The following is a 55137-nucleotide window of genomic DNA, read 5'->3' as shown; positions in this document are numbered from 1 at the left end:
TTATACATGAGTACTTTTTTGCTCATGCTTAAATTAGTAAAACCGTTTTTACTTGTTTATTAAATACATTTCCGGAAATGATTTTTCATATAAAACAACCCATATTTTGCTTCAATCATAAAAAAAGGGTAGAAAAGGGGGAATATTTTGCTATGGATAAAAGAACCGGGGCGATCGTCTTTCGTTTTACCGATCATGTGGTCAATCATGTTGCACAAATTTGGTCTGTCGGGTGGGATGAACAGCATTCAACGATATACAATTGGAGCGGAATTGAACGTAAAGATCAGGGAAAATACATTTTTCAATATACATTATCAGGACATGGTGAAATATCGATTGATGGGCGTACCTTTAAAGTGGGTGCTGGACAAGCATTTATTGTTAGTAGTCCTGGTAACTATCATTATTATTTTCCAAAGGATGCTGAGAAATGGGAATTCCTATATTTGACCTTATATGGAAATGAAGCAAAACGCTGCTGGGAATATGTGAAGGAGACGGATAATCAAATCGTCCGTTTTCATCCTGAGTCAACACCAATCAAGCTTCTTAAAAAAATATATGATGATGCAAAGGAGCGCAAAATTACGAATGCTTACGAAGGATCAAGCATCGCCTATCATTTTATTATGGAGTTATATGTATACCTATCAAATCTCGATAAATTAATGGAAGATTGGTCAGAAGGGATTATTCGCGCAGCACTATTTGCTAGAAATTATTATCAAGAGGACATTAGCTCTGATGAAATGGCAGAAGCATCACAATTATCAAAATACCATTTTAGCCGCCTATTTAAAAAGGAAACCGGCGTAACTCCTGTTCAATATTTAACAAATATCCGTTTACAAAAGGCAACAGAACTATTGCAACATACAAAGTATACGGTTGATGAAATCGCCCAGCTAGTAGGGTATAAAAATGCCAATTACCTAAGCAAAGTAACACGAAAACAGCTTGGAAAATCCCCAGGTCAAATTAGACAAGATGGAGAAAACTAATAAGCAACAGCTAAACCCCGATAAAAATTATCTAAAACATGATTGTATTTAGTTAGGCTTGTAACTCGAGAGTCTCAGAAGCCTATACTGAACATAAATTAAAAAAAGCAATTGGCTTTTATCCTCCAATTGCTTTTATTTATTTATATGAATTTGAATCGATCCCTTTTCATGCATAATAGTCATCGTTGTACCTGGTGTCATCATATTTTCTAATATATCCTTTGCAGCTTGAAGAGAGAATTCTATTCTTTCTAATTTTTCTGTTTCCTCTTCTCGTTGTTCAAAAGGGATTTGCTTTAGTTGTTTCGCATATTCATGTGTTGTTGAATGATAGCTGGCAATCTTTTCATACACTTCATCATACAATGCTTCGATTTCCTTCTTCATTGCTTCCGTCTCCCTTACTTGTCTTCTCTCTATGATACAAAACTTATAGGTCTAGGTAAAATACGAAACTAATATTTGAGGGTTTTTTATCATTTTTGTTTTTAAATAAATGGTTGATTAAGATCAGCTACCAGACCTTAGGATAAAACAACAATGTTACGAATGTAACTCAGTAATTTAACTATTATGCAATAAGCGTTTATGGATCCATATAGCAGCCTGGCACCCATCAGCCATTGCTATCGTCACCTGTTCCGAATGGGCAACAGCGTCCCCTGCTGCCCATACATTTGTTATATTTGTTTCCTTCGTCCGCGGGTCAATGAGAATATGTTTATTCTCAAGCAATTCTACACCTAGTTGACTTGCCAGATCCGAGTGCACCTTATTCCCACCAAAGCCAATAAAAGCCTTATCTCCTTGAATGATTTTGCCGTTTTTCAATTTAACCCCTTTAAATACTTCATCTGAAACTATAGCATCTATTTCTTCATCAATGATTGTTATTTGCTTTTGCTTAAGTTTATTTAATAGCTCTTCTTCGATCGTTTTTCCCTCATGATTAATAAACGTAATCTGATTTGTAAAATATGTTAAAGTTAAAGCCATATTTGCTCCGGTCTTACCAGATCCTAAGATTAATACATGTTTATTTTTCCCTTCATATCCATCACAATCAGGACAAACATATATTGAAAGACCTAACCATTTTTCAATATGTTTAATCGGGGGAATATGATCCTTTACACCTGTTGAGATAAGCAGTGTTTTTGATTGAAACTGTTCCCCCTGTTTCGTACGAACTTTCATCAGCTTATCCTCTTTTTGCGCCTCGATTACGTGATCATTTATAAATTGAATCCCCAGAGCTTCAGCCTGACTTCTCCCAAGCTCTCTAAGTGTTTGTCCACTAACACCATCAGGCCATCCAAGTAAATTATGATAACCACGGCAAAGATTAGAACGACCATTTTCACTATCAACTACTAAAACTTGTCTCATATATCTACCTAGCTGGATTGCAGCCTGTAACCCTGCAATTCCTCCACCAATTATAATGCAATCAAATGTTTCCTGCCCCATTTATACACGTCCTTTATTTTATTGTTTATATGTAGACTGTGTAAAAGTGGATTGGAACATTCTATAAATACACAAATCCAATAAATGTTTTATATATTGTGGATAACCTTACCTTATTAAAAGAGTCATCCACTAGGTGTAGTAAGCAAGTGCCTTTTTATATCCTCTTTTCAAGGCACTTGCTAAGAAAAACCGCGCATTTTTCTCATATTAGACAAACAGCTACAAACATTTCAATATTATCCAGTACATAGCTTTCCATTAACATTTTAAAAATTAAGATATTAACAAGGTAAGTATTGGTTAACAACAAGTTATACACAGAAGTTATCAACATATCCACAATTGATATCCACATTTTGTGTGGGTACATTTGTTCGCCACAATATCTATCAAGACTTATCCCTGTTATCAACAGGTTATACACAGCAATATCAATTGTTCTTCATACTTATTGCCTATAAATTTTATTATTCTACTTTATTCGACACCTTCATTAAAAATCTGAGTTCTATGATGAGCGGTATTGTCCTCCATTTACATGAAGAACTTGACCAGTAACATAGCGAGAATCATCTGAAGCTAAATACACATAGGTTGGAGCAAGCTCGAACGGTTGACCAGCACGCTTCATTTCTGTATCTAAGCCAAATATTGCAACTTCCTCTGCAGAAAAGCTTGATGGGATAAGTGGTGTCCAAATTGGCCCAGGTGCTACCCCATTCACCCGAATTCCTTTGTCAACTAATGAAAGGGATAGTGATCTCGTAAATGTTGTAATTGCTCCTTTCGTTGCTGAATAATCAATTAACGTTTTATGACCTTCATACGCAGTTATTGAGGTTGTATTTATAATCGAGCTTCCATTTTTCAAATAAGGAAGACTTGCCTTCACCATATAAAAAAAGGCAAAGATATTCGTTCGAAAGGTAGCTTCAAGCTGCTGTGCAGAAATATCTAAAATACTTTTCTGGACAATTTGAATCCCGTGATTATTTACAACAATATCTAATTTTCCAAATGCTGCAATCGTTTGTTGAACAACATGATAACTTGTTTGCTCTTGGCTTAAATCACCGGGAAGTAATAAACAACGACCACCTAACTCTTCAATTCGCTGCTTTGTCTCCTGAGCATCTCTGTGCTCATTTAAATAAGGGATGACTACAGCTGCCCCTTCTTTTACAAACGCATAGGCAATTGCTCTACCAATTCCACTATCACCACCTGTTATAATGGCAACTTTATTCTTTAATTTCCCACTGCCCTTGTATCCTTTTCTATCAGAAATAGGCCTTGGTACCATTTCATATTCAAATCCCGGATGGCGATTTTGGTGTTGAGGTGGAAACGTAAGTGGCTGTTCTTCACATTTTTGCTGTACGGAATAGTAAGGATATAACGGATATTTCCCCATGAGTAACCTCCTTTTCTTTCCTCTCAAATTAAGCCTATTCCAAGGAAGCTTGGGAACATCACTATTTTTTTGACTCTTTTTGCAAAATCACAAGGAACAAAATTGTGGTGGCTTGGAGCGGAGATACGAGATATGTACGTGATGCATACGACGAGTGACTTAAAGAACAGCAAACAAACTTATGTGCCTGCAATATCCTGCTTTTAGCAAGAAAAAAGGAGGTTGCTCATGATCTGAACACCTCCAGTAGATTCCATTATCTTTTATTAAACCCTTGTTGTTCAACAAACTTTTTCATATACATCCTTGCTGGCTTTGCTAACAATCCTGCCATTTGTCCTGTCCACGTATCCTTTCGCTTTCCGTTCGTTCGCTTTTGATAGTAAGCAGAGATTTCTTCATCATAATCATTTAACTGTTGATAATACGCCACTTTATCTTGATTGTATTCATCCTCATGATAAATATGTTGTAATGGAAGACGTTGCTTTTTATCTGGCTGCTGTGCAGGATACCCGACTGCAACTCCAAATAGCGGGATAACATATGGTGGAATTTTTAACAACTCACATACCTCTGTTAGCTGATTCCGTAGCCCACCGATATAGACTGCACCAAGCCCCATCGATTCAGCAGCAAGGACCGCATTTTGCGCAGCAAGTGTTGCATCAATAATCGCTACCATAAACTTTTCTGTACTTTCTAATGCTTCACTCGCATCTTGTGAGTAATTCTCTGCAATTAACTGATGACGATAAAGATCTGCACAAAATACGAAAAAATGTCCATTTTCTGCAACATAAGCTTGTCCACCGGCTAACTCAGCTAACCTCTCCTTTTTCTGCTTATCCTTTACACCAATAATTGAATAGGCCTGGACAAAGCTTGAAGTCGATGCAGCTTGGGCGCTTTCAACTATCGTCTTTATTTGTTCATCTGATAATAATTTGTCCTCAAATTTACGAATTGAACGGTGATTCTGGATTAATTCAATCATCTTATTCAAAGATAGCTCCTCCTTCTAAAAAAGGAATTAGAATCTCTAATCCCTTAAGTAATACTATTATTGTAACTCTCTTTGCTTCGTTTCCTCTCCTAAAAGCAATACCGCGAGTGCACCAACTAGAATGGATATGGCAAAAATAAAGAAGATTGTATGGATCGAAACATTTGCTGCAACTAAATATCCTACTAATAACGGACCAAAAATTCCACCAATCCGCCCGAACGATGCCGCTAAACCTGTTCCTGTGCCACGGATTTCTGTTGGGTAATGCTCAGGTGAATATGCGTATAATGCTCCCCACGCCCCAAGATTAAAGAAAGATAAGAAAATACCAGATGTTAACAGTAATCCTAGGCTTTCTGCATTTCCAAAGAAATATGCACTGACAGCAGTTCCAATTAAAAATGTAACTAAAACAAATTTCCGGCCAACTCGTTCTATTAAAAAGGCGGCACTAAAATAACCAGGTAATTGTGCCAATGTCATGATAAGAACATATTGAAAGCTTTGTATTAAATCAAATCCCTTCATTACCATCACACTTGGCAGCCATAAAAACATACCATAATAAGAAAAAACAACACTGAACCATAATATCCAAAGCATTGCAGTCTGTTTAACATAAGGCTTTGCCCAAACCTTGATTATTTTACTAAAGGATGATTCCTTTTTTGCTGCTGTTGCTTGGAATGCAGGTGAATCAGGTAATTTCACTCTTAAATATAGTGCATAAAATGCTGGTAATGCGGTTAAAATTAAAGCTGTTTGCCACCCAAAATGCGGAATGACAAAATAGGAAATAAGCGCAGCAATTAACCAACCACCAGCCCAGAAGCTTTCTAACAAAACAACAACTTTTCCTCGTTCCTTAGCTGGTACACTTTCAGACACGAGCGTTGAAGCAACAGGAAGCTCCCCACCTAGACCCATTCCAATGAAAAACCTTAAAATTAAAAACATAGCTAAAGATGTAACGAGTGCTGAAAGCCCGCTACCTACTGAGAATAATAACAATGTAATAATGAAGACATTTTTTCTGCCAATTCGATCTGCCATTACACCAAATACTAACGCACCGACAGCCATTCCTATTGAATTGACACTTCCTATCCACCCCATCTCTGAAGAGGAAAGATTCCAGTCTACCTTTAATGCTGCAATGACGAACGAAAGGATCCCAACATCCATTGCATCAAACATCCAGCCTAAGCCGGCAACACCGAGCAGTTTCTTTCTAGATATAGCTTGAGTATTCTCCATCCTTACCACCTTTCACTTCTTAACCCCCTCATTATTTATGATGTATTGAAGAAGGAGGATTAAATAGTCGAAAAATTATAACTCCATCTACACTTATACTTCAATTAAATTAAGATCGTCAATGTTTATTGCTTAACATCCCATTTTCTCTTCTACTTCATTCATGACAGCATAAAATGAGGCTATTTTATTATTTTTCAAAACTACAATATTTTTCCTTTGTATCACTTTCATCTAAAAAGGGAATATGTTATAGTAAATGTAACAAAATGTTCACAAATTGTCCTTTTTTTTGACACAAATCTGAAAGCGTTAACAAACTTTTGTTAAGGAGCTGGTTCAAAATGGACGTATTTTTCGCATATTTATTAATGGCAAGTGCAACTCCACTCTTTTTATGGAAAGAGAATATGAAATTAGCTATTTTTCAGATCCCAGTTATCGTCGCAATGTGGGTTATGTTCTTCTTATATATAAGCAATGATTATACTATGGCAGGTCACCTAATGTTTGGTGCAATTTTTGCATTAAATGTTATTCTCGCTCATGCAACTATGTTTTACGTGTTTGCTCTTCCTTTCTTTAAGCAATTAAAAAGCAAACGAAGAATCATCTAATAGTATTAGACAAAATATATAGGTTTAGAAAAGGGGCTAACTCATTGGAGTTAACCCCTTTTTATTTAAGCTGTAAATACGGTCCCGTGTTGACCCTTCGCTAGGTAAATTTAACATTTGCAACAGTCTTGTTGCTAAATTAGGTGAATGTATCATCAAAAAGTCCCTTAACTTACGATTAGTGATCGTCGTTCCAACGAGGAGGATATAGTCTTGAAGCGCCAAAATATGAGCATCCTTATCTTTATTGCCACAGCTTAGGCAATTCCACGATCCATATACTCTTATCATTGGGTGGCTTTGACACGATGGACAAAATACTCCCTTCACTAATTCATCATAGGTAATATCATATTGCTCTAAGTATGATAATTGCAAAGGTTCATCCGCTTTTTTTAACGAGCGACAAGCCTTTTTTATTTGTTTACCTGTTAACCTTTTGACTTGGTACATCTTTTCAAATTGTTGTAGCTTATTAGGAAGATGATCGGCATGTAATACCTTTTCGGCAGCATCTTTGTAATTGTTAGCTGTACGTATGATCGTCTGTTCATTACTAATAACAACAAGCGATAAAATCGGAAGGGTTGGAAGGTCATTTTTTGCTAGCCAATTTTTTAGATGAAGCTCCTGTCTTTTTAGTTGTGAAATCGGATCTTTAAAAGCTGTTTCCTCTCCATCCTTTGTCCGGATTAACTGGTGAAAAACTGGATCAAAATATACGGTTCCTGAGATGTTTTTCACCTCAACAATGACGAGAAAATTGCTGTTTAGAATCAAAGTGTCCATTTGAAAATAATGACCTGAATCCTTTAGACGAAGATCATGTAAAATGTAATAATCTTTTTCAGAAAGAAAGCTTAATGGATAGTCAAGTGCCTTCTCACCATTATAGCCTGATTGTCTTTTCGCGAGGTTTTCTTGCAACAGAGGAACTTTTGGATGAGTTTTTGGTAATCTTCGAAGTAAGGCCTGTAATTTGAGGATCGAAAGAGGAATTTCTCTTTTTTTTATAATCATTTTACCCCTCCAATTGATTTTTCTTTACATATTCGTGCTCTTAGCTTAAATTCCTACTGCCTTTTGAAAAATTTTTTCGGTAACAGATACTGAATCTGTCAACTTTTCCTGGTAATCTGTCAACTTCACAAAAAAATTTGTCAACTTCTTTAAATAATCTCTCAACATTTCATAAAAATCTGTCATTCGACAAAATTCGCATAAAAAAACGTCGCATTTTTCGTTGCGACGTCTAATTTTTAACTCTTTCTTCTGCAATTTTTTTAATATATCGGTTCCTTGTAATGAGGAAATCCTTCATATATCGCTCCAAAAATAAGCGATCAGCAATTTTTCCGATCCATCCTAATGGGGAGGTATAATCAAACGTATCTACCATCAATGTACCGTTTGCTTTCTCAATGAATTCATGCGAATGATAGAATCGCTTAAACGCACCCTTTTCCATTTCATCGACAAACCGTACTGGGAACTCAAATTCGGTGATACGCACAGTGAGCTTTTGCTTGATCCCGAAATGAATGGCCTCCCAGGTAACTGTCTCATTTAGTCCAATTAATCCGTTTGTAACACCAGCGATAGCTCTCTCGAATGTCTTGCTTGTTGATTCTGTATGAATTTCAATATCGCGTGCGACATCAAAGCATATTTCTCGCGGTGCGTAAATAAACATATCTGTTTGAATGATTGGCACGTTAAATCTTCCTTACTTATAGCTTTTCACCTGAAGCAAATCAAATCGATTGCCATACAGATCTTCAAAAACAACTTCTATACCCCATGGCATGTCATTTGGTTCACCATGGAAGGTAACACCCTTTTCCTTCATCCTATGATAGTCTCTGATACAATCATCAGTTTCAATGACTAGAAAAACATGCTGAGCTGTCTGAGAGCCAACGCGGGCATGCTTTTCAGCAGTATCAGCTTTAACAAATACAATCGCGGTCTCTGATTCTTGGGAAGGAGCTACTGTTACCCAGCGCATCCCTTCACCAAATTGATTATCAGTTAAAAGGACGAAGCCTAGCGTATTTGTATAAAAGGAGATGGCTTCATCATAGTCAGAAACGAGAATCGTAATATGACCAATTTTTCGGTTCATTGTGCGCTTCCCTTCTAGTTACTTTTTCAAATTTAGCTTTGAAAGTGCGTCTGCGAGAGCTGAGTTTGTGAACTCATCATTTTGGTTCTTCATATATTTTGCTACATCTCGTTTAGAGACTTTGCTATTTTGGTTCTTTTTCCGTCTTTCCTGGAAGGTTGACATTTTTTCGCGATGGCCACAGCTGCATACAAAAATTTGTCCTTCTCCCTCACCTCGTAGCTCAAGCTTTTTATGGCAATTCGGGCAACGAGCATTCGTTGTTCGAGCTATATTTTTTCGATAGCCACATTCGCGGTCCTGGCATACGAGCATTTTTCCCTTTTTCCCGTTGACTTCAAGAAGGAGCTTGTTGCATTCTGGACATTTGCTGCCTGTAACATTATCGTGTTTGAAACGTTCCTTACTATTTTTAATTTCTTGGACGATTTCTTTAGCATATTGTCTCATATCACTGATAAAGGCTTTTTGCGATAAGTTTCCTTTTGAAATTTTTGTTAGCTTTTGCTCCCATTCAGCTGTTAAAACTGGGGATTTTAAATCTTCAGGAACGAGGTTCAATAATTGCTTGCCCTTAGAAGAAATAAAGATTTCCTTCCCTTTCTTTTCAATGAGGAAGCTGCTATAAAGCTTTTCAATAATATCTGCTCTTGTTGCAACCGTACCGAGTCCACCTGTTTCACCGATTGTTTTAATTAACTCCTTGCTTTCTCCTGCCATGTATTTTGATGGGTTTTCCATCGCAGATAAAAGTGTTGCCTCATTAAAACGTGCTGGTGGCTTTGTTTCCCCTGTTGTTTTTGTTAGCGAGACGACAGATAGCGTGTCTCCTTTGTTTACTTCAGGGAGCTTTTGATCGTCTTCACTATCTTCATCTGTATAGTCTGTATAAACTTCTTTCCAGCCTTGTACGAGAATTCTTTTTCCTTTTGCTGAAAAAGCTTCTTCGCCGATTTTTGCTGTGACAACTGTTTGTTCATACTGAAATGCAGGAAGCAGGACGGCGATAAACCGCTTTACAACTAAGTCATAAATTTTTCGTTCCTTCTCACTTAACGCACTCAACGGAACAGATTCTTCGGTTGGGATAATTGCATGGTGATCGGAAACCTTCTGATCATCAACAAATGACTTATTTGCTTTAATCGGCTTGTTTACTATTTTTGCGATGACAGCTGTATAAGGCTTGATCCGACAAGCTTCCAACCGATCCTTTAATGTTCCAACGATATCACTTGTAAGATAGCGTGAATCTGTACGTGGATATGTTAACACTTTATGCTGCTCGTAAAGCTTTTGCATAATCGATAATGTCTCTTTCGCTGAAAATCCGTAACGCTTATTCGCATCACGTTGTAGTTCAGTTAAGTCATATAATGCCGGAGAATACGTCTTTTTCGGTGATGTTTTCACATCAGTGACCTTTGCTGATTTACCTTTTAAGTTAGCTAGCTTCTCATCAATATGTTTCTCAGTAAAAGTTTTTGTATCATTTGTTTTCGCATCATGCCAGGTGAGTGCAAGACCTGCTGTCGTAACTGCCTTCATTCCATAATATTTTTTCGGCTTAAATGATTTGATTTCCTCTTCACGTTGAGCAATCATCGCTAAAGTTGGAGTCTGAACACGACCTGAAGAGAGCTGAGCATTGTATTTTGTAGTAAGGGCACGGGTTGCATTAAGCCCAACTAACCAGTCTGCCTCTGCACGGGCAACTGCTGATGCATATAGATTTTCATAGTCTTTGCCATTTTTTAAATGTCTGAAGCCATCTTTAATTGCCTTATCTGTTACAGATGAAATCCATAATCGTTTAATCGGCTTATTTACCCGTGCTTTTTCGAGAATCCAGCGAGCAACAAGCTCTCCTTCCCGACCAGCATCTGTTGCAATGACAATTTCACGAACATCCTTACGAAGCAGCTGTGCTTTGACCGCCTGAAATTGCTTTCCTGTTTTTTTAATTACGACAAGCTTTAATTGTGGTGGCAGCATTGGTAAATCTTCTAAGCGCCATGATTTATATTGATCCCCGTAAGTTTCAGGATCGGCTAATGTAACGAGATGGCCTAATGCCCATGTAACGATATATTGGTCACCTTCTAAAAAGCCATTTCCTTTTTTATGACATTTTAACACTCTAGCTAAATCTCTTCCTACTGAAGGTTTCTCAGCTAGAACGACTGTTTTACTCATATGAACATCCTTTCACTCATAGTCCTTTCTCTATTATAGGTGTTATTAACGAGGAAATCTAATCGGATTAACTTCATTCGATTACCAGTAGCATATTGGATAAAACAATAGTAGAATGAGCAAAGATACTTGTTTACTCACGGAGGATAAAAAATATGAGTCTATTAACGATTGATAATCTCAGCCATAGCTTCGGTGACCGTACATTATTTAAAGATGTTTCACTTCGTCTTTTAGCAGGTGAACGCGTCGGACTTGTCGGGGCAAATGGTGTTGGAAAATCTACTTTAATGAATATTATTACAGGGCAGCTTATTTACGATACCGGCCGTGTCGAATGGACTCCAGGAGTTCGTTATGGCTACCTTGATCAACATACTGTATTAACAAAAGGCAAAACGATTCGCGATATATTAAATGATGCTTTTCTTCCTTTATTCGAGCAGGAAAAGGAGCTAAATGAAGTAACAGATAAAATGGCAACTGCATCGCCTGAGGAGTTAGAGGAGCTACTAGAAAAAATGGCACAAATTCAGGATCGCCTTGATGCTGGTGGCTTCTATTTACTTGATATGAAGGTTGAGGAAACAGCAAGAGGGTTAGGACTTGATGCTATCGGTCTAGACCGCGACGTTTCAGCATTAAGTGGTGGGCAACGAACAAAGGTGCTGTTAGCAAAGCTTTTATTAGAACAGCCTGATGTCTTATTGCTTGACGAGCCAACCAACTATTTAGATGTTGAACATATTCGCTGGCTAAGTAACTATTTAAAAGATTATCCACATGCATTTCTATTAATCTCACATGATACTGAATTTATGAACGGTGTATCAAATGTTATTTTCCATTTAGAATTTTCTAAGCTCACACGATACACTGCAACGTATGAGAAGTTTTTGGAGCTTGCTGAAATTAATAAAAACCAACATTTACAAGCTTATGAAAAGCAACGTGAATTTATAAAAAAACAAGAGGAATTTATCACAAAAAATAAAGCACGTTATTCAACAACTGGTCGTGCAAAAAGCCGTCAAAAGCAATTAGACCGCATTGAAAGAATTGACCGTCCAGAAACTGCAGTAAAACCGACATTTGAATTTAAAGAGTCCCGAAGCAGCAGTCGCTATGTATTTGAAGCGAAGGATCTTGAAATTGGGTATGACACTCCACTACTTCCTAAGCTAACGATGACGATTGAGCGCGGAGATAAAATTGCGATTGTTGGATGTAATGGAATTGGGAAATCAACCTTGCTGAAAACAATCCTTGGCAAGCTGAAGCCACTAGGTGGAACAATTAATCATGGTGACTTTTTATTTCCATCATATTTTGAACAAGAGGTAAAAGCAGGAGATATTACACCAATTGATGATGTGTGGAATGCCTTTCCAAATCTCGATCAGCATCAAATAAGAGCACTGCTAGCACGTTCAGGTTTGAAGAACGAGCATATCTCTCGTCCATTATCACAGTTAAGTGGTGGAGAACAAGCAAAAGTGCGTTTATGTAAATTGCAAATGAATGAAAGCAACTGGCTACTATTTGACGAACCTACAAACCATTTGGACGTTACTGCCAAGGAAGAGCTAAAGCGTGCAATTAAAGCATATAAAGGTACCGTTGTCCTCGTCTGCCATGAGCCAGACTTTTATGAAGATTGGGTAACAAAGGTTTGGGATATCGAAGACTGGGCAAAGTAAAAGGAGTTCTAGCTCTAACCAGCGAAAAGTTTATAATAAATGCGAAAATCTATGTAGACAAAAAGATGAATATACTCTAATAAAAGGTCGACCCTCCTAATCGAGTAACAATCGATTAGAGAGTCGACCTTTTTACATAGCTTAATCTGCTATAATCCGATCCAATGCTTGTGAAAGTGTTGCTGTTGTACGGATATGACTAAAGTCTAATCCAAGCTGAATCGCTGTTTGGGCAATTTCCGGTCTAATTCCACATAATGTTGAGCGAACGCCAATGAGCTTTAACGCTTGGATTAAGTGGAATATTTCATGAGCTACCATTGTATCAATAATCGCGACACCTGATAAGTCGATACATAAATCCTCAATTCGCAAATCCGCACATTGAGATAACGTGTTTTCAAGAATGATTTTAGCTCGTGCTGTATCGATATCACCAATAAGTGGCAGGAGAGCAATTTTCTTTCGAAGTAGGATAACGGGTGAGCTTAATTCATTAATAATTTCCTTTTGCGCTATAAGCTGCCTTAGCGTATTTCGGTTTGCTTCTTCGATATAAATGTAAATTGATAAATTAACGACTCTTCTTACTAAGTCAATCCAAGATAAAAATTGATCCAAAGCAACATTATCCTTATTTAAAGAAAAATATTCCTTTAAATATTTCATATACACTTCTTGAGAATTCATAAATTCCCGTACGACATATTGAACAGGTGTTTTTAAGTGCTTTTGGTCCTTTGCTAATTCCTCTGACCAGATTTTAAAATCCCGAAAAAAATCCTCTTCCTTTTCAATAAAGAGCTTATGTAAATGTTGAAAATAATCTTGATTTTGCTCTTTCAATGATTGAATAATCTCTGGATCTGTTGTTGAGTAAATCGATTCAGAATCTTCATCATTGACTAGTTTGTACCAATCCTCAGTGATTTGCCAGGAATGTTCATTTAAATAATTATATAATCCCTGATTTCGATGCATCGTATGTCTCTCCTCTTTATCTAATCTGATGACATAAAATGTTTATATAAACCGACTATTTGACTAATGAATGCTTAAAGGCATAAATAACCGCTTGTGTACGGTCCTGTACCTCTAGCTTGCTCAAAATGTTACTTACATGGGTTTTCGCTGTTTTAAGAGCAATAAATAATTCATCTGCTATTTCCTGATTTGACTTTCCTTGTGCCATTAACATTAAAATTTCCATTTCACGGGAGGTGAGCTGATCATGAAGTTTCGTTTCGTCCTTTTGTCGCATTTTCATCATCATTTTTCCTGTAACTTCTGGCTCTAATATCGATTGCCCATGGAACGTAGACCGAACAGCATTGGCAATTTCACTAGCCTTGGACGTTTTCAATAAATAGCTTGTTGCACCAGCCTCTAATGCAGGGTATACCTTCTCATCATCAAGAAAGCTAGTAACAATTATGATTTTTGCTTCCGGCCATGACTGAATAATTTGCCTTGTTGCTTCAATTCCATCCATTTCCTTCATTACTAAATCCATTAATATAATGTCTGGACGTAAACTTAAGCAAAGCTCAACGCCAGCCTTTCCATTATCCGCTTCTCCAATTACCTCGATATCCGGTTGAGCAGATAGGTAGGATGATACCCCTATACGGACCATTTCGTGATCATCAACAAAAACAACTTTAATCATTTGCTTCACCTTCTACATTAAGTACTGGAACCTTTACCTCTAAACGTGTACCTTTATTTTTTAAGCTAACTACCTTTATCGTTCCGCCAATTTCAATTGCTCGTTCATACATGTTTTGCATGCCATAGGAGCCTGTTTTTCCTTCATTATCAACCTCAAAGCCAACTCCATCGTCAGAAACCCTCATAATGACAAAATCATCCCGCTTAATTAACAGGACATCCAATGTTGTTGCTTTTGCATGCCGGAGTGTGTTTGATACAGATTCTTGAAGAATCCGAAATAAATGCTCCTCGACTCCTTTATCTAGCTGCATATGCTCGACCTTCCATTTTATCTTCATTGAGACCTTTTGCATGAGTTCAACAAGCAATTCCTCGACACCCTCTTGAAGTGTTTTTCCTTTTAGTGCCGCAGGACGTAAATGGAGAAGCAGCGCCCTCATTTCCAGCTGTGATTGTTGGATTGTTTCTTCAATTAATTTAAGCTGCTTCGTTTCACGGTCATCTGATAATGGCTTTGATTCTGTGATAGCAGACATCATCATTGAAGCTGCAAATAATTGCTGGCTAACAGAATCATGAAGCTCCCGAGCTAGGCGGTTTCTTTCTTGTGAAACCATTTCTTGTACTCTTTTCTCATGATCCTCTGCTTTTTCATTTGCCAGCTTTTGCGATAGCTTTGTTTGCTCCAACATATTTTTTTGAATCTTTTCTATTCGAACCCAAATATCATGAATTTCCGGTAGCACCTGCTGTTCAATAGGAATAGGGCGACCTTTTTCTAATTCTTTAACAGCAGTCTCTACTGTATATAATTGCTTCTTCCAATAGTATCCTGTTAGTGCTCCATAGCATGCTCCAAGTAAAATACTAATACTTGGCACAATGTACACAAAAGGAAAATCAAGAATCTTATTTTCCCAAAGAGAGCTCCAGCTTTCTAGCGGAAAGGCAATAAAATACATGAAGGAAAATAACACGAACAAAATAATTGTAAAGATGATTGCTGAAACGAGCTGACGTAAAATAATATTCATACTCGTTTCACCTCAAGCTTTCCCGTTAAACCTGCGGTGATTATTTTTACCTTTTGCTCAGCCTGATCATATTCACCACTTTTGTAGACAACTGTCTCATTAACAATTCTATGCTCTTTTTCCTGAAATATTGTAACAGATCCAACGATGATGGAATGATTTAATTGAACCTCTACTTCATATGGTACAAGGATTTGGATATTACCTATTAAGCTACGAATTGAAATAACCGCTTCTCCATTAGGTAAAACCGTATCACTTAAATCTATAATTGTATTTCCGACACCGACCTGAATATTGATGTCATTCCATTCATATACATGCTCAGGCGTTGTTTGATTAGCAAATAGCTTATTTTTAAATAAACTGCCTTGCTTATGAAATTCCCCAGGCTTCGATACATTCTCTAAGGTAGCAGGCTTTATCTCCTTAGGCTTTTTTTGTGATTGAAAAAATTGAACAATTATCGAAACAAGGACAACACAGAAAAAGTACCGAAACGTTATCATATTTAATACCGTTACGATTAACCATATCCATCCTATCCAGTACAGCATCTTGCCCATAAAACCAGGCTTCCATCTTGAACCAAGATAGATACACCCAGTTGAAAGAACAACGGCAATGATTAAGCCACCATTAAAAAATACTACCTCTAATAAAAGGAGGAGAATTCCGATTAACACTATCCAATTTAAATAGTCTGTATTCATATTACGTAGCATATAGACCCTCCTTTCATTTTGTTAAAATTCTTCGTCATGCTTATCTATAGAAAATGAACTTTAAAATATTCTTAAATAATTTTTTAGCAGATTTTTGTCAATATACTAGATAAATTACTCCATAATAGAAGGTGTTTACCTTGTATTATGGAGTAGCTTATCTGCTACTATTTACTAAGTATGAATAAGGCGTAGTGATTACCTACGCCTTATTAGGATACCATGTTTTGATTAAGAAATCGTACTAGTTTCCTCATTTTTCATTTGTTTTTCTAATTGAGCTATTCTTGCATCAATTGTATTTCGATGATACATCGTATTTACTTGATGCTCCAGGCGATCAAGGTAGTTTTCCATTTCTGTAAATTTTGAATAAGAGTTCGTTGAGTAGTTTGTATTTTCGACTACCTTGTTCATACGATAGTGAGCGCGGGCAATATTTTCTCTGCCCATAAGTTCCATGCGTTTAATATGCATATCCTTTAGCTTATGTTTCATTTCTTCATATTTTTGCTCTAGCTCTTCTAATTGATGTGTTGTTTGCTGAAGAGATTCTCTTAATCGACCAACTCTCTCTTCGTAGTATACGTGTTCCTTCACTGCAAATTGATGAAGCTCTTCCTCACCTGCTTTTTCTGCAATTTCCGCCTGTCGTTTACGCTTTTCGGCTAGACGTAAAGCTTCATTATATTCACGGTTAAACTCTTCCTTTAATAAGTATTGACGTTCAACTAGCTTGCGAACCTTTTCAGTTTCCTGTTCACACTGTCTTAAATAATGATTGAGCACAGCAATTGGATTTTTTTGCTCCTTATTATCTAATGCTTCATGTAAATCTGCTGCAATTGAATCTTTAATTCTAGTAAAAATATTTGCCATTTTATTCTCTCCTTTTATATAAAGGACGTGTGTTACCACGTCTCTTGTTTTATTTGAACGTTTAATGCCGATTAGTAATTTCCTTTTAATTGATTCCACTCTTTTTCAAAATTTGTAAAAGGGTCATCACTTTCATTTGACACTTTTTCAACTTCCGGCTTTTTATTCCATTTCTTATACACAACGTATAGAACATAGATTGCAACTACTCCTATAACAGCCGGTAAATTTGATGCTGAGGCAAACAAGGCAACAACACCGATAATGGCTAATAGAATTTTCGTGAAAGTTGAGTCTGTTTTCATAAAGCCTTTATATGAAAAGTACATCACTGTAAGACTAAGGGCTAAAGCAATCATTGGTGCCAAATTTGATAAGAGGACAATCGCTGCCACCCCACCTAAAATAAATAAACCAAATTTTTTCATCCTATTTTCCTCCTTTCTATAAATGTAGCGGTGATAGTTACCGCCTTTTCAATTATCTATCTCAACCTTAGCCTTATCAGCTTATTGGTGTTGATAGTGTGTTTGTTTATAGCTTTATCTTACCTACATTTCCTTTTTCCAATAACGTGCCCTAGCTTTATTTTCAGCTAAGACTTAAGACGTAGTTGCCGTAAGACTTTTATATATAGAAGAAAAAATTATGCTGAACAATACATGTTTTTTACACAATAGGTAAAAATTATCTTAAATGGCTTCACGGTTTCATTATTGATTTTTTCATGCTAACGGAAGCGTGTTCGTGGAAAGGGAGGATACAAATGACTAATCAGGCGCAAATGCCGTTTGAACCATCATCATATTGGAGAAGCACAACAAGCTTTGAACGTTATCCAGAGCTATCAGAGGATATAGACGTTGATGTCGCAATTGTTGGAGGCGGTATTACAGGAATCACTACTGCCTATTTGCTAGTGAAGAACGGATTAAAGGTTGCAATTCTTGAAGCAAGCGAATTATTTAATGGAACAACTGGCCACACGACGGCAAAGGTCACCGCTCAGCATGGACTTATCTATGATGAGTTTATTCAACATATTGGTATCGAAAAAACACAGAAATATTATGAGGCAAACCAAAACGCACTTGAATTTGTTCGAAAAACAGTAAAAGAGCTTGGGATTGAATGTGATTTAACAACAGAGGATGCCATTATTTACGCTGTCAGTGATCAATATTTGCGGAAGATCGAAAAGGAATATGATGCATATCAAAAGCTAGGGATCAGAAGTGAATTTACCGATAAAATCGCCTTGCCGATTGATGTTAAGGGCGCCATAAAGATGAAGGAGCAAGGGCAATTCCACCCGCTTTCTTATTTAAAAGTCCTAGTACAGGAAATTACAAACGCTGGTGGCGAAATCTATGAGAATACAACGGCAGTTGATATCGATACATCAGCGACAAAGCCTGCTGTCATCACACGTAATGGCAATCGAATAACTTGTCGTTATGCTATCTCATGCTCCCATTTCCCTTTTTATGATGGTCGAGGATTTTATTTTACAAAATTACATGCAGAACGTTCCTATGTCCTAGGGATAAAATCAAAAACCGAGTTTCCAGGTGGGATGTACTATAGTGCCGATTCACCTACTCGTTCGATTCGATATACACCTATGAATGGAGAAAAATTGCTGTTAGTTAGTGGAGATGGTCATAAAACAGGACAAGGCACTTCAACTTATAAGCATTACAAAGCATTAGAGGATTTTGCCGAACAAGTAGTTGGAATTGAGGAAATTAAGTATCGTTGGTCTGCACAAGATCTTTATACATTAGATAAAGTTCCTTATGTCGGACAAATTACAGAAAATCATCCAAACGTTCTTGTTGCAACTGGGTATCGTAAATGGGGGATGTCAAACGGAACGGCTGCCGCACATATTTTATGTGACATTGTTCTTGAAAAGGAAAATCCTTATAAGGAGCTTTACGATCCTTCTCGCTTTTATGCAGATCCAAGCATTAAAACCTTTCTTATGCAAAATCTAGATGTAGCTGGGCATTTAATTGCAGGTAAATTTGATACTGCTGAAAAATTTATTGAAGATGTTGGAAAAGATGAAGGGGCAATTGTTGTAGTTGAAGGTAGACGGGCAGGGTGCTACAGGAATAGGGAGGGAGATATTTCCCTTGTTGATACGACGTGCACACATATGGGCTGTGAGGTTGAATGGAATAGCGGTGATCGCACATGGGATTGCCCATGCCACGGTTCAAGATATTCTATCGCAGGAGAAGTAATCGAAGGACCGGCTAAAAAACCTTTAACTAAACTTGAACTACCGTAAGACAGCATAGTTTAAAGTCATCTTTCCTTTAGGTCTGACAAACGTCGGACCTTTTAAATTTTTAACAATAAATAACACTTATTTATCCAACATGTTAAAACCTATTATGGATAAACTATTTGTTAAGAAACGAAACAAGGAGATGATGGTAATGAAAATGAACGACGGCAAAGGTAAACCGAATCCTAAAGGGAAAATTTACAAACGAAAATCTGAAGCACTTTCTGAGTTCAACCTAAAAAACCAAGAGCAGCCTGTTCCTCAACCAAAGGACTATGAAGAAATTGAATATTGATATCATGTTTTAGTAGAAGGGCTGAATCAATCTCCTTGTATTTGATTCAGCCTTATTATAGACTCGTTGTTGCAATTGCCGTTGCACCGTTATCCGGATATGTTACTTCGAAGTAATCCAATATTTTTGCTTTCAATCCATGATTTTTAGCTGCTTCCTTCGCTTCATTTGTTACACAAAGAAGTTCAACATGTTCATCCTCTAAGAGATTGCTAAGTCCACATTTTTCAGCTTCCTTCATAAAGAGTTGAACAGCATCCTTAGATGAAAACAGGATGGAAGTAATCGAAGCATCTTCAACAGCTCTTTTTATGACAGGGATATATCTTTCATCGATAATGGATTGATACACATCAGCATAATCATACTCACCATATTTATACTCAAGCATCCATAATGGATCGGCTTTTTCCTTTGAACCTACAAGCAACAGCTTCCCTTCCTTTGTCATCTCGTTCTCCAATTTTGCAAATAGCCCTCTTTCTTCTAAAACTTGAATCGTAGCAAAATCCTTACAATAGAGGCTTGCGCGAATTTCACGAATATCAATTTGATGCTTTCTTAATAAGGAGAAAAAATATGATACAGATGCTGTTGTTGTAAACAAAATTCGTTTATAGTTTTCGAGATTATTCATTATTTTCACTTCAAGATAACGTTCAGATGTTTTCCATTTAGGGAATTCAATGACATCTGCTCCCTGCGCTTCAATGTTATTCGCTAATCCAGCTTCATCCACACACCCACTTACAGACAGGATTTGCTTGCCAAATAGCGGCTTTTTCTCAAACCATTTCAGCTTTTCTCTTGATGCAACGATATCCCCAACAAGTGTAATAGCTGGATTGATAATGTTTGCACTTCTCACCTTTTCAGATATTGTCGACAAGGTTCCAACAACACTTTCCTGTCTACTCCATGTGCCCCAACGAATGATGATAACAGGTGTATCTGCTGACTTTCCATGCTTGATAAGATTTTCGCAAATATGCTCAAGATTTGAAATACCCATATAAAAGGCAATCGTTTGAACCCCTCTTGCAAGGCCTTCCCAATCAATATCAGGCTTGCCGTTTTTCGATTTATCATGTGCTGTTACCATTGCAAAGGATCCGGCATAATCACGATGAGTGACTGGAATTCCTGCATATAACGGTGCAGCTATACCCGATGTGATTCCTGGAACTATTTCATAGGAAATATGGGCATTTGCTAGAGCCTCTGCCTCCTCACCTACCCTACCAAATATACTTGGATCACCGCCTTTTAATCGAACAACTGTTAAACCTTCCAGTGCTTTATCGACTAAAACATGATTAATTTCCTCTTGTCTCATAAAATGTCTTGTTGGTAATTTACCACAATAAATTAGTTCGCAATTTGCCGGAGCAAAACGCAGCAGCTTCGGATTCACTAAACGGTCATAAAGAATAACATCCGCTCGCTTTAACGCCTCCATACCTTTAACAGTAATCAATTCACTGTCCCCAGGCCCAGCACCAACTAAATATACTTTGCCTTCCCCCATTTTCCATTACCTCCTGTAAGTAATAAAGTAAAACGTCATGCTTGCAAGGTGAACTAATAGGGATCCTCTGAGCAATAAATCCCACCTAACCTACTTCGGTTTCGAGATGGGGCTTTTGCCCGTTATCGCTAATAAAAAGAGAGAGGGCCAACCCTTGCCAACAATTTCGCCACACCGAGCTAAATTGTGGGGAGAGGTCAGACCCAATCAAGTTACATGCTCTGTTACTTTTTGATTCTTTTCTATACTAAAAGATAAACATCATCATCTTCAATTAACGTTGCATATGTTTTTACACAGCCAAAATCTGGTTCTTGAACCTTCCCATCATCAAGGCATATTTTCCAGTCATGCATCGGGCAGAAAACATGCTCACCACTAACAATCCCTTCACTTAATACGCCACCTTTATGAGGACATTTGTTTTCTACAGCCTTCACTTTCCCATTCGAAAGTTTAAAAACAGCCACTTCTTTTTCCGCTTCAAGCTGAACCGTCTTCCCTACACGTTCAGGTAATTCGGATAAAGCTCCCACATATATTTTCGATTTTGTTAACTCTTTCATATCACGTATTCCTCCTAGACTATTAAATAAAACTGCAATCGTCAATGCCCTCTTTCACTTTTAAGGATTTAGCAGTAGTAAATCTAGAGCTAGATATTTAACTAAAGGCTAATTTGAATTTTAATAATCGGAAGTGTCTCACCTTTTTAAAATAAAGGTGAGACACAGTAATCAAAGCTCGCACCCATTAACTTAAGATTCTGAAAATTATTCTCCTAGGTTATTACGACATCCCAACCGTTTGGAATAGTTGTTTTGTTGTTTTTTCATTTTCAATAATCTCTTTCCAAGGATCCTTATAAACAGATAAGGCTTCATCCATACGTTCGTTCAATTCTTTTCGCATGTTTTTATCGTCTAGTACAGATTGGACATGCGCTAAGCCAACTCGTTCAATCCATGCAGATGTACGTTCTAAATAATTTGCTGTTTCACGATAATATTGCAAGTATGCACCTGTAATCTCCATAGCCTCTTCATCTGTTTTCACTTTATATAGAAGGTCTCCACTACGGACATGGGTACCGCCATTTCCGCCAACATAAATTTCCCAGCCACCGTCAATGCCGATAAAGCCAATATCTTTAAAGCCTGATTCCGCACAGCTTCTCGGACATGCCGATACAGCCATCTTCACTTTATGTGGTGTTTGTAATCCTTCAAATTTCTTTTCAAGTTCAATTCCTAATCCGATTGAATCTTGAGTACCGAAGCGGCAAAATTGTTCACCGACACAAGTTTTTACTGTTCGAAGTGATTTTCCATAAGCAAAACCTGAAGGCATATCGAGGTCTTCCCAAACCTTTGGCAGATCATCCTTCTTCACACCAAGTAAATCAATACGTTGACCACCTGTCACCTTCACTAATGGAATATCATACTTCTCGACAACGTCTGCAATCCGACGTAAATCCTTAGCATTTGTTACACCGCCATACATTCTCGGTACAACTGAATACGTTCCGTCCTTTTGTATATTTGCATGCATTCTTTCATTGACAAAACGAGATTCTCTTTCATCTTCATATTCTTTCGGATGAATCATTCCTAGGTAGTAGTTTAAAGCAGGGCGACATTTTGAACAGCCTTCTTCTGTTTCCCAGCCGAGTACATTCATAACCTCTCTTACATGTGTTAATCCTTTTTCTTTAATACCTTCGACAATTTCATCTCTTGATAATGATGTACAGCCACAAATTGCCTCTTTTTGTGCAGATGCATCAAACTCAGATCCAAGTGTTAGCTGAAGAACATCTGCCACTAACGGCTTACAGCCACCACATGAACGTGATGCACTCGTACACGCTTTTATCTCATCAACAGATGTACAGCCTTTTTCTTGAATTGCTTGGACAATGGCACCTTTTGAAACACCGTTACAGCCACAAATAATTTCATCCGCACTCATTGCTGCAACTAAACTAGTACCAGCTTCTTCGCCAATTGGCTGTAATATTGTAATTTTCTCTGTATCAGAGATGTCTGCTCCCTTTTTAATCATCGAGAATAGACGATTTCCCTCTTTGCTATCTCCGAATAAAACCGCTCCGACGATTTTATTTCCATTTAAGACAATTTTCTTATATACTCCATCTTGCTCGTCAAAGATTTTTAACGCCTTTTTATCATCACCTTCAATAAAGTCACCTGCTGAGAATACTTCAACACCAGAAACCTTTAATTGAGTAGATAAGACTGAGCCTTTGTATGGAGCTGTTTCTTTTCCACAAATATGATGAGCAAGCACCTTTGCTTGTTCATATAATGGCGCAACTAATCCGTATGGAATCCCATTATGCTCTGCACATTCACCAACTGAATACACATGAGGCACATTTGTTTGCAAATAATCATTTACAACAATTCCTCTGTTAACGGTTAAGCCACTTTCCTTTGCTAGCTCGACGTTCGGCTTGATCCCAACAGCCATGACAACTAAATCTGCTTCAAGCTGTGATCCATCTTGAAACTTTAAGCCTTCTACGCGTTCCTCCCCGTAAATTTCTTGAGTGCTTGCTTCTAATAAAAACTTCATTCCTTGCTTTTCTAATTCCCTTTGCAAAAGCTTCCCTGCTGTTTCATCTAATTGGCGCTCCATTAACGTTGGGGCAATGTGGATAACCGTTACATCCATTCCTAAGTTCAATAATCCACGAGCTGCTTCTAATCCAAGTAGCCCCCCGCCGATAACCGCTGCCTTTTTATATTTTTTCGAAGCCTCTAGCATGATATCTGTATCCTTAATATCACGGAAGGCTGTTACTCCTTCTTTATCAGCTCCTGGAAGTGGTAAAATAAATGGTACTGAGCCCGTTGCAACGATGACTTCATCGTAAGGTACGATTCTTCCTTTATCAGATACGACAACTTTTTTCTCTGTTTGGATTTTGGTCACTGTCTCTCCTGTATAAAGGGTAATGTCATTTTCCTCATACCAATCCCAATCATTTAAGGTAATATCACTCACATTTGTATCACCTTGTAATACCTTCGATAAAAGGATTCTATTGTAATTAGGATGTGGCTCACTGCCAAAGATTGTAATATCAAATATATCTTTTGAAATTTTTAGTATTTCTTCGATTGCTCGAACCCCGGCCATTCCATTCCCAATAAGAACTAGCTTCTTTTTTTCCACCTGTAGTTCCTCCCCTAGAAAGTTTCCTTTACTATAACACGGTAAATTGCAATATTTTACTTACATGTTACATTTTCTAACATGGTTTATTTCATTCGGAGATGAATCTCATATTTCTTGTTTTGAGACATACAAGCCCTATTTACCTCGAAAGCAAATAAAGAGAGTGACACAAAAAGGACTGCCCCCTCCAACAAACACTCGTACATAGTAAACTAACCTTATCATTAGCCTATATATTGTGTTTGAGGGGTCTAAAACCTTTGTTTTTGAGCCACCCTCTCTACATACATTAATTTGGAACAACCTTTACTGCACTCACTTTAAATCCCGGCATTTTGCAGAAAGGATCTAAATCCTCGCCAACTAACATGTTTACATTTTGGCTATCTGCCCAATGGAATGGAACAAAGACTGTATCCTGTCTAATTTTATCTGACCATTTACTTCTAACTACGATACTTCCCCGCTTAGAAGTTACTGTAACAAGACGATTATTTTCAATTTGATATTTTCTTGCTGTTTCTGGATGAATTTCTAAATATGATTCAAAATTTCTTGCCGCTAAAGCAGCACTTTTTCTCGTTTGGACTCCTGTTAAATAATGTGACACCACTCTGCCAGTCGTTAAATAGAGGGGGTATTCCTCCGATGGTTTTTCTTTGGGGATTTGTGAACTATTACTTACTACAACCATCTTTGCCTTTCCGTCTGGATGTGCAAAGGAATGCTCAAATAATCGAGCAGTTCCACCATGGGTTTCATCTGGACATGGCCATAAGATGCCCTTTTCCTTTCGAATTCGGTCATACGTAATCCCATAATAATCAGCAATCCCTCCCTTACTAGCGATACGCAACTCATTAAAGATATCCTCTGCCTTTTTGTAAGGAAAATACTGTCCTTTCCCTAATACCTTCGCAATCTCGCAAATAATTTCCCAATCATGCTTTACTTCTCCTGGACATGGTCGACTTGCCTCTCTAAGAATGACTCTCCCTTCGAGATTCGTCATTGTTCCTTCGTCCTCTAAATAAGAGGAGGTCGGCAAAATAAGGTCTGCATATTCGGCTGTTTCCGAGACGAATAAGTCGATAGCGACTAAAAATTTCAACTTTTTTAACGCCGATTTTACAAAATTGGCATTTGGATTTGAAACAACAGGGTTTGAGCACATGAGGAGCATTCCTGTAATTTCTCCCTCATCAATTTTCTTAAACATTTCAAATGCCGAAACACCCTTACGTGGTATATCCTCTTTGTTGATCCCCCAAACAGATGCTATATATTCTCTATGCTCCTCATTTTCGATTGAACGATATCCTGGTAGTTGATCAGCCTTTTGTCCATGTTCACGTGCTCCCTGACCATTGCCTTGACCAGTAATCGCCCCATATCCACATGAAGGCTTACCAATTTTCCCTGTTGCAATTAACACATTAAGTAAATTCCTTACAGCTGCTGTCCCATCAATTTGCTGTTCGACGCCTCTAGCCGTAAATAGCATTCCTGTTTCCTCACTTGCAAACTTTATCGCTGCCGTTTCAATTTGCTCCTTTGGAACACCTGTTAATTCTGCAATTTCATCTAATGATTGAGAAAGCACATATTCCTTTACTTCAGCAAAGCCTGTAGCACGATCACGAATGAATTGTTCATCAGTTAAATTTTCTTCGATGATGACCTTTAATAATCCATTTGCTAAGGCAGCGTCCATCCCTGGCTTAACTTTTAAATGTAAGTCAGCGATTTGTGTCGTTGCTGTCTCCCGTGGATCAATCGCGATAATATAAGCACCGTTCTCTTTTGCTTTTTCAAAATATGGCATAATTGTAGGTTGGCATTCTGCTATATTTGTTCCAGCTAATATAATGACACGTGTTGTTGGAACCTCAGTTAATGCATTTGTTATTCCACGATCCATCCCGAACGTCTGGTTCGCTGCAGTAGCCGCGGCTGACATGCACAAGCGGCCATTGTAATCGATGTAGCGAGTCGTAAGTGCCACTCTAGCAAACTTCCCTAGTAAATAAGCTTCTTCATTTGTAATAGAAGCACTCCCGTAAACCGCAAGTGCATTTGTACCATCTGCTACCTGAATATCAGTGAACTTTTCCTTAATCACAGCTAATGCCTCCCGCCATGAGATCCGAACAAATTCACCGTTTACTTTAAGCAATGGATATTTAATCCGATCCTGGTGAAGTGCATGCTGATGGGCATTCATTCCTTTAATGCAGATTCTTCCCTCCGATGTAGGATTATCTACTCCTATTGTTGTATACTTCTTCCTTGAAACGATTGATTGCTCAATTAATTGCATTTTACATTGCATGCTGCAGAACGGGCATTGTGTATCATAAACCTTTTCTGATTGGACCTCTTGTTGCTTCGTTCGAAAGTATTTTAATAATAGTTCTGTCAAAACGCATCATCCCTATTCTCTTAATCTCTTAATTATTTCGTCACATATTCTAAACTTACGGCTCTATCCTCTTCCAACCGCTCAACTAATTGCCTACATAATGACGTTTCGAATAAGACCTCTCGGATATGAATCATCCCAACCCTCTTAATCCATTCATAAATTGGCTCCTGATAATTCCCGGTTTCTCGATAATATTGAACAAATCCGCTTAAGAACAGCTTTACTTCATGGAGATTTTTTGTAACCGTCAATAGTTCCCCTTGCTGAATATGTTGCCCCGTACTTCCGCCAACATAAATTTCCCATCCTCCATTGTTGCCAATGATGCTAATATCCTTTATCATTAAGTCCTTTTCCTGGTGCTTACAGGCGGAAAATCCAATAATGACAAGATGTGGCGTTAATATTTGGCCGACTTCCTTTTCAATTTCAATTGCCAATTGCTTTGATTTTTCATTGCTACATTGGCAAAGTCTTTCTCCAAAAAATGTATTAACGTAACGAATGGTATTATCCAAAGCTGGGATTGAGGGAATCTTCAATTCTGTACATACAGCATGAATGACTTCCTTTTGAATCCCCTTTAATTGAAATCGTTGCTCTGCTGTTAATCCCACCTCACGTATTTGGTACTTTTTCATTACATTTGTTATCATTTGTAATTCATTTACATTTGTCATGCCCCCATACATTTGTAGGACAAGTGAATAAGTACCATCTTCCTCGAGCTGAGCATTTACGATATCCTTTTTAATCGACCTGTCATGCCCTGGGTATATCATTGCCAAATAATAACGAATTGCAGAAATACAGGTGCTACAGCCATTTTCAGATTTCCAATTCAACTCAGTAAATACATCTTCTAATGAAGATAATTGTTTTTGCTGAATCTGGTAAACAACTTCATCTTCCGTCAATTCCGTACATTTGCACAATGTGTTTTGCTCAATTGTTTCATCGCATTCATCACTGTTAATATAGGTGAGCAAACCTGCCACCATTGACTTACAGCCTCCACACGAGCCGGATGCCTTCGTACATTGCTTTATTTCGTCAACAGTCGTTAATCCCTTTTGAAGTACAGCCTCCATAATGGTTCCCTTTGATACAGCATTACAATTACATATCATTTCACTTTGCGGCATTTGCTTAAATAACGTTGGCCCACGTTCATTTATTTGAAGCAATTGACGTTTCTCATCATCATTTACATGTTTTCTTTTGGCAATCAGATCAAGCAGTTTAGACCCAGAAGTTGTTTCTCCAAAAAGGACCGCGCCCACGATAATATCTCCTTGAAAAACAATTTTTTTATAAATGCCTTCTAATTGATTTTCTAATTTCACCATTTTTGATGTTTCATTCTCAGTGAAATCTCCAACAGAAAAGAGCTCAACACCTGGCACCTTTAAGCTCGTTGATAAAATCGATCCTTGATACCCTTGTTCTTCAATTCCACAAAGATGGTTCGCTAACGCTTGGCCTTGCTCATACAACGGCTTCACTAACCCATAAACAATGCCATTATGCTGGGCACATTCACCCAACGCATATATATCAGCTGTTCTTGTTTCCATATAATCATTAACAATAATTCCATGACTTGTCTCAATACCACTGCATTTCGCTAGGCCTATATTAGGTTTCACCCCAACAGCCATAACGACTAAATCCGCCTCAATTTCTGTTCCATCCGTAAACTCAAGTTTTTCAACTCTTTCTTCCCCTGCTATTTTTTCCGTTACTTTGCCTAAATAGAATTCAATTCCTTGCTGTTCTAGGACTGTTTGCAGCATTTTTGATGAGGTTGGATCAAGCTGTCGTTGCATCAAGTAATCCATATTGTGAACGACTTTCACTTTCAAGCCTAGATTCACGAGACCCCTTGCTGCCTCTAACCCTAACACTCCCCCTCCAATCACGGCTGCTTGCTTATGACCTTTAGACAATTCGATGATTTTTTTACAATCCTCAATTGTACGAAAGGTGACAACTCCTTCCTTTTCAACACCAGGGATGGGTAGAACAAACGGTTCCGATCCTGTTGCAATGATTAATTTATCGTAGGCAATCACTCGATTAAGATTGGTGGTAATTTGCTTATTTTGCGAATCAATCTTTATTGCCGTTTCTCCAGTGTAGAGGTCAATCCCATTCTCCTCGTACCATTCACGTTTATTTATAGTAATTTCATTAAATGACGCTTCCCCTTGTAAAACAGAAGATAATAAAATCCGATTATAATTAGGATGTGGTTCACTTCCAATAATAGAAATCGAAAATAGCTCAGAGTTACGCTTTAAGATTTCTTCAACACAGCGAACTCCTGCCATACCATTTCCGACCACGACTAGTCTCTGCCTCATCTTAACCCTCCAACATTCATAATCTGTCTTCTTCATTTTAGTTTCATTATTTCATAATTTTCCTTATTAAAGAGTTTTGTTGTCATATTTTCTAACGTAAAACCTTCAATCATTACTAATATTTACCATATCACGAAAAACAAAAGCATATTTTGTAATATTCTCTGTCATATTTCCTAACAGATAGCTTTGCGTTCTAAATGGAGCAATTTATAATGACAACATATTAGCGACAGAGATAGGAAAATACAAAGAGCATTGAAAAGATGAGATGAGAGGAGAAAATATATATGAAATTTTCTGATTTAAAGACAAGTGGTCATCCGAAAACATTGTTTTCAGCTTTTCTATATTTCGATGTAAGCTTCATGATTTGGGTTATTCTAGGTGCACTTGGTGTATTCATTACCGAGGAATTTGGACTATCCCCTTCACAAAAAGGACTTATTGTTGCCATTCCGATACTTGCAGGTTCTTTCTTTAGAATCGTTCTAGGAATTTTAACTGACCGAATTGGTCCGAAGAAAACTGCCACAATCGGCATGAGCATTACGGTTATTCCATTACTCTGGGGACTATTAGCTGGAAATACACTTCCCGAGCTTTATATGATTGGGATTTTATTAGGTGTTGCAGGTGCCAGCTTTGCCGTTGCCTTACCAATGGCAAGCAGATGGTACCCACCTCATCTACAAGGATTAGCAATGGGGATTGCTGGAGCAGGAAATAGCGGAACATTACTTGCAACATTATTCGGTCCACGTTTAGCAGAGCAGTTCGGCTGGCATATGACCATGGGTATTGCACTTATCCCTTTACTAATTACCTTTGGACTTTTTCTCCTTTTAGCAAAGGATGCACCGACACAACCTGCACCACAGCCATTAGCTAATTACTTTAAAGTTTTTGCATTTCGGGATACTTGGTTCTTCTGCTTGCTCTACAGTGTTACATTCGGAGGATTTGTCGGGCTATCAAGCTTCCTAAGTATGTTCTTTGTCGATCAATATCAACTGTCTAGCGTTCAGGCTGGTGATTTCGTTACAATTTGTGTTTTTGCGGGAAGCTTTTTCAGACCGGTCGGAGGTTATATCTCTGATCGAATTGGCGGGGTAAAAGTACTTGCTATTCTATTTATCGGAGTCGCTGCTTGTATGATTGGCGTTAGTCAGTTGCCACCACTAATTGCTATTACTGCACTTTTATTTGTCGGTATGATGTGTCTCGGAATGGGAAATGGCGCAGTTTTCCAATTAGTTCCACAACGTTTCCAAAAAGAAATTGGGATGGTAACAGGTATTGTAGGGGCTGCAGGCGGTATCGGTGGATTCTTCCTGCCAAATATCTTAGGTACACTTAAGGAAATGACAGGTTCGTATGCTTCAGGATTCATTACGTTTTCGATCGTTGCCTTTGCTGCATTTATCATCTTATTAATCGCAAACTATTCTTGGAAGAAATCTTGGAATTTAAAGCAGGATACCGTGAAAATTTAACACTTTCCTGATACAGGTAAGACTTTTTTCATCATGTGATATAGGAAAGAAGAATGAATTAAGCCTTGGTGAATATGACCAAGGCTTCTTTATTAATTGGAATAGTTTACAAGTTTTCTTTTATCAGTTATAATCCTAATTGATAATGATTATCATTTTCTTTTAGAGGCGGTGATCGAATGTCTACTCAATTACGTAAGCTTATTGAGCTTAGAAAAACACAACTAATTAATAAATTATTGCAAGCGGGTATTTATAAAAGCTCTGAAAAACAGCTTTATGAGTTGTCCGTTAGCGAACTGGAGAAAGAATGCCAAGTGATCAATCATGCAAACAAATAATTGCTAATATTATATAACATTGAGCTGACAATATCGTCAGCTTTCTTTTTTAAGAACAGCTTTGCTTTACAAATAAAAATTATCTGGTATCATAAAATAGTTACCTAGGTAAATAAATTGAGGTGTAAAACTATGGAAAATACAAACCAATTGTTTCACTTCCTTTATAAAAAGACTAGAGCGATGACTAAGGTGCTAAATGAACATTTACAGCAATTTGGATTGTATAGCTCACAATGGTCAATACTCTACTGTATTAAGAATAATGGTCCTATGACACAGAGTGAAATATGGCGTTATCTTGTTGTCGAGGCCCCGACCGTTACACGAACTCTGGCAAAGCTTGAAGAAAGCGGCTGGATTAAACGGACACAAGGAAGTGATAAACGGGAGCGTCTTGTTTCTCTTACTGAAAAGGCGATCGAACAGCTTCCATTAGTAGAAAAAGAAGTAAAAAGATTTGAGCAAACTATGACTCAACATTTAACAAAGGAAGAGCTTACGATTTTTTATTCCTTTTTAAACAAACTTGGGCCAATTACAACTGAGAAGGAGGAATCTATCTAAATGGGAAATGAAACAAAACAACCAATTTGGACGAAAAACTTTATAAGTATTTTTCTAAGCAACTTTTTTATCTTTACGGCGTTTTATGGCCTGCTTACCTCATTGCCTATCTATGTTGTCGATGAGCTACATCGTTCAGAGGTTGATGCAGGTTTAATCGTAACCATTTTCCTTTTATCAGCAATCGTCGTTAGGCCATTTTCTGGTAAGCTTTTAGATGATTACGGTAAAAAACGAATGCTCATGGTAAGTCTAATACTCTTTACAATATGCTCGTTTTTATACTTATGGGTTCAGCAATATCCATTATTATTAGCACTCCGCTTTTTCCAAGGGATATGGTTTAGTATTGCAACAACCGCAACAGGAGCTATAGCAGCTGATCTTGTTCCACACAAAAGACGTGGAGAAGGTCTTGGATATTTTGTTATGTCCACAAATCTAGCTGTCGTATTCGGGCCTATAGTTTCTCTTTCACTCATTCAAGCTACATCTTTCACGGTATTATTCCTTATATTAGCAATCTTAATTACTGCTGGTGTTATCTTTACAGCTACAAGCAAGTTCAATATTGAACAGCCTGATCAAAACCGAGTGAAAAAACGACTTCAACTTTCAGATTTAATTGATAAAAGAGCATTTCCTGTTGCATTTATTGGGAGTTTAGTAGCCTTTGTTTACTCAAGTGTTCTTTCGTTTCTTTCTATCTATGCAAAGGAACTAAATTTATTAGATGCTGCTAGCTTTTTCTTTGTTGTCTTTGCCGTTGTTATGCTTATCGCTCGTCCGTTTAGTGGAAAATTATTTGATAAAAAGGGGCCTCATATTGTCATGTATCCGGCATTTGCCCTGTTTTTAATTGGTATGATCATACTAAGCATGGCAAATTCCACATTTACACTCCTATTATCAGGTGCATTTATTGGATTGGGCTATGGTACGGTCGTTCCATCTTTACAAACCCTTGCTATTCAATCAACAGACAGAAATCGAAGCGGTCATGCTACCGCAACCTTCTTTACTCTATTTGATACTGGAATAGCTATTGGATCTTACCTATTAGGACTTGTTGCAGCAGAGCTTGGCTACGGTCATCTTTATTTTTATGCTGCCATCTTTATGGTTGTCGTCATTGTTATGTACAAATTCGTGCTCCATCGAAAATCTTCTCCAGCTATTAAGGAGTTAAAAGAATCAAACTAAGTATTAAGCATCCTTCTCATTTTTGCAAAGGAGAGTGTGCTTTAATCTGCAAATTATAAAGGGTCAGTCCCTCACTCTAATTGTGGGGACTGACCCTTTCTGCTTTTTAACCATTGTGCTCTTCAATTCATTCGTTTTTATATATAAACTGAAAAGAACAGACTAGATTTTAAATTGTTTAATAACAATTTGTAAATCGTCAGCTAATCTGGCAAGTGACTGCGAGGAAGAGGAGATTTCTTCCATTGATGCTAGCTGTTCTTCTGTCGCTGCAGAAATATTTTGCGTGATCATGGCTGATTCTTTAGCAACATCACTAACATTTTGAATTGATTCATTAACGATATCTGTTCCATTTGCTAGTTTTTTTAGCGATCTTGAAATATCTTCAATCTGTGAAACTACTCCATTAACCGCTAGTTCAATTTTTTGGAAGGAATCTCCTGCTACATGAACAACATTAAGTCCGGAATATACCTCTTCAGCTGCTTTTTTCATTGTTTGTATTGTCTTATCTGTATCGCTTTGGATTAGCTGAATTAGCTGGGCTATTTTTTCTGTAGAACTAGTTGATTCTTCTGCAAGCTTTCTTACTTCATCCGCAACAACCGCGAACCCTTTTCCATGTTCACCAGCTCTTGCAGCTTCAATAGCAGCATTTAATGCCAATAAATTCGTTTGTGCAGATATTCCTGTTATGACATTTGTAATTTGTCCTATTTCATTAGAACGATCATTCAAACCTTTAATCGCTTCAGAAAGACTATTTACATTCTCGTAAATTGAATTCATTTGTTCATTTACTTTTTTAATAGCCTGATTTCCCTCTAATGACATTTCAGAAGCGTGCAACACATCTTTCGTGATTTTTTCCGTATGGTCTGCAATGGTTTTTGTATGATTTGTTATTTCTGTAATCACTTTAGAGCTATCTGCGACTTTATCAACCTGTTTATCAGATCCTGATGCAAGCTCCTGTACTGTTAACGTAATATGCTCGCTCGCTTTACTGTTTTGCTCAGCACTAGCGCTCAATTGTTCAGAAGCTGATGCAACTTGCTGTGATGAATCCTGGACTGTTGTAAAAACAGATTGTAATGTATTCGTCATATTGTTAAAGGAGGTTGTAAGTTCACCAATTTCATCTTTAGACTGATAACTACCTTTAACTGTAAAATCACCATTTTCTGCTTCAGTAAGCAAACCTTTAACTTCTTTAATTGGTCTAACGATCATCCGTGCAATTACTACGCTTAAAATAACTAATAATATAAGAGCTACAAGGATAATAACTGTTACAAAAATAACGATTTCTTTTTCACTTTCATGATTAAGAGTATTTATTGATTCAGCATTTGTAATGTTCGTTTTCTGTAGTTCCTTTAGCGTATCATTTAATGCCGCGCGATTTATCTCAACCTCTTGTAAGTAGATTGAATATGCCTCATCATTTTTATTTTCAACCGCGAGATTCATAACTTTATCTCGGCTACTGCTTAATGCTGCTGCCTGCTCCTTGTATTTTTCTACTAAATTTTGTTGTTCCTTTGTTAACTTAGTACCTTCAATTTCAGAAATTAACCCATCAATTTCTTCCCAGGCAGAGGCAATTTCATCAATTAATTCTTTATTTCTTTCGGGATCCTCTGTAACTAAGAGCTCTAGTGTATAGGCATCGCTCGCTCTAGCATTTACCCTAATTTGCATAATTTTGTTAAGCGGAAGCAAGTTTTCTTTATACATAATTTCTGATCCTTGGGCCATAACTTTAATATAGCTTACTCCTAGAATACCTACAGAACTAAGTCCCAAGGTGCTTACAATAATAATGATTAATAGCTTCCTTGTAATATTTAAGTTTTTTAGCAATTTCATGTCGATGTCTCCCCTAGGATAAAATAGTTAGCTACTGCATATATCGGCTATCGGAGACTATATATTAACTTGTAAAGATTGCTAATTAATGAGGAAGAAAAAGCGTTGTTACAGTCACCTTCGGCAGGCTTTAACTAGGTAAATAAAAAAACCCTTTTTGTGTAACAGAGCTTACTGTTACACGAAAAGGGAATGAATCGATATTTTAACTGATTAACAACTTAATAAGCACCTCTAATATTTGGATGAATCTCCTGTTGGTAAAAATCTGCCAATCGCTTTCGTTCGTCCTTACTAAAGGCTGGAACCGCTGTTGCTTGTAAATTGTCCTCAACCTGTTTAACGGTTTTAAATCCAGGAATAACGGTAGTAATCTCTTCATGGTCGAGGATCCAGCGTAAGGCAGCTCTTGTCATATTTTCTCTGCCTTCAGCGATCCAGCTAAGCTGTTCACTTAGTTCAACACCTTTAGAAAATTCAATACCAGCAAAGGTTTCACCAACATTGAAATGCTCGCCATTTTGATTAAAGTTACGATGATCATCTGCTTCAAATGTTGCCTGCTTCGTAAATTTACCTGTCAATAGGCCACTTGCTAACGGTACACGAGCTAAAATGCCAACACCCTTCTCCTTTGCTTGTGGAAGTAATTCAGTAATAGCCTTTTGACGGAAAATATTAAAAATCACTTGCAATGCCTTTACATTCGGCTGTTCTATACAAAACAAGCCTTCATCAATCGTTTCGACACTTACCCCATAATGTCTAATTTTCCCCTGCTGTTGTAGCTTATCTAACACGGCAAACACTTGTCCAGATTGCAAAATTTCCATTGGCGGACAATGAATTTGATAAAGATCGATCGTTTCACGCTGTAATCTTTTTAAGCTTGCTTCACAATAAGCAGTTACCGCTTCCTCGGAGTATGTTTTCGGATCGCGAATATCTCCAGCACGGCAGAATTTCGTTGCAATATAAACCTTATCTTCTTTGCCTTTTGTTGCCTTTGCTAGTAGCTCCTCACTATGACCATCTCCATAGACATCCGCCGTATCAAAGAAGTTAACACCTGCATCCATGGCCTTTTCCAAGCCCTTTAATGCTTCTTGGTCATCGGATTTCCCCCATGATCCACCTATCGCCCATGTTCCAAAGCTAAGTTCACTAATTTTTAAATCCGTATTCCCCAATTGACGATATTTCATATTTCCCACATCCCTATTTATGTTATGAATTACATATGTACATGCTTATTATAGAGGATGTTAAGCGCTAACAAAAGAAATCCGCTCTATGATTTAACATAAATTTATAAATAAAAAGTTGGTGACTCAAAAGGCTCTGACCCCTCTAACAAACACTGGTATATAATAAAAACTATTACATATTGTGTTTGAGGAGTCTGAACCTTGTATTTTAAACCACCTTCTCTTTCATCTAATCTTGTTATTGCTTTACAACTTCTATTTCGCCTACATCAGTTTTAGCCTTTATGATCGGACCACCCGCACCAATATTTGTAATCACACTATTAGATGAGCTATTTTGAAAGCCGTCAAAGCCCGCCACTGTTACGTCACCAATTTCACTATTTAAATCAAGGGAAAGGTTCTTTGCTTCACCCCGAACGACAACCTTAATATCCCCTACATCCGAATTTAATTCTATATCATCCGAAAGATTCATTAACTGAAGCTCAACCTCTCCAGTATCAGTTGTTGCCTCTACTTTCCCACTAATATTTTCTAAAGAGATATCCCCAATATCAGATGTAAACTGACCTTTTCCAGCGAAATTTTGAACATCGATTTCTCCGGTATCACTACGAGCTATTAAGGTTGATGGCTGTACATCTTCAATTGATATGTTACCAATATCCGACTTTACATCCAATGTTTTTAAAAGTTTAGCTGGTATACTTATATCTAGCTTTCTTTCACTGTTAATTTCATCATAAATAAATGGTATTTGCACGAACCATTTATTTTTCTGGTCAACAGTAATTTCAACTTTAGATGCCTTTTCTTCTACTTCAAATTGAATTTGGTCCTTTAGCCTTTCTCCGACATCACCATAAAAGTGAATGTCGATCTCATCGGATTTACTTTCAGATATGTGTACATCAACAACGTCTCCGTTAATTTCGAGCTCTTTAATTTGATTTGCTTTTAACGTCTTTTTTTCATCTATTTCTACATAATGACTTTGTGAAAATACATTCCCCCCAACTGAGAACATGCCTACTATCCCGATAACGATTGCGAGCAAAGCACCTAATAGGATTTTTTTCATCTATTCGTTCCCCCCTTGATAATACGCACATTAAACTTAACATATTTCACCATAACGCTATATAGAAATTTACCAATGTAAATGGAAGCAATACTTAATAAAATACCAATGCCGCACAATGTTAAAGTAATAAAAAATTGTAAAAGTATACCTTCTGTACCATTAAATATGACTGAAACAATTAATAATAACGGCGAAAGAGTGAACGCAATTGCACTTGCAGCTAATGAAATATATACCCCGATAATTGCTACAATCGGTCCAAGTAAGAAAATGAGGTTAAAAAAGCTTAGACTAATTGTTGCAAAGATAGCACGTGAAATATTTGTAACGGATTGGTCACTCTCTGCTTGAGTTATCATATATTCTGCTAATAGCTCCTTTGCTATTACCTTCGGATTTCCTAAGTCTTCAGCTATTTCTTCCTCTGATTTTCCAGTTTCTAAGCCTAGTTGAAAATGTTCCTCGTAGTCATAGAGAATATCTTCACGATCACTTCGAGGTATTTTCTTTAACTGGTTAGAAAGCTCATTAAGAAAACTAACTTTATTCATTTCTTCCCAACTCCTCTCCAATTAATGTATCTACACTTCTGCGGAACTGCCGCCATTCAGTGACTAATTGTTCCATATAGTCTCTGCCCTTTTTAGTCAATGTGTAATATTTACGTGATGGTCCTTCGGTAGATTCAACTAAATAAGTAGTGAAATAATCTTCCTTCGTTAATCTTCTTAAGAGAGGATATAAAGTTCCTTCCGCTACATCAATATGCTTCGATATATTTTGAGCCAATTCATATCCATATTGATCCTTTTTAGATATTAAAACTAGAACACAAAGCTCAAGTACCCCTTTTTTAAATTGCACATTCATTTTGGTCATCTCCTATTATATGTTGTTCACTACTGTATATTGTTCACTAGCAGACCAAAAATAACAATTGCTTCCAACTAAGCTATATAATAACATCTACTAGTGAACATTGCAAGGTACTAATGATTATTTTCTAGCCAAATGAAAACATTGAGTTTTATTACTATAAATCAAAATAAAGGCGCTGGTAACCTTGTTTATTTCCTTTTGCAACGTTCGCTTTCCACGAGAGGTCCAGGCCTCCTTTAAGGTTAGCGCCTGTAGGCTCTCCCTTTTCACGCTTCTCTAGGAAGGAGTCTCATACACTCACCACAATAAATCGGGCGCTAGAAAATCAACAATGAGCTTTAACATAGCCAAAATAAAAAAGGAGGTCATCATCTTTTAAATAATGACCTCCCTTTACCTTATTTCTCTTGAAAATAATGAACAAGAGCAATGATTGCACTTCCCATTCGCTCTTCTTCCGGGATAACGATACGTTCAATCCCAACCTCTCTCAAGGCTTGTGCAGTTACTTTACCAACTGAAACAGCAATCACGTTAGTTGAAAAGGCATGTAATACTTTTTCTTCTAAGCCTTGATCCTTTGCGTAAGCCATCAAAAACCTCGCCTGTGGTGTACTTGTAAAATTAACAGCATCTACTTTTCCATTAACAATTTCATCAACCAATTGCTTCATAACCTCTTGATTTGGAGGAGTATGTCTGTAAGGTAAGATTTCCTTATATGAAGCTCCTTGTTCTTCAAGGAAGGCTAGTAAGGCAGGTGCCGGATCACCGTGTAATTGGAGTGCTACGTGACAACCATATAATTGAACATTTTTCAATTGTCGGATAAGCCCTGCTGTACTCCCATCATCATCTCTCACATCAGGGGCAATCCCCAATTTTTTTAACATATTTACCGTTTTATATCCTCTAGCCGCTACTTTTGCATTTTTCAGTGCATCTATAAATCTTTCACCAAGCCCCATATTTACAGCAGTTTGATATAGCTTATCTGTTCCTATTCCTGTCGTAAATATAAACCATTCAAACGAGCCTTCAACAAGCGCCTTGATTTCTCCCTCTACAATCGCTTCATCGAGAAATACAGTCCCTTGTGCTGGACGGACTAACGCTACTCCACCTAGGTTTTCAATTAGCTTGCTTAATTCCTCTGACTTACGTTGCCCACAGAGAGCGACCGTTTTGCCGTTTAATCGTTTCATATAGCGTACCCCTGTTATCAAATTATTGAAATTATTATACCATTAAACATAATAAACGTGGGGTAATGTTTTACGAGTTACATTCAGTTTTTATCTATTTGCTTTGTTAAATTTTTAGTTCAGACATATGCTTTCGCTTTCCGCAGGCGATCCGGGATTCTCCTTGTAACTGTGCACCTGTCGGGTTTCTCTTTACACAATTCTCTAAGCAGGAGTCTCCTGTAATCCGTTCCAATCAACCTTTATAAAATCCGCACAAAAAACCAACCTCTTAGCATAGAATCTTTTCTTTTAATGGTTTTTGCAATGAGAAATGTACGGTTTTCATTAGGAGCATTTCCAACCTCATTTCAATAAAAAATCCCCTTTATAAAGGGGATTAAAATTAAAACACGATTGTCTTATTTTGATGAACAATTATCCGGTCTTCTAAGTGCCACTTTACAGCTCGCGCTAAAACACTTCGCTCTACGGAACGGCCGATCTTTTTAAGGGAATCAACATTATCGCGATGATCAACTCGGCTTATATCCTGTTCAATAATTGGGCCTTCATCAAGATCATTTGTAACATAATGAGATGTTGCCCCAATTAATTTCACACCACGGCCATAGGCGCGCTCATATGGTCTTGCCCCGATAAAGGCAGGTAAGAATGAATGGTGAATGTTAATAATTTTATTCGGATTTTCTGCAACAAATTTTGGTGTTAAAATTTGCATATAACGCGCGAGAACAATGACATCGATCTCATACTCTTTAAGCAATTGCAGTTGTTTCTCTTCGACTTGCTCTCGGATATCTTTGTTAGCTGGGATGTAATAGAATGGAATATTTAATCCTTCTACAACATCTCTCGCTTCTTCATGGTTACTGATGACAAGTGCAATATCTGCCATTAAATCGCCACTTTGCCATTCCCATAAAAGCTCTAACAAACAATGAAGCTCTTTTGATACGAATATCGCTGCCTTTTTTATTTGATAAACATGTGTTAATTTCCATTCCATATCAAATTGACTCGCAATCTCTGTAAATTGCTCTTCAATTTCCTTTGCTTTATCCTTTAATCCTGGACATTCAAATTCAATGCGAATAAAAAACATGCCGTTCTCTGGATTTGTTGAATACTGACTTGATTCAATAATATTTGCATTATGTGAAAATAAAAACTTAGAAATTGCTGCAACAATACCTGGCTGGTCTGGACAGCTAACTAATAAGCGTCCACGATTTTTATTTTTTTCTTGAAACAATTCAATCTGATTGTTAATAAATGTATTCATTTAAATAACCTCTCTACTTGTAATTACATCAGTCTATTATACAATAGTGACATCCGCTTTTTAAGATGATTTACTAATTATTTACGATTCTCTTCATAGTTGCCTTACGATAAATTTGATTAAGTACTTCTGAAAGCACCAACCCAATCGCGATTGAGCCAGAAATCATAAACGCCTCTGCAGCAAGGGAAATCGCTGTATTATAATCATTTTCTACAACTCTTCTCATCGCATCATAAGCTAAACCACCTGGGACAAGAGGAATAATTCCCGATACGTTAAAAATAATCACTGGGGTTTTATATCGCTTTGCAAAGTATTGACTAATGACCCCGATAATAAACGAAGCAAGGACAGAAGCAAATACACTATCTCCGGAGTATTCAAAAAGGATAACATAGATTACCCAACCAATCATTCCAGCAAATCCACATTTAAATAACGATTTAATAGGGGCATTAAAAATCACACCGAATGCAGCTGAAGCTATAAAACTTGTAATAATTTGTTCAACTAGTATGATAAATCCCCCCTAATAGATTGAAAATACAACCGCAACACCTGCACCAATTGCAAAGGCTGTTAAAAACGCCTCAGCACCTTTTGATATCCCTGATACTAAATGACCTGCCATTAAATCTCTTACAGCATTTGTTATTAATAATCCAGGAACTAAAGGCATTACCGATGCAATAATGATTTTATCCAGTTCCACACCTAAATTTGTCTCAATAAATAGTACTGATAAAAGACCGATTAATAAAGCTGCAAGAAATTCAGCGAAAAATTTCACTTCAACTAAGCGATGAAGATAAATTAAACTCGTAAAGCCGATTCCACCTGTAATAATTGCAGGTATAACATCTATCCAACCGCCTTTAAACATAATTAAAAAGCAGCCACTCGCAATCGATGCAGCGATAATTTGGATCGAAATTGGATATGCATGAGGGTCTCTTTCAACCTCCTTTAACTGTGAAAGAGCCTCTTCGACGGTAAGTTCACCACTGCTAATTAATCTTGAGATATTATTAACTTTAGCAACCTTTTGTAAATCTGTTGAACGATCAACGATTCTCACTAGCTCTGTCACATTCTCGCGCTCAACCGAAAATATAATTCCAGTTGGGGTGACATAGCTATGAGAATGCTCGATTCCATATGCAGCCGCAATCCGCATCATCGTATCTTCGACTCGGTATGTTTCAGCTCCACTTCGTAACATAATTTTCCCTGCAAGTAAACTTACATCAATAATATCAAAAATTTGTTCTTGTTTACTATCCACTACATTCACTCCATACTAAAGAGTCTATATAGAGTTTAAATAAGAAGTACGTTTTAAGCAAATAAAGATAGCACTTATAGACAGCATTTCTTATACTTCTTCCCACTACCGCATGGGCACGGGTCATTTCTTCCAACCTTTTCAACGTTTACTGACAGTTCAGCAATATCATTTGGAGCATTTCTTTCTTCCTCTATCGTTTCTACCCATTCATCAAAAAGAGGGTGACTGGTACCAATTAATTGATAGTAGCTATATGCTAATTCTGCAAGACTATAGTAAAAGGTAACAGGTCTTTTACTTACATAATCATTTATTTCTGGTTCTGCCTTCGGACTTACATGATGGGCGAGAGCTTCAATAATCATCTCTTTATTTTCATCATCCTCTACTTGATGGTAAGCCTTTCGCAAAACATCTATTGCATAATCCGACTTAATATTTTCGATGATAGAGGTTGCATATAGATAAGACTCCTCCTTTAGTAAATAAGGGGATACCGCAGCAACAACTTCATCTGATTGAAGAGAAATTAAGGCTGCAGCAACTTCCTCTAACAAAACGTCATCATCTCGGACAAGTAATGGAACCAATTGCGGAATAAATCTTGCGCTTTTTATTAAGCTGATCATATAGATTGCTAATTTTCCATCATAATCAAACCACTGCTTTTCAATATTTCCCTCAACTGACTTTGCAATTTCCGCTTCTGTTATCCAATTGTTCTCTACTAAAGTAAGGGCAATTTTTTTTGCCTGTTTATATAAAACTCCATCGAATGCTTGCTCAGCCTCCAGCTTAATAAGAATATTGGCATATTCTCTCTTTACATCTTCCCTCGTTCCGTTTACTAGCAAATCAAACAACTGCCACTCATCTTTTGAAAAATACGGCTCTAAAGCATCCTTGTTTTTCCATACAATATTAGGATTAAGATCCTTTAATAATTGAATATACAATTGTCGGTATTCACTTGATGATTGGTGGATGCCATCAGTTAATAAGCGAACAAGCTCTTCATGATTCGGATCAACCGATAGGTACAATAAAATAGTTGCCCGTTTTTCCTCATTTTGATTTGCTTCCTTGATTAACAACTCAATTGTTTTTCTATCTGTTTCTGAATAATCGTGAAGTGCATGCAAAATGAATTCTTGAACAACTGCATCTTCTGTATTTAAAAATGGGGTAATTCTTTCTAAAAAGGTCATCTTATATCTTCTCCATCATTTTTTATTTCCTATCTCTGTTTTACCATTTGTATCTTTTTGAAACAATAAGACACTACTAACACTAGTTAAGTTTTACTGATTGTCTTCCATTTGCCATAATTAGGTAATTGAAAACGCATTAATTTTCGTTGACAACTTGTATATACAGGTATAAGATAACATCATAACATGTATATACATGTTAGTCGTCTCTGGCATGGTATGAAAACGCTCTAATAATTAATTTTACGATTTAACATCTATCAATATAGGAGGAAAAACCATGAATGTTGATAAAAAACAAGTTAGTCAAATTATTGACGCCATTGGTGGAAAAGACAATATATCAGCAGCAACGCACTGTGTTACACGCTTGCGTTTTGCTTTAGTCGATGAAGGAAAGGTTGATAAAGAAGCTCTAGAAGCAATCGACCTGGTTAAAGGTTCCTTCTCAACGAATGGGCAGTTTCAAGTTGTTATTGGCCAAGGAACCGTTGATAAGGTCTATAAGGAAATGGTTCATCAAACAGGTGTAGGGGAAGCATCTAAGGAAGACGTGAAAAAGGCGTCTGAACAACATTTAAATCCTTTGCAACGTGCAATTAAAACATTAGCAGATATTTTTATCCCGATTTTACCTGCAATCGTAACAGCCGGTTTATTAATGGGGATTAATAATTTATTAACAGGACCAGGCATTTTCTTTGAACAATCGATTGTTGAGAAATACCCACAATGGGCCGATGTTGCCAGCATTATCAACTTAATTGCCAACACAGCATTTACATTTTTACCAGGTCTTGTTGGTTGGTCTGCAGTAAACCGCTTTGGGGGAAGCCCATTATTTGGGATCGTTTTAGGCTTAATGCTCGTTCACCCAGATCTTTTAAACGCATGGGGTTACGGGGCAGCTGAGGAAATTCCAACTTGGAACCTATTTGGATTAGAGGTTCAAAAGGTTGGTTATCAAGGACAAGTTTTACCAGTGTTAGTGGCATCCTATGTATTAGCTAAACTCGAAAAATGGTTAAGAAGCAAAATTGCTGATTCATTCCAGCTTTTATTAGTTGCACCAATTGCTCTATTAATAACAGGACTCATCTCATTTATCGCGATTGGACCAATTACGTTTGCTATTGGTAACGTCATCACAGATGCTGTAGTTAATATTTTTGAATTTGCGCCAATTATTGGTGGTCTCATTTATGGTGGATTGTATGCTCCACTCGTTATTACAGGTATGCACCATACCTTCCTAGCAGTCGATTTACAATTAATCGGTAGCACTGGCGGCACATTCCTATGGCCAATGGTTGCATTATCGAATATTGCCCAAGGAACAGCAGCACTTGCGATGATGTTTATTCTAAAGGACGAAAAACTAAAAAGTTTATCCGTTACTTCAGCAGTATCTGCTTATTTAGGGGTTACAGAGCCAGCGATGTTCGGTGTGAATTTACGTTTTAGATATGCATTTATTTCAGCTATTATCGGATCAGCCCTTGCTGGTGCATTTATTTCCGTTCAAGCTGTAAAAGCGCCATCTGTTGGTGTTGGTGGTCTTCCTGCATTCTTATCGATCTTCCCACAAAACTGGGGTGCATTCTTTATCGGCATGGCCATTGTTATTATCGTTCCTTTTGTACTCACACTATTTTTCGGTAAAATCCGTAAACAAAAATAATAGAATAAACCAACTTTTACGATACCATCACGCCAGACTTGGCAATGATGGTATCGTATCTTCGTTTTTACATATGAATAGCAGTTAGGCGATTATAGCTTACACAAATTAAACTACCAAAAATATCACTCAACTAGGGGTTGTTACTTCATGAATAAAGCATGGTGGAAGGAAAGTGTCGTCTATCAAATTTATCCTCGAAGTTTTATGGACAGCAATGGAGATGGAATAGGGGACTTACAAGGGATTATTTCAAAGCTTGATTATATAAAGAATTTGGGCATTGATGTCATTTGGTTATCGCCTGTATACAAATCACCAAATGATGATAATGGCTATGATATTAGTGATTATCAAGATATAATGGATGATTTCGGAACAATGGCTGACTGGGAACAGCTTTTAGTAGAGGTTCATGAGCGCGGCATGAAGCTCATTATGGACTTAGTTGTCAATCACAGCTCTGATGAACATCCTTGGTTTTTGGAAGCAAGGCAGTCGAAAGACAGCAAATATCGTGATTACTATATTTGGCGAAAAGGGAAAAATGGAAAAGAACCATCCAATTGGTATTCAAACTTTGGTGGCTCTGCTTGGGAATACGATGAAGCAACTGACGAATATTATTTGCATCTTTTCTCAAAAAAACAGCCTGATTTAAATTGGTGTAATCCATCTCTTCGCAAAGAGATTTATAACATGATGAAATGGTGGCTTGAAAAGGGGATTGACGGCTTTCGAATGGATGTCATCAATTTCATCTCAAAGCCGGAAAATTTTGAGGATGGAGATTTAAAGCCGGGAAAAAAATATGCATCAGGTAGTAAATTTTACCGGAATGGACCGCATATTCATGATTACTTACAGGAAATGAACCGTGAAGTTCTTTCTCATTATGATGTCATGACAGTTGGAGAAATGCCAGGAGTGACACCTGAACTAGCCAAGCTATATACAAGTGAAGATCGCAAAGAATTAAATATGGTTTTTCAGTTTGAGCATATGGGTCTTGATAATGGAGAAAATGGGAAATGGGATTTAAAACCATTAAAATTGGCTGATTTAAAGGCTAACTTATCAAAATGGCAGCTTGCCCTTGAAGATACTGGCTGGAATAGTCTTTATTTCAATAATCATGATCAGCCACGCTCTGTTTCTCGCTTTGGAAATGACAAGAAATACCGTGTTGAATCTGCAAAAATGCTTGCAACATTGCTTCACATGATGAAGGGTACCCCTTATGTTTATCAAGGAGAAGAAATTGGGATGACCAATATTCGCTTCGATTCCATTGAAGATTATCGCGATATCGAAATCATTAATATGTTTAAGGAGCAAACAGAAGCAGGGATTCCCCATCAGCAAATTATGGAAAGTATCTATGCGAAAGGGCGGGATAACTCACGCACACCAATGCAGTGGGATGCTAGTCCAAATGCAGGCTTTACAACTAGTACACCTTGGCTAAAGGTCAATCCAAATTATATTGAAATCAATGCAGAAGCAGAAATATCTAACGCTAACTCTATTTATCATTATTATCGTAAGCTCATTCAGCTTAGAAAAAAGTATGACGTTATCGTATATGGAAAATATGAGCTACTTTTACCTGAGCATCAAGAAATTTTTGCTTACACACGAACACTTGGTGACGAAAAGCTACTTGTCATTTGCAATTTCTATGAAGGGCAGCCAATGTTCGAATTACCTGAACATATTACTTATCAATCAGCAGAACTATTAATTAGTAATTATCCAGAAAAGCTAACTCATGAGCTAGAATCAATTCAATTAAGGCCTTACGATGCAAGTGTCTTTTTACTTAAATAATGGCTAGATAAAAGCTTACGGTTACACTGGGCATAAGACTCCAGACTAAAATATAACGAGTCAGATACAACTAGGATTCCTAACAGTCTACAGGACGCAAACAGACAGGTTTAACAGAGCCTAAAAAATAATAGGTGGTGGAAGAAATGAAACAACAACCATGGTGGAAGAAAGCTGTTGTTTATCAGATTTATCCGAAAAGCTTTCATGATACACAAGGAAATGGAGTAGGGGATATTCAAGGGATTATTGAAAAACTTGATTACTTAAAAAATCTCGGTGTTGATGTCATTTGGCTAACACCAATTTATAAATCCCCGCAGCGTGACAACGGATATGATATAAGTGACTATTATTCAATCCAGGAAGAGTACGGTACAATGGAGGATTTTGACCGTTTAGTTACAGAGGGGCATAAGCGCGGTCTTAAAATCATTATGGACATTGTCGTGAATCATACATCAACAGAGCATGAATGGTTTAAACAGGCCGCATCCTCGAAGGAAAATCGTTATCGCGACTTTTATATATGGAGGGATCCAAAAGAAGATGGCTCGGTCCCAACGAACTGGATTTCAAAGTTTGGGGGACCTGCCTGGGAATTTGATGAAAAGACAGGGCAATATTATCTTCATCTCTTTGATGTCACACAAGCAGATTTAAACTGGGAAAATGAAGAACTTCGTCAGGAAGTCTACAAAATGATGAATTTTTGGTTTGATAAAGGTGTTGATGGCTTCCGCTTAGATGTTATAAATCTAATTTCAAAAAATCAAGAATTCCCTGATGATGATGGGTCTGTTCCACCAGGTGATGGAAGAAAGTTTTATACAGATGGTCCACGTGTACACGAATTTATCCAAGAAATGAACAAGAAAGTCTTTTCAAAGCATGATAGTATGACAGTTGGCGAAATGTCATCGACAACGATCGAGCATTGTATTAAATACTCAAATCCTAGCCGTAACGAGCTTAGTATGACGTTTAATTTCCATCACTTAAAAGTCGACTATCCTAACGGTGAAAAATGGGCGCTCGGTGAGATGGATTTTCATGCATTAAAAAACATTCTCTCAACATGGCAAACAGAGATGAACAAAGGTGGTGGATGGAATGCACTGTTTTGGTGTAATCATGATCAACCGAGAATTGTATCAAGATATGGAAATGATGGTGAATACCACATTCAATCAGCAAAAATGCTTGCAACGACCATTCATATGATGCAAGGAACACCATATATATACCAGGGTGAGGAATTTGGAATGACTGATCCAAAATTCACCTCTATCGAGCAATACCGTGATGTTGAATCCATAAATATGTACAATATTCTAAAGGAAAAGGGTATGCCTGAAGCAGAGGTATTAGAGATTTTAAGACATAAATCCCGAGATAACTCTCGTACACCTGTTCAGTGGAATGATTCAGATCATGCTGGATTCACCACAGGTACACCTTGGATTGAGGTTGCAAGTAATTATAAAGAAATCAATGCTGAACTTGCCATCAAAAATCCAAATTCTATTTTTTATCATTATAAAAAGTTAATTTCCTTACGCAAGGAATATGACATTATTACCGATGGAGATTATGAATTACTGCTAGAGGATGATGAGCAAATCTTTGCATATATTCGTTCAACTAACACAGAAAAGCTTTTAGTAGTAAATAACTTTTATAGTCAGCCAACTGTATTTCAATTACCTGAGCATATTGATGTGAATGATTTCTCAAGGGAGCAATTGATTTCAAATTACTCAGATTCAGTCAATACATTTGAGAACATGGAGCTTCGACCATATGAATCAGTCGTCTATTATTTAAAGAAATAAGCAGACAATTTACAGCAGTACACCCTTATGCTTGTTCATGGTAAGATGAAGTAAGACTTTTCTAAGAAAGGTTTTACTTAGGAGCTTTTTTGCCTTAATAGATAAGAGCGGTGATAAGGATGAAAACAAATAAATATCTTGCCATCTACAAGGAATGGACAGAAAAAATAAAATCAGGCGAGGTTAAAGCAGGGGAAGCAATTCCCTCTGAAAATGACTTAGCGCTAACATATGAAACAAGCCGAGAAACGATTCGAAAAGCATTGAATCTATTAGCTCAAAATGGCTTTATCCAAAAAATTCGCGGCAAGGGCTCGATTGTGCTTGATGTACAAAAAATGAGCTTTCCAATTTCCGGACTAGTGAGCTTTAAAGAAATTTCAAAAACGTTCCATTCCGAAGCTAAAACTACTGTACATGATTTTGGCTTAATCAGGCCTAATCCATTTTTAAAACAGCAATTACAGACTTCGAGTAAGGATGAAATTTGGAAGGTTATTCGCTCTCGAACAATTGGAGGAGAACGAATTATTTTAGACAAGGACTACTTTCTAAAAAAATATGTTCCAACGTTAACAAAGCAAATTTGTGAAGGCTCTATATATGATTATTTAGAAAACGAAATTAAGCTTAAGATTAGCTTTGCAAAAAAAGAAATCGTAGTAGAGGAATGCACGAGTGAGGATCGAAATCACCTTGATTTAGAAGGCTTTTCACATATTGTCGTAGTTAAAAATTATGTTTATTTAGAAAATGCCTGCCTTTTTCAATATACAGAATCACGCCATCGTCTTGATAAATTCCGTTTTGTTGATTTTGCAAGACGTGGTGTTTAATCCTCATAGCTAACCACCTGTGGATGCTCTCACAGGTGGTTATTTCTCTCTATCTCATGATATGATTTATTATGATACTAATAACAATAAATGAGGGAAGGAAATGACGATGAAATCTGAAATCATTGAACGGTTTACCCGCTATGTCAAAGTAGATACACAATCAAATGAAAATAACGAAGCCTGTCCTTCAACACCTGGTCAACTGACACTTGCTAACATGCTTGTTGAAGAATTAAAGCAAATTGGAATGAAAGATGTCACCATCGATGAAAATGGCTATGTCATGGCAACATTACCAGCTAATACTGATAAAAAGCTTCCTACGATTGGCTTTTTGGCTCACGTTGATACAGCAACAGATTTTACTGGTCATGATGTTAAACCACAGATTGTTGAAAATTATGATGGGAATGACATCACATTAAATCAAGCATTACATATCGTTATGTCACCAAAGACTTTTCCAAATTTAAAAAACTATGTAGGACATACGTTAATTACGACAGATGGAACAACCCTTTTAGGGGCAGATAATAAAGCAGGCATTGCTGAAATCATGACGGCAATGGCTTATCTTATTGAAAATCCGAATATAAAGCATGGTAACATCCGTGTTGCATTTACACCTGATGAGGAAATTGGCAGGGGTCCGCATAAATTTGATGTTGCAGCTTTTAATGCAGATTTTGCGTATACCGTTGATGGGGGACCATTAGGTGAGCTTCAATACGAAAGCTTTAATGCTGCTGCAGCTAAAATTACATGTAAAGGGACAAATGTTCATCCCGGAACTGCAAAGGATAAAATGATCAACTCTGCAAAAATCGCCATGGCATTTCATCATAAGCTCCCAGAAATGGAAGCTCCTGAATATACAGAAGGATATGAAGGCTTCTACCATTTACTATCAATTGATGGAGATGTTGAGGAAACAAAGCTCCATTACATTATTCGCGATTTTGATAAACAGAAGTTTGAAGAGCGAAAAAACAAAGTGATTTCCATCGTTAATGAGCTTAAGGATATCTATGGTCAGGATGCAATTAGTCTTGAGTTAAATGACCAATATTATAATATGAGAGATAAAATTGAACCTGTGAAATATATTGTTGATATCGCTCATCAAGCAATGGAGAACTTAAGTATAAAGCCAATAGTTGAACCGATTCGCGGCGGTACAGACGGCTCACAGCTATCATATATGGGGTTACCAACACCGAATATTTTTACAGGTGGGGAGAACTTCCACGGAAAATATGAATTTATTTCTGTAGAAAATATGATAAAAGCGACGCAAACGATTGTTGAAATTATTTCGTTGTTTGAACAAAGAGAGCAACAATAGTCAGTTAATAAAAAAGGTGACTCAAACCCAAGGGTTCAGACCCCTCAAACACAATATAGACTAATAACGAGGTTAGTGTACTATATTCCTGTGTTTGTTGGAGGGGTCGGGCCCTTTTGAGTCACCCTTCACGATTATTTGCTGTCTCATTTGAACCACTCGCTAATATCCCCAAAACAAGGAAAAATGTTATAAACAAAAACAAGACCTTTTTCACATCAAAACTCCCCTTACACTTGAATAACGGATATTCCTATATATATCAATAGCATAAATTTTTCGAAATATATATATTTTGCTTTTTCATTAGAAAAACAAAACTTTTCGACTAATACACTCATTCGGATACAGGAATATACACATAAAGAACTTCAGATCCACTTAGTCAAAAGGTCATATTTCTTACAAAAACGTTTGAAAGACTAACCTATTTTGAAGGTTAGTGCACAAAACGACAAAAAACACTTAAAATCCCTTCCAAAAACGTATAAAATAGATATAATGTATTACTTTTTAGAACGTTACTTTTCGCTTACTCTTTTTACCAATACCTGTGACGTACTTGTGACGTACTTATCCTGTATAGGGTAGATTATCGAAAAGAACGAAAAATGAAATAGGATATAGTATCTAATTCTATAAATTATTGTTGGAACATTCACAATTAATCCGCGACTAATCATTGCCATTTTTATATGATAGAGGGGGATATATCATGAAAATAATTTTAATAGATGATGAAATCCTTGCACTCGCATATCTAGAGCAGCAGTTTAAAAGGATTCCAGATGTAAATATTATTGGGAAATTTACCGATCCTCAAGAAGGAAAGCTATATATCCTTCACCATGATGTAGATGTTGTTTTCTTAGACATCCATCTCCCTGGGATAAATGGAATTGAATTAGCGGAACAAATTTTGGAGAAGAAGCCAAAATTAAATGTAGTATTTGTCTCTGCACATGATTATTATGCGATTAAAGCCTTTGATTTAAATGCTCTTGATTACGTCTTAAAGCCAGTAAGTAATGACCGTTTGTTAAATACCATTCAACGGCTAAAAGAAAGAATTAAGATGAACGATCAAAGTATACAGATAGCAGAGCCTAATCTTCATATACAATTGTTTGGTCAATTAACGATCGGGTTTGAAAATCATCCTAGTCTACCAATCCGTTGGCGAACGTCAAAGGTACAGGAACTATTTTTATATTTGATGCAGCATCGCACTCAGCTAGTTCGTAAGGCAACACTTATTGAATTGCTTTGGCCTACTTATGAACAAAGCAAAGCGTATTCACAATTGTATACTGCCATTTATCATATTCGAAAAACATTGGAACCATATGGAAATCACTTTAACATTTCGAATACTAATGACGGTTATATTTTTAATATGGAAAATGTATTTGTTGATGTAGATAAGTGGGAGCATGAATTACAAACAGATATGCTAGTAAACCGTGAAACATTCAACAAATATGAGCACCTTCTAACTCTTTATAAAGGGGATTATTTAGAAGACTATGATTATTTATGGGCGGAAAATGAACGCCATAGATTAAAGGTATTATGGCTTCAACTTTCATTTAAGTTAGCCGAATGGTACACCTCTTCAAATCTCGTTCAAAAGGCTGTTACTTTATATCATTCAATATGTCAACGACAGCCCGAAGCTGAGAAAGCGCATTTTGAACTAATGAAAATATTCGCTGAGACGAATAATCACTTAGCTGTTCACAAGCAATATAAACTGCTTAAAAATATCCTTCAAGAAGAATTAAGTGTAAAGCCTAGTTCATATATAACTGAATGGTATCTTCAATGGAGACAAAAAAAGGGAACAAATGAAAATGCTCTAACTTCTCAAACTATGTGACCGTTAAGGCGTCACATAGTGAAGAAATTAGAACATTTAACTATCATCTATTCTTCGGTATTTTAAACGAAACAACAGTTCCTTTTTTTAGAGAGCTTTCAATTTTTAATCCTTGTCCATACAATTGCTTTAAGCGACGATTTGTATTTAATAGACCGATTCCTCTCGTTTGCTCTGTTTCACTATCCAACAGCATACTTAGCTTGTCCTCATCCATACCTATCCCGTTATCTATAATAAATACCTCAACAAATTCATCAAGCTCTTTTAATCTAACTGTAATGGTTCCACCGTTGGATTGTTGCAATATACCATGTCTAACGGCATTTTCCACTAGTGTTTGGATGGAAAGTGGTGGGATTGATATATTGAGATCTGCATCTATCTCCCATACAATATTGAGTCTATCCCCAAATCGTTCCTTTTCAATGTGTAAATAAGAGCGAACTAATGATAGCTCACGTTCAAGCTTCACCACATGCTCATGGTTTTGATAATCGAAGCTCGTCCGTAAGTAATTACTAAACTCCATCAATAAATCTTGCATTCTCGGAATATCAATTGTCCCAAGGGCTGCAATTGAATTTAATGTGTTAAATAAAAAATGTGGACGAATTTGAGCCTGTAACCATGCAGCTTCTACTTGTAAATGTCTTTCAACAGATTGTTTTAAATCCGTAAGGGCGCGAACACGAGACTTTAGCTCCCAAGAATCGACTGGCTTTGTGACATAATCATTTGCTCCTGAACGGAAACCAGCTACAATATCCTCAGAACGATTTCGTGCTGTTAACAGTAATACTGGTAATTCTGATATCGTAAACCTCTTTCGTATCATACGGGTGAATTCATAACCAGACACATGTGGCATCATTACATCAGATATAACGAGATCAAAGCGGCTCCCTTCAAGGATTTTAATTGCTTCAGAAACGCTTGTAGCTGTCGTTAAATCATAGGATGTACCAAGCATTTTAACCAATATATTGATATTTACATAGTCATCATCAACAACCAAGACTTTAGGATTATGACTTAATGATTTGATGACCTCAGTTTCTTTATACAAAGTAGAACGGCTAGGTTCAGTTAGAAGGCTAGTCGCAACCTCCTCGTTCACTACAACTGGTATATCTGTTACTTCACCACATAATGGTAAAGTAAAGTAGAACACAGAGCCAGAGTTTTGCGTTGATTTTACTTTAATTGTCCCACCATGAAGCTCAACTAATTGCTTACAAATGCTTAAGCCGAGTCCAAAGCCAGTACCTGCTTTTGTTAAATGCGAGTTAACCTGTTCATAAGGTTCAAATATAACCTTCTGCATTTCTTCTTTAATTCCTATACCCGTATCAGCAACCTCAATCCTAGCCATTTCATTTTCTACAATTGCCCGAACAGATATTTCTCCTTCTTCCGTATATTTAATCGCATTATGAAGCAAATTAAATAAAATTTGAATCAGTCTGTTTTCGTCTGCTTTGACTGCAGGAAATGTATCCTCTATATCGACATTGATTTTAATTGGCTTTCCCTCTAACATAAACCTTAACATTTCCACAACACCAGTAACGACTGATTGGATTCGAACACTTTTTATTTCTAACTGAATCGTTTCTTCCTTCAATCTTGTTACATCTAGCAAATCATTTAGCATCATTGACATTCGTCTACCAACGGAAATTAACAACTCAAGATTGTTCCTCTGCTCTTCATTCGGAGGATTATTTTTATCATCTAAAACGGATTGAGTAATATTGATGATACCATGAAGTGGATTCCTTAATTCGTGTGACGTGTTCACTAAGAATTCATCTTTGCGTTTATTTTCTAATTTAAGCTTTTCAGTAAGTTGAATCGACTTATTAGTTGTTCGAAAAAATGTTTTAAACCAATACGCTGTAAAGCAGAGCAATGTGATGATTAAATCAAACGGGTAATGCATTAACTCTAAAGATAACCGCGATTCAATAATTGCCCAAAGAATATTGATTCCGATGCTATAGCATGCTAAAAGTAAGAAAATGATATCCCTTTTCTCCTTTATTGCCCTTTGTAGTATAACTGTTGAGATAATGACGAATAGGGAAAGGGTCGTTAAAAGAAATACTTTAGATGTTTGTAAAAGATAAGTTGATGGAGAAAACAAAATGAATAAACAATAAAATATACAAAATCCAGTAAAATAATGAACCATTCGAAATTTTCCATATTCAGGGAACAACTGTTTAAACACTTGTGGGATAAATGCTGCGACACCAATATAGGACCAAAATACAATTTTAATTGACCATTCATATTCAAAAGGTATCAATTGATATAGCAGTTTATCATCACTTGTTAAAACGCTAATCGTTGCACAAAAAATAACCATAGAAAAATAGAATAAGAGCAATTTACGATAACCTAGGAAATAAAGAAGTACTGCATAAAATATGTGTAACAAAAGAACAACACATAATAAAAGCTGTAAGCCCTTTGAAAGAAGGCTTTGAGTTTTAATTGCTTCTAAGGGACCAAAGCGAACTTGCTCTGTTATTCCCCCTTCGCCAAAATGGTTTGAAACCTGTATGGCTAAATCTATCTCCCGAGCACCGGACGGAATAGCTACCGAATATGGATAATATCTAGCCTCATATTGCTCCTGTTTGCTAGATGGGCTACCTAATCCTCCTATTAACTTACCATTTACATAAACTGCTGAAGCCTTCCGAATTTCATTAAATTGAAGCCCCAACGCCTTCTTTTCCGACTGATCGACTAATATCTTTATTCGATATGTACCGTAATGGAAAGATTTCGTATCGCCTTTAAATACATCCTTCCAATTACTCGGAACTTGTATAAGTT

At 37.0% G+C, this 55137-nt stretch carries 46 protein-coding genes; 15 read left to right on the top strand and 31 right to left on the bottom strand.

The features are described from left to right. Window positions 1-152: 152 nt before the first annotated feature. On the top strand, window positions 153-1004 hold the full coding sequence (locus tag HU235_RS05765) for a helix-turn-helix domain-containing protein (protein ID WP_095300283.1): 852 nt from the start codon (window positions 153-155) through the stop codon (window positions 1002-1004). Between the two features lie 135 nt (window positions 1005-1139). Here the strand turns inward: HU235_RS05765 and HU235_RS05760 are convergent, their stop codons facing one another. From HU235_RS05760 to HU235_RS05740, 5 genes are all read right to left on the bottom strand, one after another. Further along, the gene (locus tag HU235_RS05760; RefSeq protein ID WP_145583687.1) at window positions 1140-1394 is read right to left on the bottom strand and encodes a hypothetical protein; all 255 of its coding nucleotides are present in this window, start codon (window positions 1392-1394) and stop codon (window positions 1140-1142) included. Window positions 1395-1571: 177 nt separating this feature from the next. Further along, window positions 1572-2477: an NAD(P)/FAD-dependent oxidoreductase gene (locus HU235_RS05755; protein WP_174879583.1), complete on the bottom strand. Its 906-nt coding sequence runs from the start codon at window positions 2475-2477 to the stop codon at window positions 1572-1574. 511 nt (window positions 2478-2988) lie between these two features. Continuing rightward, entirely contained in the window at window positions 2989-3894 is a 906-nt protein-coding gene (locus HU235_RS05750) for an SDR family oxidoreductase (protein WP_174879582.1), read from the bottom strand. Between the two features lie 256 nt (window positions 3895-4150). Continuing rightward, window positions 4151-4900, bottom strand: coding sequence for an oxygen-insensitive NADPH nitroreductase (nfsA, locus tag HU235_RS05745; protein ID WP_174879581.1), 750 nt, complete (start codon window positions 4898-4900; stop codon window positions 4151-4153). 57 nt (window positions 4901-4957) lie between these two features. Further along, window positions 4958-6160 carry an MFS transporter gene (locus HU235_RS05740; protein ID WP_095300288.1) on the bottom strand — a complete coding sequence of 401 codons (1203 nt, stop codon included), beginning with the start codon at window positions 6158-6160 and terminating at the stop codon, window positions 4958-4960. A 344-nt stretch (window positions 6161-6504) separates the two neighbouring features. Here HU235_RS05740 and HU235_RS05735 point away from each other — a divergent pair, with 344 nt between their 5' ends. Beyond that, a complete protein-coding gene (locus HU235_RS05735; RefSeq protein WP_095300289.1) occupies window positions 6505-6777 on the top strand; it encodes a spore morphogenesis/germination protein YwcE in 273 nt (90 codons plus the stop codon). A gap of 36 nt (window positions 6778-6813) precedes the next feature. Here the strand turns inward: HU235_RS05735 and HU235_RS05730 are convergent, their stop codons facing one another. The 4 genes from HU235_RS05730 to HU235_RS05715 all read right to left on the bottom strand — a co-directional run bounded on the left by HU235_RS05730 (window position 6814) and on the right by HU235_RS05715 (window position 11098). Beyond that, window positions 6814-7797: a nuclease-related domain-containing protein gene (locus HU235_RS05730; RefSeq protein ID WP_174879580.1), complete on the bottom strand. Its 984-nt coding sequence runs from the start codon at window positions 7795-7797 to the stop codon at window positions 6814-6816. A 232-nt stretch (window positions 7798-8029) separates the two neighbouring features. Continuing rightward, entirely contained in the window at window positions 8030-8491 is a 462-nt protein-coding gene (locus HU235_RS05725) for an SRPBCC family protein (protein ID WP_095300291.1), read from the bottom strand. A gap of 12 nt (window positions 8492-8503) precedes the next feature. Then, a complete protein-coding gene (locus HU235_RS05720; protein WP_095300292.1) occupies window positions 8504-8902 on the bottom strand; it encodes a VOC family protein in 399 nt (132 codons plus the stop codon). Between the two features lie 18 nt (window positions 8903-8920). Continuing rightward, window positions 8921-11098: a DNA topoisomerase III gene (locus HU235_RS05715; protein WP_174879579.1), complete on the bottom strand. Its 2178-nt coding sequence runs from the start codon at window positions 11096-11098 to the stop codon at window positions 8921-8923. A gap of 155 nt (window positions 11099-11253) precedes the next feature. On the opposite strand from HU235_RS05715, the gene HU235_RS05710 reads away from it, so the two are divergent. Next, window positions 11254-12798: an ABC-F family ATP-binding cassette domain-containing protein gene (locus tag HU235_RS05710; RefSeq protein WP_174879578.1), complete on the top strand. Its 1545-nt coding sequence runs from the start codon at window positions 11254-11256 to the stop codon at window positions 12796-12798. Between the two features lie 141 nt (window positions 12799-12939). Here the strand turns inward: HU235_RS05710 and HU235_RS05705 are convergent, their stop codons facing one another. The 6 genes from HU235_RS05705 to HU235_RS05680 form a co-directional block, all read right to left on the bottom strand. Beyond that, window positions 12940-13779 carry an STAS domain-containing protein gene (locus HU235_RS05705; protein ID WP_095300295.1) on the bottom strand — a complete coding sequence of 280 codons (840 nt, stop codon included), beginning with the start codon at window positions 13777-13779 and terminating at the stop codon, window positions 12940-12942. 55 nt (window positions 13780-13834) lie between these two features. Then, complete coding sequence (locus HU235_RS05700) at window positions 13835-14467, bottom strand: response regulator transcription factor (protein WP_095300296.1); 633 nt, start codon at window positions 14465-14467, stop codon at window positions 13835-13837. Next, window positions 14460-15506 carry a sensor histidine kinase gene (locus tag HU235_RS05695; RefSeq protein WP_174879577.1) on the bottom strand — a complete coding sequence of 349 codons (1047 nt, stop codon included), beginning with the start codon at window positions 15504-15506 and terminating at the stop codon, window positions 14460-14462. The genes HU235_RS05700 and HU235_RS05695 overlap by 8 nt, the downstream gene beginning before the upstream one ends. After that, window positions 15503-16231, bottom strand: a complete 729-nt coding sequence (gene liaF / locus HU235_RS05690) for a cell wall-active antibiotics response protein LiaF (RefSeq protein ID WP_174879576.1) — start codon at window positions 16229-16231, stop codon at window positions 15503-15505. Before liaF ends, HU235_RS05695 begins: the two co-directional genes overlap by 4 nt. Before the next feature lie 231 nt (window positions 16232-16462). Continuing rightward, complete coding sequence (locus HU235_RS05685) at window positions 16463-17110, bottom strand: PspA/IM30 family protein (RefSeq protein WP_095300299.1); 648 nt, start codon at window positions 17108-17110, stop codon at window positions 16463-16465. A 71-nt stretch (window positions 17111-17181) separates the two neighbouring features. After that, window positions 17182-17538, bottom strand: a complete 357-nt coding sequence (locus HU235_RS05680; protein ID WP_095300300.1) for a lmo0954 family membrane protein — start codon at window positions 17536-17538, stop codon at window positions 17182-17184. A 338-nt stretch (window positions 17539-17876) separates the two neighbouring features. On the opposite strand from HU235_RS05680, the gene HU235_RS05675 reads away from it, so the two are divergent. Both HU235_RS05675 and HU235_RS05670 read left to right on the top strand, forming a co-directional pair. Beyond that, window positions 17877-19409 carry an FAD-dependent oxidoreductase gene (locus tag HU235_RS05675; RefSeq protein ID WP_095300301.1) on the top strand — a complete coding sequence of 511 codons (1533 nt, stop codon included), beginning with the start codon at window positions 17877-17879 and terminating at the stop codon, window positions 19407-19409. 151 nt (window positions 19410-19560) lie between these two features. Then, complete coding sequence (locus HU235_RS05670) at window positions 19561-19704, top strand: hypothetical protein (protein WP_174879575.1); 144 nt, start codon at window positions 19561-19563, stop codon at window positions 19702-19704. 55 nt (window positions 19705-19759) lie between these two features. Here the strand turns inward: HU235_RS05670 and cobA are convergent, their stop codons facing one another. From cobA to nirB (HU235_RS05645), 5 genes are all read right to left on the bottom strand, one after another. Beyond that, window positions 19760-21232 (bottom strand): uroporphyrinogen-III C-methyltransferase, encoded by a 1473-nt coding sequence (cobA, locus tag HU235_RS05665; protein WP_174879574.1) that lies wholly within the window; start codon window positions 21230-21232, stop codon window positions 19760-19762. 242 nt (window positions 21233-21474) lie between these two features. Beyond that, window positions 21475-21798, bottom strand: a complete 324-nt coding sequence (nirD, locus tag HU235_RS05660; RefSeq protein WP_095300303.1) for a nitrite reductase small subunit NirD — start codon at window positions 21796-21798, stop codon at window positions 21475-21477. 223 nt (window positions 21799-22021) lie between these two features. Then, a complete protein-coding gene (nirB, locus tag HU235_RS05655; protein ID WP_174879573.1) occupies window positions 22022-24436 on the bottom strand; it encodes a nitrite reductase large subunit NirB in 2415 nt (804 codons plus the stop codon). Window positions 24437-24728: 292 nt separating this feature from the next. Beyond that, complete coding sequence (gene nasC / locus HU235_RS05650) at window positions 24729-26861, bottom strand: assimilatory nitrate reductase catalytic subunit NasC (RefSeq protein WP_174879572.1); 2133 nt, start codon at window positions 26859-26861, stop codon at window positions 24729-24731. A 32-nt stretch (window positions 26862-26893) separates the two neighbouring features. Continuing rightward, window positions 26894-29230: a nitrite reductase large subunit NirB gene (nirB, locus tag HU235_RS05645; protein ID WP_174879571.1), complete on the bottom strand. Its 2337-nt coding sequence runs from the start codon at window positions 29228-29230 to the stop codon at window positions 26894-26896. 290 nt (window positions 29231-29520) lie between these two features. On the opposite strand from nirB (HU235_RS05645), the gene HU235_RS05640 reads away from it, so the two are divergent. The 4 genes from HU235_RS05640 to HU235_RS05625 all read left to right on the top strand — a co-directional run bounded on the left by HU235_RS05640 (window position 29521) and on the right by HU235_RS05625 (window position 32837). After that, complete coding sequence (locus tag HU235_RS05640) at window positions 29521-30726, top strand: nitrate/nitrite transporter (RefSeq protein ID WP_095300307.1); 1206 nt, start codon at window positions 29521-29523, stop codon at window positions 30724-30726. A gap of 179 nt (window positions 30727-30905) precedes the next feature. Next, entirely contained in the window at window positions 30906-31067 is a 162-nt protein-coding gene (locus tag HU235_RS05635) for a Fur-regulated basic protein FbpA (protein WP_095300308.1), read from the top strand. A gap of 132 nt (window positions 31068-31199) precedes the next feature. Further along, on the top strand, window positions 31200-31634 hold the full coding sequence (locus HU235_RS05630; protein ID WP_174879570.1) for a MarR family winged helix-turn-helix transcriptional regulator: 435 nt from the start codon (window positions 31200-31202) through the stop codon (window positions 31632-31634). Continuing rightward, a complete protein-coding gene (locus HU235_RS05625) occupies window positions 31635-32837 on the top strand; it encodes an MFS transporter (protein ID WP_174879569.1) in 1203 nt (400 codons plus the stop codon). A gap of 162 nt (window positions 32838-32999) precedes the next feature. Here the strand turns inward: HU235_RS05625 and HU235_RS05620 are convergent, their stop codons facing one another. From HU235_RS05620 to HU235_RS05575, 10 genes are all read right to left on the bottom strand, one after another. Beyond that, window positions 33000-34712 (bottom strand): methyl-accepting chemotaxis protein, encoded by a 1713-nt coding sequence (locus HU235_RS05620; protein WP_174879568.1) that lies wholly within the window; start codon window positions 34710-34712, stop codon window positions 33000-33002. A 221-nt stretch (window positions 34713-34933) separates the two neighbouring features. Beyond that, a complete protein-coding gene (locus HU235_RS05615; RefSeq protein ID WP_174879567.1) occupies window positions 34934-35917 on the bottom strand; it encodes an aldo/keto reductase in 984 nt (327 codons plus the stop codon). Between the two features lie 241 nt (window positions 35918-36158). Continuing rightward, window positions 36159-37004, bottom strand: a complete 846-nt coding sequence (locus tag HU235_RS05610) for a DUF4097 family beta strand repeat-containing protein (RefSeq protein ID WP_174879566.1) — start codon at window positions 37002-37004, stop codon at window positions 36159-36161. Beyond that, window positions 37001-37558 (bottom strand): DUF1700 domain-containing protein, encoded by a 558-nt coding sequence (locus HU235_RS05605; protein ID WP_174879565.1) that lies wholly within the window; start codon window positions 37556-37558, stop codon window positions 37001-37003. The genes HU235_RS05610 and HU235_RS05605 overlap by 4 nt, the downstream gene beginning before the upstream one ends. Continuing rightward, window positions 37551-37877, bottom strand: coding sequence for a PadR family transcriptional regulator (locus tag HU235_RS05600; RefSeq protein ID WP_095300321.1), 327 nt, complete (start codon window positions 37875-37877; stop codon window positions 37551-37553). The genes HU235_RS05605 and HU235_RS05600 overlap by 8 nt, the downstream gene beginning before the upstream one ends. Window positions 37878-38284: 407 nt before the next feature. Beyond that, the gene (locus HU235_RS05595) at window positions 38285-39091 is read right to left on the bottom strand and encodes a uroporphyrinogen-III synthase (RefSeq protein WP_174879564.1); all 807 of its coding nucleotides are present in this window, start codon (window positions 39089-39091) and stop codon (window positions 38285-38287) included. A gap of 385 nt (window positions 39092-39476) precedes the next feature. Further along, complete coding sequence (gene purU / locus HU235_RS05590; RefSeq protein WP_095300325.1) at window positions 39477-40376, bottom strand: formyltetrahydrofolate deformylase; 900 nt, start codon at window positions 40374-40376, stop codon at window positions 39477-39479. Window positions 40377-40449: 73 nt separating this feature from the next. Next, window positions 40450-40899: a threonine/serine exporter family protein gene (locus HU235_RS05585; protein ID WP_095300372.1), complete on the bottom strand. Its 450-nt coding sequence runs from the start codon at window positions 40897-40899 to the stop codon at window positions 40450-40452. A 9-nt stretch (window positions 40900-40908) separates the two neighbouring features. Further along, complete coding sequence (locus HU235_RS05580; RefSeq protein WP_095300327.1) at window positions 40909-41664, bottom strand: threonine/serine exporter family protein; 756 nt, start codon at window positions 41662-41664, stop codon at window positions 40909-40911. A 74-nt stretch (window positions 41665-41738) separates the two neighbouring features. Further along, window positions 41739-42875, bottom strand: a complete 1137-nt coding sequence (locus tag HU235_RS05575; RefSeq protein WP_095300329.1) for an SEC-C metal-binding domain-containing protein — start codon at window positions 42873-42875, stop codon at window positions 41739-41741. Window positions 42876-43158: 283 nt separating this feature from the next. On the opposite strand from HU235_RS05575, the gene treP reads away from it, so the two are divergent. The 6 genes from treP to HU235_RS05545 all read left to right on the top strand — a co-directional run bounded on the left by treP (window position 43159) and on the right by HU235_RS05545 (window position 52287). Continuing rightward, window positions 43159-44559, top strand: coding sequence for a PTS system trehalose-specific EIIBC component (gene treP / locus HU235_RS05570; protein WP_174879563.1), 1401 nt, complete (start codon window positions 43159-43161; stop codon window positions 44557-44559). Between the two features lie 150 nt (window positions 44560-44709). Beyond that, window positions 44710-46389 (top strand): glycoside hydrolase family 13 protein, encoded by a 1680-nt coding sequence (locus HU235_RS05565; RefSeq protein WP_174879562.1) that lies wholly within the window; start codon window positions 44710-44712, stop codon window positions 46387-46389. Window positions 46390-46535: 146 nt separating this feature from the next. Further along, window positions 46536-48224, top strand: a complete 1689-nt coding sequence (treC, locus tag HU235_RS05560) for an alpha,alpha-phosphotrehalase (RefSeq protein ID WP_174879561.1) — start codon at window positions 46536-46538, stop codon at window positions 48222-48224. A 119-nt stretch (window positions 48225-48343) separates the two neighbouring features. Further along, on the top strand, window positions 48344-49060 hold the full coding sequence (treR, locus tag HU235_RS05555) for a trehalose operon repressor (RefSeq protein WP_095300336.1): 717 nt from the start codon (window positions 48344-48346) through the stop codon (window positions 49058-49060). A 109-nt stretch (window positions 49061-49169) separates the two neighbouring features. Beyond that, the gene (gene pepT / locus HU235_RS05550) at window positions 49170-50408 is read left to right on the top strand and encodes a peptidase T (RefSeq protein WP_174879584.1); all 1239 of its coding nucleotides are present in this window, start codon (window positions 49170-49172) and stop codon (window positions 50406-50408) included. 715 nt (window positions 50409-51123) lie between these two features. Further along, the gene (locus HU235_RS05545; RefSeq protein ID WP_174879560.1) at window positions 51124-52287 is read left to right on the top strand and encodes a response regulator; all 1164 of its coding nucleotides are present in this window, start codon (window positions 51124-51126) and stop codon (window positions 52285-52287) included. Between the two features lie 43 nt (window positions 52288-52330). On the opposite strand, the gene HU235_RS05540 is transcribed toward HU235_RS05545, so the two are convergent. After that, the coding region (locus HU235_RS05540) for a hybrid sensor histidine kinase/response regulator (RefSeq protein ID WP_174879559.1) at window positions 52331-55137 on the bottom strand (2807 nt) is incomplete at its 5' end.

It is taken from the genome of Metabacillus niabensis, assembly GCF_902829255.1.
GTDB classification, from domain to species: Bacteria; Bacillota; Bacilli; order Bacillales; family Bacillaceae; genus Metabacillus; species Metabacillus niabensis.
The sequence above is the reverse complement of the archived record's forward strand: the minus strand, read 5'-3'. Positions and strand labels throughout refer to the sequence as shown.

Bases quoted from the DNA above. Each gene is read 5' to 3' on its own strand.
- HU235_RS05680 (WP_095300300.1), bottom strand. From the start codon at position 17,538: ATGAAAAAATTTGGTTTATTTATTTTAGGTGGGGTGGCAGCGATTGTC.
- HU235_RS05695 (WP_174879577.1), bottom strand. From the start codon at position 15,506: ATGAATATTATTTTACGTCAGCTCGTTTCAGCAATCATCTTTACAATT.
- HU235_RS05605 (WP_174879565.1), bottom strand. From the start codon at position 37,558: ATGAATAAAGTTAGTTTTCTTAATGAGCTTTCTAACCAGTTAAAGAAA.
- HU235_RS05710 (WP_174879578.1), top strand. From the start codon at position 11,254: ATGAGTCTATTAACGATTGATAATCTCAGCCATAGCTTCGGTGACCGT.
- HU235_RS05595 (WP_174879564.1), bottom strand. From the start codon at position 39,091: ATGAAACGATTAAACGGCAAAACGGTCGCTCTCTGTGGGCAACGTAAG.
- HU235_RS05730 (WP_174879580.1), bottom strand. From the start codon at position 7,797: ATGATTATAAAAAAAAGAGAAATTCCTCTTTCGATCCTCAAATTACAG.
- HU235_RS05765 (WP_095300283.1), top strand. From the start codon at position 153: ATGGATAAAAGAACCGGGGCGATCGTCTTTCGTTTTACCGATCATGTG.
- treR (WP_095300336.1), top strand. From the start codon at position 48,344: ATGAAAACAAATAAATATCTTGCCATCTACAAGGAATGGACAGAAAAA.
- treC (WP_174879561.1), top strand. From the start codon at position 46,536: ATGAAACAACAACCATGGTGGAAGAAAGCTGTTGTTTATCAGATTTAT.
- HU235_RS05760 (WP_145583687.1), bottom strand. From the start codon at position 1,394: ATGAAGAAGGAAATCGAAGCATTGTATGATGAAGTGTATGAAAAGATT.
- HU235_RS05735 (WP_095300289.1), top strand. From the start codon at position 6,505: ATGGACGTATTTTTCGCATATTTATTAATGGCAAGTGCAACTCCACTC.
- HU235_RS05565 (WP_174879562.1), top strand. From the start codon at position 44,710: ATGAATAAAGCATGGTGGAAGGAAAGTGTCGTCTATCAAATTTATCCT.
- HU235_RS05670 (WP_174879575.1), top strand. From the start codon at position 19,561: ATGAAAATGAACGACGGCAAAGGTAAACCGAATCCTAAAGGGAAAATT.
- HU235_RS05620 (WP_174879568.1), bottom strand. From the start codon at position 34,712: ATGAAATTGCTAAAAAACTTAAATATTACAAGGAAGCTATTAATCATT.
- purU (WP_095300325.1), bottom strand. From the start codon at position 40,376: ATGAATACATTTATTAACAATCAGATTGAATTGTTTCAAGAAAAAAAT.
- HU235_RS05615 (WP_174879567.1), bottom strand. From the start codon at position 35,917: ATGAAATATCGTCAATTGGGGAATACGGATTTAAAAATTAGTGAACTT.
- HU235_RS05630 (WP_174879570.1), top strand. From the start codon at position 31,200: ATGGAAAATACAAACCAATTGTTTCACTTCCTTTATAAAAAGACTAGA.
- HU235_RS05740 (WP_095300288.1), bottom strand. From the start codon at position 6,160: ATGGAGAATACTCAAGCTATATCTAGAAAGAAACTGCTCGGTGTTGCC.
- HU235_RS05720 (WP_095300292.1), bottom strand. From the start codon at position 8,902: ATGAACCGAAAAATTGGTCATATTACGATTCTCGTTTCTGACTATGAT.
- HU235_RS05705 (WP_095300295.1), bottom strand. From the start codon at position 13,779: ATGCATCGAAATCAGGGATTATATAATTATTTAAATGAACATTCCTGG.
- HU235_RS05685 (WP_095300299.1), bottom strand. From the start codon at position 17,110: ATGGCAAATATTTTTACTAGAATTAAAGATTCAATTGCAGCAGATTTA.
- HU235_RS05575 (WP_095300329.1), bottom strand. From the start codon at position 42,875: ATGACCTTTTTAGAAAGAATTACCCCATTTTTAAATACAGAAGATGCA.
- HU235_RS05755 (WP_174879583.1), bottom strand. From the start codon at position 2,477: ATGGGGCAGGAAACATTTGATTGCATTATAATTGGTGGAGGAATTGCA.
- HU235_RS05635 (WP_095300308.1), top strand. From the start codon at position 30,906: ATGTCTACTCAATTACGTAAGCTTATTGAGCTTAGAAAAACACAACTA.
- HU235_RS05750 (WP_174879582.1), bottom strand. From the start codon at position 3,894: ATGGGGAAATATCCGTTATATCCTTACTATTCCGTACAGCAAAAATGT.
- cobA (WP_174879574.1), bottom strand. From the start codon at position 21,232: ATGGGGGAAGGCAAAGTATATTTAGTTGGTGCTGGGCCTGGGGACAGT.
- HU235_RS05545 (WP_174879560.1), top strand. From the start codon at position 51,124: ATGAAAATAATTTTAATAGATGATGAAATCCTTGCACTCGCATATCTA.
- HU235_RS05640 (WP_095300307.1), top strand. From the start codon at position 29,521: ATGAAATTTTCTGATTTAAAGACAAGTGGTCATCCGAAAACATTGTTT.
- treP (WP_174879563.1), top strand. From the start codon at position 43,159: ATGAATGTTGATAAAAAACAAGTTAGTCAAATTATTGACGCCATTGGT.
- HU235_RS05700 (WP_095300296.1), bottom strand. From the start codon at position 14,467: ATGATTAAAGTTGTTTTTGTTGATGATCACGAAATGGTCCGTATAGGG.
- HU235_RS05600 (WP_095300321.1), bottom strand. From the start codon at position 37,877: ATGAATGTGCAATTTAAAAAAGGGGTACTTGAGCTTTGTGTTCTAGTT.
- nirB (WP_174879571.1), bottom strand. From the start codon at position 29,230: ATGAGGCAGAGACTAGTCGTGGTCGGAAATGGTATGGCAGGAGTTCGC.
- HU235_RS05610 (WP_174879566.1), bottom strand. From the start codon at position 37,004: ATGAAAAAAATCCTATTAGGTGCTTTGCTCGCAATCGTTATCGGGATA.
- HU235_RS05625 (WP_174879569.1), top strand. From the start codon at position 31,635: ATGGGAAATGAAACAAAACAACCAATTTGGACGAAAAACTTTATAAGT.
- HU235_RS05675 (WP_095300301.1), top strand. From the start codon at position 17,877: ATGACTAATCAGGCGCAAATGCCGTTTGAACCATCATCATATTGGAGA.
- liaF (WP_174879576.1), bottom strand. From the start codon at position 16,231: ATGCTACGTAATATGAATACAGACTATTTAAATTGGATAGTGTTAATC.
- pepT (WP_174879584.1), top strand. From the start codon at position 49,170: ATGAAATCTGAAATCATTGAACGGTTTACCCGCTATGTCAAAGTAGAT.
- HU235_RS05715 (WP_174879579.1), bottom strand. From the start codon at position 11,098: ATGAGTAAAACAGTCGTTCTAGCTGAGAAACCTTCAGTAGGAAGAGAT.
- nirD (WP_095300303.1), bottom strand. From the start codon at position 21,798: ATGAAAGAGTTAACAAAATCGAAAATATATGTGGGAGCTTTATCCGAA.